Genomic DNA, 54,314 nt, shown 5'->3' on the forward strand with positions numbered 1-54,314 from the left:
TGGCCCACTTGTCGCCGATCCGGAACGGGACCAGCGGCGACGGGCAGACGGGATCGAACATCTCCGGGTCCAGCGGGACGGGTCGCGGCTCGCTCATGATCCACACGGTAGGCCGGTATCCGATCGGTGACCAGGCCTCCTCCTACGCTCGCCGGCATGACGAACCACAGTGAGAACCAGAACCACAACCACAACCACAACCAGAAGCACGGGACGGCCGCGAAGAAGCTCATCGTGTTCGGAGCCCGCGGCAGGGTCGGCCGGGCCGTCGCCGCCGAGGCGCGGGCGCGCGGGTACGCGGTCACCGAAGCCGGGCGGGCCGACGGGGACGTGACCAAGGCGGCGGACGTGGCGCGGCTGGCGGCCGGGCACGACGCGGCGGTGGTCGCGGTGTACGACGCGCAGGCGGCCCCCGGCACGTTCTTCCCCGCGGTGGCCAGGGCGATGGCCGCGGGCCTCACGGAGGCCGGGACCGCGAGGCTGGTGTGGGTCGGGCTGGCCTCCGTACTGCCGACGGAATCGGGTGCGGCGCTGATGGACACGCCGGGGTACCCGCAGGAGTGGCGGGAGTTCTACGCCGGCCACGGAGCCGGGACCGACGCGCTGCGGGCGGCTGCGCCGACGGCCCTGGACTGGGTGGTGCTGTCCCCGGCCGGCGACTTCGGCGACGGCCCGGAGGCGGGGGCGGCGGTGGGCGGCTACGTCCTCCCGGCCCCCGCCGACGCCGACAGCCGGATCACCCGCGCGGCCTTCGCCGTGGCCGTGGTGGACGAGGCGCTCACGGCCCCGATCCGGCGCGCGGTGCACGCGGGGGTCGGCCCGGCGTGAAGCCCGCACCCGACCCCGCACCCGAGCCGGAACCCGCACCCGCACCCGCACCCGAGCCGGAACCCGACCCCGCACCCGCACCCGCACCCGTATCCGACAGCCCGAACCCCTGGGTCGCCGACCACATCCGCCGCTTCGAGGAGACCGCCGGGCAGCCGCGCCCGGGGATCTCGGATCTCCTGCTGACCACACGGGGCCGCCGCACGGGGGTGCTGCGCCGCACCGCGCTGGCGTACGTCCGGGACCCGAACGGGGAGGCGTACGTACTGACGGCCTCCAACGCCGGTGCGGACCGCCACCCGGCCTGGTACCTGAATCTGGCCGCCGACCCGGCCGTCACCCTCCAGGTCGGCGCCGAGACCTTCGCGGCGACCGCCCGCCGCGCCACCCCGGCCGAGGCGGAGCGCCTCTGGCCGGTGGTGGTGGCCGCGATGCCTTCGTACGCCGGCTATCGGGAGGCGACGGCACGCGAGATCCCGCTCGTCCTTGTCTCCCGTACGTCTCCCGTACCGGCTGAGGGGAACCGGGGGGGTGACCGGGGGGCGACCGGGGGGGACCGGGGGGGTGACCGGGGAGGGCGACCGGGGAGGGCGACCGGGAGGTCAGTCGACCTTCGGGGCGTCGGGGAGGCCCGACAGCGCGGTGCCGGCGCCCGACAGGGAGGAGTTGGTGGCCTGGGTGGCGCTCCCGGCTGCCGCGGCGGTCACGCCCAGCGCGGTCTTGGTGTCCTGAACGGTCTGGCCGGGGTGGTCGACGATGTCGATGACGCGGTCGGCGATCGGTGGCGTCTGCGGGGCCGGCGCGTCCGCCGCGTGGGCGGCGATGGGGGTGAGGGCGAGGGCGGCCCCGCCGGAGAGGACCAGGGCGGAAAAGGTGCGCTTCATGGCATTCATGCCCTGCCCAACGACCCGCAACGCCCCGGGTCACCGCCCACCACCTTGGAGTGACACCTCCCCCGTCCGGCCTCCCCGCTATGACAGTTGTTGCGCGCACACCGCCTGACAGAGGTGCGCAAGCGTCCTGGGGTGGGCCCACGCACCGCGGCCCCGGATCGAAGGATCGGATCCGGGGCCGCGGGATGACTCAGCGGGAGCGAGGGGACGGGACCGTCAGTCCTCGACCACCAGGGACGGGGTGGACTTCGTCAGGACCTCGCCGCGGAAGAAGGCCGGGCTGCGGCGTTCGGTGATGAACATGATCACCAGGCCGAGGGCCAGCAGGCCGACGCCGATGACGAAGACGTTGCCGACGCCCACTCCGGGGAGGGTGGAGCCGGAGCCGTAGGCCGGGTCCCAGGCGTCGTACAGGGTCTTGAAGAAGACCGCGGCCAGCAGCAGCCCGCCCAGGACCGGGAAGACGCCCTTGAAGAACAGGTCGCGGCTGGAGCGGCGCAGGTCGCCGCGGAAGTACCAGATGCAGGCGAAGGCCGTCAGCGAGTAGTAGAAGCAGATCATCAGGCCGAGCGCAAAGATCGTGTCGGTCAGGACGTTCTCGCTGACCAGGGTCATCACGGTGTAGAAGGCGCCGGTGGCGATGCCCGCCATGACCGTGGCGCGGCCCGGGGTCTTGAAGCGCTCGTGGACCTTGGCGTACGCGGGCGGCAGGGCCTCGTAGGCCGACATGGCGAGGACCGTGCGGGCGACCGGGATGAAGGTGGTCTGCAGGGAGGCGGCGGCCGAGGCGAGGACGGCGACGAAGAGCAGGATGCCGAGCGCCGGGCCCATGACGGGGCCGGCGAGGGCGGCGAAGACGTTGCCGGAGGTCTCCTCGTTGGCGAGGCCGAGGCCCTCGCCGCCGGCGCCGACGGCCATCTGGGCGGCGATGCCGGTGGCCAGGTAGGAGCCGACCAGGACGATCATCGCGATGAGGGAGGCGCGGCCCGGGGTCTTCGTGGAGCCGGTGGTCTCCTCGTTGGTGGCCAGGCAGGCGTCCCAGCCCCAGTACATGAAGATCGAGAGCGAGAGTCCGGCGGTGAAGGCCGCCATGGACTCGACCGCGAAGGGGTTCATCCAGGACCAGGAGAAGTCCAGGCCGGTGTCGAAGGTGCCGGCGGAGGCCTTCTGGAAGGCCATCGCGACGAACACGGCGAGGACGACGAGCTGGAGGCCGACCAGCGCGTACTGGACGCCCTTGGTGGCCGTCATGCCGCGGTAGCTGATCGCGGTGGCGACGGCGATCAGGGTGAGGCAGGTGGCAATGTGGACGAGCTTGTTGTCGTCCAGGGCGGCTATCGACGGATCGCTCGTGATCTCGCCGGCCAGCAGCCAGAAGTAGGAGGTGGCGACGCCGGCCAGGTTGGAGAGCACGATGATCGTGGCGATCACCAGGCCCCAGCCGCACATCCAGCCGATCCGCGGGCCGAAGGCCTTGACGGTCCAGGTGAAGGAGGTGCCGCAGTCCGGCATGGCCTTGTTGAGCTCGCGGTACGCGAAGGCGACCAGGAGCATCGGGAGGAAACCGGCGAGGAAGATCGCCGGCATCTGCACCCCGACCTCACCGGCCGTGGAGCCGAGGGTCGAGGTCAGGCAGTAAACGGGGGCGACGGTCGAGATGCCGATGACGGCGCTTCCCACCAGTCCGACGGACCCCTTCCCGAGGCCCTTGCCGCGAACGTCACCCTCGGCGACGCCGCTTACCGTGTCTCCGGCCTGAGGCCGCATGTCCGTCTGAGTCATGGGTCAGGACGTTAGATGCTGCGTATTCCACATACGGAGGGCATAAGTCCGGACGGGAAGACCCTTCGAATGCCTTAGAAATCTGAGATCGAGAGGATTCACGATCACGTAATACAAGGTTCAATCGGCCCTGCATCCATGGTTCAACAGGCTCCACGCGCACTCTTTCGCCATACGGAAACCGCAGCCATGTCCGATTTGACTGTTTTCAAAGTTTCCTTCGTGACTTTGTGGTGACCAGGGGTAACCCGTACGGGCGGGGTCTCCATCGGCGAGACTGACCCCATGCCCACAGCCGACGAGCTCCTCAGCGCGGACACCGTCAGCGACCTCGCCCGGCGGCTCGCCCGCGCGGCCGGCCGCCGGACCTCGCCCTCCCTGCACGCCCGCGCCGGCGCGCTCTACGGCCTGAGTTACAGCGCCCGCGTCGCCGCCGTCCGCGACGCCGTGCTCGCCGACCTCCCCGACGACTGGCCCGCTTTCGAGGCCGTCGTGCGCACCGCCCTCGCCGACCCGGGCTTCGACGGCTGGATGACCTTCCCCGTCAACGAGGCCGTCGCGGTCCGCGGGCTGGAGGTGTTCGAGCCCGGCCTCGCACTGCTGCACGACCTCACGCCCCGGCTGACCGCCGAATCCGCGGTACGGCCCTTCCTGCGCGCCGACCCGGCCCGCGCCCTGGCCGTCGTACGGGGCTGGACCGCCGACCCCGACCCGCACGTACGGCGCCTCGCCAGCGAGGGGACCCGGCCGCGGCTGCCGTGGGCTCCGCAGCTGCCCGCCTTCGTCGCCGACCCGCGCCCGGCGCTGCCGGTGCTCGACGCCCTGTACCGCGACGAGTCGCCGTACGTCCGCCGGTCCGTCTCCAACCACCTCAACGACATCAGCCGGGACCACCCCGGGCTGGCGGTGGAAACCGCCGCCCGCTGGCTGGCCGAGGGCGGGAACACGGACCCGGGCGCGGGCACGACGGATCGCGTCGTCCGGCACGGCCTGCGCACCCTGATCAAGGCCGGCCGGCCCGAGGCGCTGACCCTGCTCGGACACTCCCCCGACGTGCCGGTCGCGGTGACGGGGCCCGTGGTCGCCGCCCCGCGGATCTCCGTCGGCGAGTACCTCGTCTTCGACTACGCCGTCACCAACACCGGCGACCTCCCGGCCGAGCTGGTGGTGGACTACGTCATCCACCACACGAAGGCGAACGGCGGCCGCACCCCGAAGGTCTTCAAGCTCACCACCCGCACCCTGGCCCCCGGCGAAACCCTCACCGGCACCAAGCGCCACTCCTTCAAACCGATCACCACCCGCCGCTACCACTCCGGCGAGCACCTGGTGCAGGTGCAGGTCAACGGACGGGTGCGGGGCGAGTCCGTATTTTCATTGGACGCGCTCTGACCCTGCCTGGCAGGCTCCCCCCATGACCTACGGAATCGAGTCCCACCCCGCCCGGTGAGCGTCCGCGACGAGCGCACGGCGCTCACTCCCGGAACCTCCCTGTACGACTACGCCCTGTTCCTTCAGGGCGTCGACCCCGACGGCCCGTTCCCGCGCCGCGGCCATCCCTTGCCCGACGGACCTCCGGAGCCCGGCCGCAGCGGCCTGACCTGGGCCCAGGCCGGGGACGAAGTGGCGGCCGCCCTCACCCCGCTGCTGGCCGACCCGGATCCCGTACGGGCCGCCGAGGCGGTCCATGCCGCGGCCGACGCGCTGCGGATGTCGTACCGCACCCTCCGCGCGCACGCCCAACGGCTGCCGCTGGCGGACGAGGCCGCCGCCCGGCGGACCGCCCGGCGGCTGACCCGCACCGGCACCGGCACGGCGGCCGTCAACGTCGGCCTCGCGCTGCTGGTCCGTCTCGGCGAACCCGAGGACGTGCCCTGCCTCAAAGCCCTCGGCCTCCTGCGCGGCTTCGGGCAGACGGCCGCGGCCGCACTCGACCCGCTCGACCGGCAGGCGGCCGCGCTGCTGTTCCTCGTCCACCGCAGCCGGGCCGACGAAGTGACTCCGCTGATCCAGGCCGTAGCCGGCGGGGACGCGGAAGCCGTCCGGAACGCGCTGATCACCCTGTCGCACGAGCAGGCGGGGAGGTGGCTCGCCCGGCGGATCGCCGAGGCGGCGGACCTCGAAGGCCTCCTGCGCGCGCGTCCCGAGGACGGCGCGCTGCTCGCCGCGGCCGGTCGCCTGCTCCACGGCATGGCCGACCAGCGCGAGTACCGGGCCGAGATCCTCGACTACGGGCCGGCTGTGGCCGTGTACGAAGCCCTGGCCGGGCACGCGGACCGGCCGGCCCCGACCCTCGGCCACCACGCGCTGCTGCTGTCGGTCGCCCTCGGTCTGCACAGCGGCGCCGGGGTGCTGCTCGACTGGCGGCCCGGGCAGCGAGAGGCGCTGCTCGAGGCGCTGGGGCAACGGCTGGACGGCCCCGTCCCGGACGGCGGGCCCGACGACCGGCGCCGGGTGGAGTGGGTCCGGCGGACCGGGCGGCAGCCGTTCGTCCGCGCCGCGTCCGGGGAGCGGTTCCGTATCGAGGTGGTCGTCCACGATCCCGCCGACTCCCCGGCCGTCGAGACCCGCGTCCTGGTCGACGGCCGCCCCGTCGTGCCCCTGCTGTTCGGCAAAGGCCCCGCCCACGCCCCCGAGTACCTGCTCGACTCCGGCGAGCTGCGCGCCGGGGCCGAGCCGCGGGAGGTGCAGCTCGCCGAGGCGTCCTGCACCGAAGGGTGCTGCGGGGCGCTGTACGTGACGATCCGCCGCGACGGTGACGAGGTGGTGTGGGACGGCTGGCGCGGGGCGACAACGCCGACGCCGCCCGAGTACCGCTTCGACGCCGCCGCGTACGACGCCGAGGTCGGGCGCGCCGAGCGGGACCACTCCTGGTGCTGGCCCGCCCGGAACACGGCCCGGCTGATCAAGGCCGGCCTGCGGGAGGGCCCGGACCTGCTGACCCGGTGGGGCGTCACACCGGGCTGGGTCGGCACGAGTTGGCGTGCGCCGGACACGGTGGACGTGGGCTTCAGCCTTCCGCCGGAGCCGGGCACGGAGGACGGCTCGCGGCGGTACTTCCACTGGGAGCTGCCGGACGACGGCCGTCCGCCCGAGGTCCAGGCCGCCGCCGCGCTGGAGCGGCTCGCGACCACCGACCCGAAGACCCTCGCGGACTAGCTCGTCCGGTTCGCGGACTACGTGGTCCAGACGATCGACTGGATCTCGCTGTAGGCGTGGAGCGCGTACGAGCCGACGTCGCGCCCCACGCCCGACCGCTTGAAGCCGCCGAACGGCGCCTCCATGTTCCGGCCGATGGTGTTGACTCCCACCCCGCCCGAGCGGAGCCGGCGGGCCACCCGGAAGGCACGCGCCGCGTCCCCCGACCATACGTAGCTGATCAGCCCGTAGTCGGAGTCGTTGGCCAGGGCCACGGCCTCCTCCTCCGTGTCGAAGGGGACGACCACGACGACCGGGCCGAAGATCTCCTCGCGGACCACGCGCATGTCGTTGGTGCAGTCCACCAGCAGGGTGGGGGCCACGTAGAAGCCCTTGCCGTCCGCGCGGACGGCCGGGCGGTCGCCGCCCACCGCGATCCGGGCGCCCTCCTTCTTGCCCAGCTCGATGTACGACTCCACCCGGTCGCGGTGGGCCGCCGAGATGACCGGGCCGACCACCGTGCCCTGCGCCCCCGGTTCGCCGACCTTCATGAAGGCCAGGTAGCCGGTCAGCTTCTCCACCAGCGCGTCGTGGACGGACCGGTGCACGATCACCCGGGTCGGGGCGGTGCAGATCTGGCCGGAGTAGAAGGAGAAGGTGGTGCCGATGCCCATCATCGCCGCGTCCAGGTCCGCGTCCTCGAAGACGATCGCCGCGCCCTTTCCGCCCAGCTCCATCAGCTGCCGCTTCATGGACCGGCCGCACACCTCGGCGATGCGCTGCCCGACCGCCGTGGAGCCGGTGAAGGACACCATGTCCACGTCCGGGGAGTCCACGGCCGCCTCGCCGACCGCCACCGACTGCCCGTTGACGACGTTCACCACACCGGCGGGAACGCCCGCCTCGGCGAGTGCCTCCGCCATCTTGAACACCGACAGGGGGTCCTGCGGGGCGGGTTTGACCACCACCGTGTTGCCCATGGCCAGGGCCGGGGCGACCTTGCCGGCCGGGTTCGCCCACGGGTTGTTGTACGAGGTGATGCAGGTGACCACGCCGACCGGCTGGCGCACCTCCAGGGCACCGAGGATGCCCGCCTTCCCCATCGGGCCGGCCTCCGTCACCTGCGGCGGGAGGCCCTTCTCCACGGGTTCGAGGGCTCCGCGCGCGTACCGCCGGAACCGGGCCGCGCCCACCCCGACCTGCATGCCGCGGGCGATCCCGGTCGGCGCGCCGGTCTCGGCCTGGGCGAGCGCGGTCCACGGCTCGTACTCCCGCTGGATGATGTCGGCGGCCCGGTCCAGGATCGCGGCCCGCTCCTCCGGCCTCGTACGGGACCAGGCGCCGAAGGCCTCGGCCGCGGCGCGCGCCGCCTCGGCGACCTGCGCCGGTGACGCCTCGGGCGCGAGCCCGACCACCGACTCGTCCGCCGGGTCGACCACCTCGTAGTGGCCGCCCTGCGGTTCCACCCACTCGCCGCCGATGTACAACCGCTGCGCTCCGGTCACCGCGTGCTCACCGTCCTCGTGTCCCGGCCGGACCGGAGCACGATGCCCGGGATCGCGCCCGTCACTTCGTCGTCGCGGATGGTCTCCACGCCGTTGACCCGTACCGAGACGATCCCGACGGCCCGCGCGTCCAGCCGCGGGCTGCCCCCGGGCAGGTCGTGGACCAGCGTCGCCGGGCCGGCCTCGATGCGCTCCGGGTCGAAGAGCACCAGGTCCGCGTGGAAGCCCTCGGCGATCCGGCCGCGCTCGCGCAGCCCGAACAGCCGGGCCGGGTCGTCGGTGAGCATCCGTACCGCCTGCTCCAGCGGGACCAGCTTGCGGCCGCGCAGGCAGTCGCCGAGGAAGCGGGTCGTGTACGGGGCCCCGCACATGCGGTCCAGGTGCGCGCCCGCATCGGAGCCGCCCAGCATGACGTCCTCGTGCTGCCAGGTCTCGGCGCGCAGGGCCCAGCTCGCCGGATCGTTGTCGGTGGGCATCGGCCAGAGCACCGTACGCAGGTCGTCGTGGGCGCAGATCTCCACCAGGCAGTGGAAGGCGTCCTGGCCGCGCTCGGCGGCGATGTCGTCGACGACGCGGCCGGAGAGGCCCTCGTTCTCCTTGCTGTACGTGTCGCCGATGACGTAGCGGCCGAAGTGGGCGAGGCGGCGGAAGACCCCGGCCTCCTTGGAGTCGGCACGCTTCAGCATCTCGGCGCGTACGGCCGGGTCGCGCAGCTTCTCGATCCGTTCGGGGACGGGCAGGCCGAGGATCTCGCCCCAGCCGGGGATGAGGTTGAGCGCGCAGAAGGTGCCCAGCGACATGTTCATGGGGGTGAGGATCGGCATCGTCAGCGCGACGATGCGGCCGCCGGCCTCGCGGGCGCGCGCGCTCGGGACGAGCTGGCGCGGGACCCGCTCCGGGACGGAGGCGTCGATGGTGAGGACGTTCCAGTTCAGGGGCCGGCCGGCGGCGGCGCTCATCTCGACGAAGAGGTCGATCTCCGCGTCGGAGAACTGGTCGAGGCAGCCCGCGACGATCGCTTCGAGCTGGGTGCCCTCGTGTTCGGCGACCGCCTTGGAGAGGGCGAGGAGTTCGGCGGGCCTGGCGTGCCGGGAGGCGACGGGGGCGCCGGAGCCGTCGGAGTGGGTGGAGGACTGCGTGGTGGACAGGCCCCAGGCGCCGGCGTTCATGGCGTCGTGGAAGAGGTCGAGCATCTGCCGCATCTGCTCGGGGGTGGGCTGTCCGCCGACGGCGTCCTCGCCCATCACGTGGCGGCGCAGGGCGCAGTGGCCGACCATGAAGCCGGCGTTGACGGCGATGCGGCCCTCGAGGGCGTCGAGGTACTCGCCGAAGGTGGACCAGGTCCAGTCGACGCCTTCCTCCAGGGCCTTGAGGGCCATGCCCTCGACCTTGCTCATCATGCGGCGGGTGTAGTCGGCGTCTTCGGGGCGGTCCGGGTGGAGCGGGGCCAGCGTGAAGCCGCAGTTGCCGCCGGCGACGGTGGTGACGCCGTGGTTCATGGAGGGGGTGGCGTACGGGTCCCAGAACAGCTGGGCGTCGTAGTGCGTGTGGGGGTCGATGAAGCCGGGGGTCAGGACGAGGCCGGTGGCGTCCTCGCTGGCGCGGGCCTCCTCCGTGACGGTCCCGGGCGCGGCGATCACCGCGATGCGGCCGTCGCGTATCCCTACGTCTGCGACGCGGGCGGGGGCGCCGGTGCCGTCCACGACGGTGGCGCCCTTGATCAGGTGGTCGAGCATGACGTCCCTTCTCTCGCGTGTGCGGTACGCGGTCGCGCCGTACCGCTGGGCGGGGCCGGGCCCCTAGGCGAGGCTGGATTTGCCTCCGGCGGCGCCTCAAACGCCGGCGGGGCTGGATGTGGCTGCCGCCGCCGCCAGGCGCGGCGCCACTGCTGGGGCTCCGCCCCGGACCCCGCGCCTCACACGCCGGCGAGGCTGGATGCGGCTGCCGCCGCCGCCAAGTGCGGCACCGCTGCTGGCGGCCCCGCCCCAGACCCCGCGCCTCACACGCCGGCGAGGCTGGATGTGGCTGCCGCGGCCGCCAGGCGCGGCGCCACTGCTGGGGCTCCGCCCCGGGCCCCGCGCCTCACACGCCGGCGGGGCTGACCTTGCCCTGCGGGCCATCCAGCCGCACGTGGCGGACGGCACCAGCCGAATCCAGCCCCGCCGGCGTTTGAGGCGCCGCCGGAGGCACATCGAGCCCGCCGGTGATCGAGGCACGGCCCCGGCCGGAGGCCGCCCGGCCGGGGCCGGTTCGGGACGGCGGTCCGGGAAGGCGCCGTCCCCGTGCGGGGAGCCCGGGTCAGGAACCCGCGGCTTCGCGGAACCGCGTCGTGCGGTGCACCGGATCGGTGTCGATCTCCGGGATCACGTGCTCGCCGATGAGCTTGATGGTGGTCATCGTGTCCTCGTACGACACCCCGGTCGGCAGGCCGAAGGACAGCTGGTCCGCGCCGGCCTGCTCCCAGCGCTTGCACTGCGCGAGGACCTCCGACGGGTCCCCGCAGATCAGCAGTTCCTCGGCGATCAGCAGCTCGATGATCTCCGCGTTGTACTCCGGCAGCAGCTCGGGCCACTGCGGGATGGCCTCGGGCCGCGGGAAGGTGTCGTGGTAGCGGAAGACCAGCGACTGGAAGCGGTTCATGTGGGCGTTGACGGCGATCTCCACGGCCTTGTCGTGGGTCTCGGCGCAGATCGCCGTCGAAGTGACCATGACGTTGTCGTTGACGAAGGCGCCGATGGCCTGGGCTTCCTGGACGGCCGTCTTGTACTGGTCGAGGACCCACTCCATGTCGGAGACCTTCTGCACGCTGAAGCCCAGCACGCCCAGGCCCTTCTTCGCCGCCATCGCGTACGAGGAGGGGGAGCCGGCGGCGTACCACATGGCCGGGTGGGCCTTGCCGTACGGCTTGGGGAAGACCTTCCGCGGCGGCAGCGACCAGTGCTTGCCCTGGAACCCCTCGTACTCCTCCTGGAGGAACATCTTGGGGAATTCCGCGATGGTCTCCTCCCAGATCTCCTTCGTGCCGTTCATGTCCTCGATGCCGGGCAGGAAGCCGAGGATCTCGTGGCTTCCCGCGCCGCGGCCGGTGCCGAACTCGAAGCGGCCCTTGGAGAGGTGGTCGAGCATGGCGACCTTCTCGGCCACCTTGACGGGGTGGTTCACCGGGGCGAGCGGGTTGAAGATGCCGGAGCCGAGGTGGATCCGCTCGGTGGCGTGGGCGAGGTATCCGAGGAAGACCTCGTTCGCCGACAGGTGGGAGTACTCCTCCAGGAAGTGGTGCTCGGAGGCCCAGGCGTACTTGAAGCCCGCCTTGTCGGCCTGGATGACGTACTCGGTCTCCTCGATCAGCGCCTTGTGCTCTGCCTCGGGGTCGACCTTGGACCGTGACTCGGCCACGTATCCCTGCACGAAGAGCCCGAATTCCAAGGGAGTTCACCGTCCTTTGAATTTCTGACGTTGCGTCAGATTCGATGTCTCGACTGTTCCACCGCCGGGGCGGGAGCGTCAATAGCTGACGCTCCATCAGATAGGCCTAGAGGATGCTCACACCCGCCATCCAGCCGCCGTCGATGACGAACGGCTGGCCGGTGATGTACGAGGAGTCCCGGCTGGTCAGGAAGAGGGCCAGCTGCGCGATCTCCTCCGGCTGCCCGACCCGCCCCATCGGCACGACCCGCTTGTACAGCTCGGCCATCGCCTCGCGCGCCTCGTCCGTCATCCCCGCCGGATCCAGCAGCCCCGGGTTGGCCATCGGGGTGTCCACGGCCCCCGGGCACATCGCGTTGACCCGGATCCCCTTGCCCGCGAGCTCCAGCGCGGCCACGCGGGTCAGGCCGAGGATGGCCGCCTTGGTCGCGGCGTACGTGCCGACGTACGCCATGCCCGTCAGGCCGGTGTACGAGGAGGTGTTGACGATGGTGCCGCCGCCCGCGGCCTCGATCTCGGGGGCGACCGACTTGATGCCGAGGAAGGCGCCCACCTGGTTGACCTGGACCACCTGCTGGAACTCCTCCAGCGGGGTCGCGGTCAGCTCGTTGAAGCGCAGGATGCCCGCGTTGTTGACCAGGCCGTCGACCGGGCCGAAGGACTCCTTCGCGGCGGCTATCGCGCCCGCCCAGTCTTCCTCGCGGCTCACGTCGAGGCGTACGTAGCGGGCCCGGTCCTCGCCGATCTCCTTGGCCACGGCGGCGCCCTGCTCGTCCAGCACGTCGCCGAGGAGCACCCTGGCGCCCTCGGCGGCGAAGAGGCGGGCCTCCTGCTCGCCCTGCCCCCGTGCGGCGCCGGTGATGATGACGACGCGCCCGTCCAGCTTTCCCATGGTCACGACTCCCGGTCGTTGAGGTGCGGCGCGACGTCGGCGCCGAAGGCGGTGATCTGGTCGACGAGTTCGGCCCGGTCGCGGCTGCGGAAGCGGACCTGGATCTGGTCCACGCCGAGCGCCTTGTACTCCCGCAGGGACTCGGCGAGGGCCTCCGCCTTGCCGGTGAGGGTCCGGCGGCCGGTGTCCCAGCCCGGCTCGCCGACGTACAGCGCCTCGGTGATCGCGCCGAACTCGACGGGGCCGGTGATCCCGGCCCCGGCGCGCAGCTCCTTGATGCGGGCGATCTGCGACGGCAGCTCCTCGCGCGGGTCGCCCTGCGGGAGCCAGCCGTCCCCGCGCAGCGCGGCCCGGCGGACGGCGGCGGGCGAGGAGCCGCCGACCCAGACGGGGATCCGCTCCTGGGCGGGGCGGGGCAGCTGGCCGAGGTCCTTGAAGGAGAACAGCTCGCCCTCGAACTCCGGGTACTCCTCGGGGCCGAGCGCCGCCCGCAGTGCGTCGAGGGTCTCGTCGAGGACGGCCCCGCGGCGGGCGAAGTCCACGCCGAGGGCCTCGAACTCCTCCTGGACGTGGCCGGCGCCGACGCCGAGGATCAGCCGGCCGCCGGAGAGGTGGTCGAGGGTCGCGTACTGCTTGGCGCTGATCAGCGGGTGGCGCAGGCCGAGGATCGCGACGTGGCTGAGCAGGCGTACGTGCTCGGTGATGCCGGCCAGGAAGGACAGGGTGGCCACCGGGTCGTACCAGACGGTGCTCATGGGGCCGGCGAGCCGCCGCGGGATGGCCACGTGGTCGCAGGTGGCCAGGTACCCGAAGCCGGCCCGGTCGGCGGCGCGCGCCACCTCGGCGAGATCGGCGGCGGTGGCCGCCGCCTCCCAGGGCTCGGCGTACAGGGTGCTCTGCGACTGGACCGGGAGCTGCATCCCGTAGACCAGCCGACCTTCCGGAAACACGCGCGCCATGGCGGACCCGCCTCGCCTTCGTCTGCCGATTCGTCATATCGGTGCCGGGCCATCGTGATAGCTGACGGACCGTCAGGCAAGGGGGCGGACCGGATCCCGTCTGGCACGCCGGTGGCGGGTACGGGTGCGTACCCGTACCCTTGGGGGGTGGAGAGGAGCACACCGATGCCCGACGCCAACATCCGTATCCCCGAGGAAGCCAAAGACCGGCTCGCCGCCATAGCCTCTGCCGAAGGCTTGTCGCTGCGCGCCTACCTGGCCCGGCTCGCCGAAACACTGCTCACTCCGGCCGAGCGGGCCGAACGCGCCGAGCGCGCCCGCGTCGCGCTGAACGACTGGAACGGCTACGCACCGACGGCCGCCGAGCAGCGGGACCTGGACCGCGAGCTGGACCGCCGCCTGGCCGAGGCGAGGGACTTGTGACGCAGATGCACATCGTGCTGGACGAGACGGCCATGCTGGCCGCGGGCCAGGGCAACGTCCTGGCGTCCCGTCTCATCCACCGCGCGCACGCCGAGGCCGACTGGTTCCTGTACGCCCCCTCGTGCGCGCTCGTCGAGGCCGACCGGACACGGCCCGGTACGGCGGAGCACCTTGCCTCACTGCCCGGTGTCGTCATTCTCGACCTGGACCTGCCCGCCGCCCTGGCCGTCGCACGCCAGGAGACCTGGGCCGCGGCGCACAGCCGGTACGCGGCCCAGCCCACACCCGACCGCCCGGACGGAGCGGTCGTCGCCACCACGTTCCCCAAGCGCTGGGCCGGCGAGCCGGTCCGGATCCTGGACCTCACTCCCTGACCGCGCCCGAGAGGAAGATGCCCTGGAGCGGGTGACGGCGAAGCCGGTCAGAAGCCTTCCGGACCCATCACGATGACCGGCTTCGCCGCCGGGTCGAGGGTTTCCAGGACCTTCTTCATCGCCTGCTTGGGGATGCCGACGCAGCCCTGCGAGGGCCCGTCGTGGTCCACGTGGAGCCAGATGTTGCCGCCCTTGCGCTCGCCCTCCGGCTTGACCGGGTCGAGCGGCGACTTCCCCGGCCTGCGGTTGAAGTCGATGGCCACGACGTAGTCGAACGATCCGGCGAGGGACTCCCCGTTCACCCCGCGCCCCGTGGCGACGAAGGAGCGGTCCTTGTCGTACGGGAGCCGGGTGCCGGGCGGCGCCGGAAGCAGCCCGCCCGCGTCGGTGAGCGCGAAGACGCCCTGCGGGGAGGTCAGGTCCCCGTACGTGCGCTCCGTGGACCAGCCCTTGGCCCCGTTGCGGGCCGGCCAGCTCTCGCCCCGCACCCAGTCCGCGCCGGCCGCGGGACGGGTGTACAGCGCGGCGGTGGACTCCGAGGAGTCCCCGGCCTTGCCGGTGACCAGGATGAGCTGGCGGGACTCGGCGGGGATCTTCGCCAGGGTCTGCGCGCTGATGCCGGTCAGCCCCTGGAGCGGAGCCCGGGGCGCGGCCTCGGGCGCGGCCTGCGGGGCGCCTTGGGGCGCCTGCCGGTGGGCGTCGCGCGCCGCGCGGTCCGCGGCCGGGGGACGGGAGTCGGCGCTCGCCTGCGAGGAGGTGCCGACGGCCTTGTCGTCGAGGGCGTACACCCAGCCCGCCCCGAAGGTCAGCAGGCTGAAGGTGGCCGCGAGGGCCAGGCGACGGGAGGTGGGCGAGGACGTACGAGAACGTCCCGCACGAGTCGTACGCGGCGTACGGAACGTGCGGGAGCGGGCTCGGCGGTGCTTGCTCATTGAACCGACCGTACCTCAGCCGCCCTTCACTGCGGCTGAACGCTGCCCTGCCGCCGGAAGGTCTGCCGCCGGGAAGCGGACCGATACCGTCATCCCGCCGTCCGGCGCCGGGTTGGCCCGCGCCGCCAGTTCCGCCCCGTGCGCCCGCGCGATCGAGGCGACGATCGAAAGCCCCAGACCGGCGCCCTCACCTGCGGTGTGCTGCCGTTCCGCGCTCCGCCGGAACGGCTCCAGGAGCCGGGGCACATCGGCCGGATCGATCACCGGGCCGGTGTTGGACACCGTCAGTTCCCCCTCGGTGGAGGTGGCCAGGCCCAGTCGGCCGCCCGCACGGTTGTGACGTACGGCATTGGCCAGCAGGTTGCGGACCAGATGGCCCAGCAGGGTCCGGTCACCCGTCACCGTCAGCGGGCGCAGGGTGTGTTCGACCGTCAGACCCTGCTGCGGGCAGGCCGCCAGCTCGGCGGCGGCCAGCGCCGCGAGGTCCACCCGGCCGGTGGACTCCAGCCCTTCCTCCGACACCGCGAGCAGCAGCAGCGACTCGATGAGGTGCTCGCTGGAGTCGGCGACGCCGATGAGCCGCTCGCGGATCCGGGCGACCCGCTCCGGCGACGGGTCCCCGGCCAGCCCGATCTCGGCAGCCGCCCGCTGCACGGCGAGCGGGGTGCGCAGCTCGTGCGCCGCGTTCGCCGCGAACCGCCGCTGCGCGGAGACCAGATGCTCCATCCGCCCCAGCATCGCGTCGAAGGTGTCGGCGAGCTCCTTGAGCTCGCCGGGCGGGGCGTCGAGGGCGATCCGCTCGTCCAGGTTCTCGCCGGACAGCCGCCGCGCCGTGCCGGTGATCACCGCGACCGGGCGCAGGACCCGGCCGGCCATCCACCACGCCAGCCAGATCGACAGGACGGCGAAGACGGCGAGGGCGATGAGCGAGACGGTCAGCAGCCGGTGCTGGGCGGCCTCGGTGACGGCGTTCGTCAGGTTGCGGGTGACGGCGTACGACTGCAGCTCCTCCTGGGTGGGCGACTCGCCCGGTGCCATGGTCCGGGCGGGCTCCGGGCGGCCGCCCGCGTCCGCCTTCTGCCCCTCCTGCAGGCGGAACGCGGGGCTCACCGTGCTGACGGCCCCGCTGACGCTCGCGTACAGCCCCTGCCCGACCAGCACGTACACCAGCGCCACCAGCCCGCCGCCCGCCAGGAGCAGCAGCGCCCCGTACAGGGTGGTGAGCCGCCCGCGCTCGGTGCGCAGAGCGGGCGGAACGCCCCTCACGGAGCGATCCGGTAGCCGGAGCACGGCACGGTCTCGATGAGCGGCGGCTCGCCCAGTTTGGCGCGGAGCTTGCTGAGCGTGACCCGGACGGCGTTGGTGGAGTAGCTGGTGTCCTCCTCCCAGACCTCCTCGATGAGGTCGTCGTTGCCGACCACCGCGCCGTCGGCGCGCAACAGCGCCTCCAGGACGGCGAACTCCTTGCGGGACAGGGCGAGCCGGCGCCCGTCGCGGGTGGCGCTGCGGCGGGCGGTGTCGACGGCGACCCCGGCGCGCTCGAGTACGGGCGGCAGCGCGGGGCGGGCCCGCCGGCCCAGGGCGAGGACGCGGGCGAGGAGCTCGTCGTAGGCGAAGGGCTTGGTGAGGTAGTCGTCGGCGCCCAGGCCCAGTCCCTCGACCCGGTCCCGTACGGTCCCGGACGCGGTCAGCATCAGGACGCGGGTCAGCAGCCGCTCGCGCACCACCTGGCGGCAGACCTCGTCGCCGTGCAGGCCGGGCAGGTCGCGGTCCAGGACGAGGACGTCGTACGCGCCCAGGCGCAGCCGCTCCAGGGCCTCGAGTCCGTCGCCGGCCTCGTCGACGGCCAGCGCGTCGCGGCGCAGCCCCTCGGCGATCATCTCCCGGAGGAATTCCTCGTCCTCCACCACCAGTACGCGCATGCCGTCCTCTCTACCCGAGAGCGGTGTTTCGGCGTTGTAAGCACGGGCGGAGAGGGAAGCGAAAGGCGCCTTTGCCGCAGGGTCGGGCCCATGAAGCGATCCCTCATCATGACCACGGCCGCGGCCGTCACCGGCATCGCCCTCGCCGTCACCGGCTGCGCGAACGGCTCGGCCGGCGGGAAGCAGGACTCCGCGTCGGGCGGCGGCTCCGGCTCGGGCGGCGGCTCCGGATCCGGTTCGGGTACGGACGCGGACAACGCCGTGAAGATGCGCCAGTGCCTGCGCGAGCACGGCATAGACGCGCCCGACCCCAAGCCCGGCCAGGACCCGCGCGCGATGACGGTGGGCGGCGGCGTCGACCCGGTGAAGATGCAGGAGGCCATGAAGGCCTGCGGGATGGGCGGCCCGGGCGCGGGCAAGGAGCCCACCCAGGAGGAGAAGGACAAGGAGCTCACGTGGATCCGCTGCATGCGGGAGAACGGCGTCCAGCTCAAGGACCCTGAGTACAACGGCGGCATGCGGACCGGCATCGAGGTGCCGCCGGGCCAGGAGAAGGCCTTCGAGGACGCCCAGAAGAAGTGCGAAGCGGCCCGGTCGTGAGGAAGCCGGGGAAGTGGCTGCTGGGCTCGCTGGCCGTCGTACTCGCCGCCTCGGGCGGCGGGTACGCGGTCATGGCCCAGCCGCAGCAGGAGAGCGCGGACAGCGGCGAGCAGCGCGGAGCCGGCCTGCCGCCGGCGACCGCGCCGGTGCAGCGCGGCGACCTCAGCTCGGGCCTCCAGGTGGAGGGGACCCTCGGCTACGCGCAGGAGCGCAAGGTCAACGCCGCGGGGCCGGGCGTGCTGACCTGGGTCGCGGGCGAGGGCACGGCGGTCGAGCGGGACGGGAGGCTGTACGAGGTCAACGGGAGGGCGGTGCGGCTGATGTACGGGTCCACGCCGATGTACCGGCCGCTGAAGGCCGGTGACAAGGGCGAGGACGTCAAGCAGCTCAAACGCAACCTCCAGGCGCTCGGGTACGGCACCGGGCTGGACCCGCAGGACGGCACCTTCACGGCCGGCACGGCGACGGCGGTCAAGCGGTGGCAGAAGGCGCACAAGATGTCCGAGACGGGCGAGGTCGCCAAGGAGGACCTCGTCTTCGCGTCGGGGCCGCAGCGGGTGCGGAAGAACGATGCCGCGGTCGGTGACGAGCCGGGGCCCGGCAAGCCGGTGATGACCCTGACCGGCACCGAGCGGGTCGTCCGCTTCCGGATGGACGCGGCGAAGGCGGGCGCGGCCAAGGCCGGCGAGCAGGTCAGCGTGCGGCTGCCCGGCGGAGCGACCGCCACCGGGAAGGTCGACTCGGTGGGCGGCACGGCCGGTCCGGACGAGAAGGGCGAGGGCGGCGGCTCGGGCGGGGGCTCGGGCGGCGGCGGCGACAAGAAGGCCAAGGTCGAGGTGGTCGTCGCGCTGGACAAACCCGCCGAGGTGACCGCCCCCGACCAGTCCCCGGTGTCGGTCGGCCTGACCGGCGAGACCCGCAAGGGGGTGCTGTCCGTACCGGTCAACGCGCTGCTGGCGCTGGCCGGCGGCGGCTTCGGCGTGCAGGTCGTCGAGGACGGCAGGGCGCGCGAGGTCAAGGTGGAGCTCGGCATGTTCGGCAACGGCCGGGTCGAGGTGACCGGCGGCGCCCTCGAGGAGGGCATGCAGGTGGGGATCCCGAAGCTATGACGCACACGCATCCCGAACCCGTACCCGTTCCCGTGCCCGTCCCGGTGGTGGAACTGGCCGGGGTCACCAAGGAGTACCCGGGCGGGGTCGCGGCCCTGCGCGGGGTCGACCTGACCGTCTCGAGCGGCGAACTGCTCGCGATCGTCGGCCCGTCCGGTTCCGGGAAGTCCACCCTGCTGCACATCGTCGGCACCCTGGACCGGCCGACGGCGGGCGGCGTGCGGATCGCCGGTCACGATGTCGCGGCCCTCTCGGACCGCTCGCTGTCGGCGCTGCGGTCCCGGCACGTCGGTTTCGTCTTCCAGTCCTTCCACCTGGTGCCGGGGATCAGCGCCCGCGCGAACGTCGCCGAGGGGCTGCTGTACTCCGGCCTCTCGCGGGCCGAGCGGGGCCGCCGGGCGGAGCGGGCCCTGGAGCGGGTCGGGCTCGGCGACCGGCTGGACCACCGGCCGCACGAGCTGTCCGGCGGGCAGAAGCAGCGCGTGGCGATCGCCCGCGCGGTGGCGGGCGCCCCGGACCTGCTGCTGGCCGACGAGCCGACCGGCGCGCTGGACACGGCGTCCGGGGAGTCGGTGATGGAGCTGCTGCACGAGCTCAACGCGGCCGGGGCCACCATCGCCGTGATCACCCACGACCAGGAGATCGCGGCGAGCCTGCCGCGCCAGGTGCGCATCCGGGACGGCGAGATCGTGGCGGACGTCCGCAACGCGGCGGCCGGGGCGGGGGTGGCGGGATGAGCCGCACGAACCGTGGCGGCCGCAGCGGCCGCAGCGGCCGCAGCAGTCGTACGAGCCGTCGTACGCGTTCCCGTACCGGGCGGCCGACCCCGCCGAGGCTGTCTCCCCTGGACGTCCTGCACGTCGGATCGGCGGGTCTGCGCTCGCGCCCGATGCGGGTGTTCCTGTCCGCGCTCGGCATCGCCATCGGCATCGCGACGATGATCGCGGTGGTCGGGATCTCCTCGTCCAGCCAGGCCAAACTGCTGCGCGAGCTCGACCGCCTCGGCACGAACATGCTGGTCGCGACGCCCGGGCAGGGGATGTTCAGCGGGCAGGACACCACACTCCCCAAGGAGGCCCCGGGCATGATCTCCCGTATCCCGGGGGTCGAGTCGGTCGGCACCACCGGGGACGTGGCCGAGTCCGTACGCCGCTCCGAGAACATCCCGGAGGAGGAGACGGGCGGGATCGTGCTGAAGGCGGCCAAGGACGACCTGCTGGGCACGCTGCGCGCCCGGATGGGCAGCGGCACCTGGCTCAACGGGGCCACCGGCCGCTACCCGTCGGTGGTGCTCGGCGACGTCTCGGCGCGGCGCCTGGGCATCACGGAGCCCGGCCAGCAGGTGTTCATCGGCGGCCGGTACTTCACGGTGATCGGCATCCTGGCGCCGGTGCCGCTGGCTCCGGAGATCGAGCGCTCGGCGCTGATCGGCTGGGACGCGGCCGAGCGGCTGCTGGGCTTCGACGGGCACCCGACGGCGGTGTACGAACGGTCGGCGGACGACCGGGTGGCGCAGGTGCGGAAGCTGATCGCCCAGACGGCCAATCCGCAGACGCCGAGCGCGGTCGCGGTCAGCGACCCGTCGGCCGCGCTCCAGGCGAAGGCGGCCACGGAGGGTGCCTTCAGCACCCTGCTGCTGGGCCTGGGCGGGATCGCGCTGCTGGTGGGCGGGGTCGGCGTAGCCAACACCATGATCATCTCGGTGTTGGAGCGCCGCCACGAGATCGGCCTGCGCCGCTCGCTGGGCGCCACGAAGGGGCAGATCCGGATCCAGTTCGTCACGGAGTCCCTGCTGCTGTCCGGCCTCGGCGGTCTGGCGGGCATCGCGCTCGGCGCCGCGGCCACGGCCGTCTACGCACGGGCCGGCGACCTGCCCTGGGTGGTCCCCCTGTGGGCGGTGGGCGGCGGCTTCGCGGCCACCCTGGCGATCGGCACCCTGGCCGGCCTCTACCCGGCGGTGCGGGCCGCCCGGCTGTCCCCGACGCTGGCGCTGGCGGCGGGATAATCCCCGACGCCCGGATGGATCACCGGCGTACGCTGATCCGATGCGAACTCCACGTCACGCAGCGCGCGTTGTCATCCTGTCCCCCGCCGGTTCGGTGTTCCTCTTCCGCGAGGACAACGTGGAGGTCGGCATCCACTGGCTGCCGCCCGGCGGGGGGATCGACCCGGGCGAGAGCCCCGAGCAGGCGGTACGGCGCGAACTGCGCGAGGAGACCGGCTGGACCGACCTGGAGCCCGGGCGGCTGCTGTGCACCTGGGAGCACGACTTCACGCACCAGGGGATCCCGGTCCGCCAGCACGAGCACATCTACCTGACGACGGGCCCGCACCGCGAGCCGGTCCTGGAGGACCCCGGCATCCACTGGCAGTGGCTGCCCCGGCAGCGCCTGGCCACCCTGGGCGAGCCCCTGTGGCCGCCGCGCCTGCCGGACCTCCTGGCGAACGCACCGGCCGAGCCGGTGCACTTGGGGCTGCTCGCCTAGTTGCGGGCCCCGGCCGTGGCCTTGGCGTACAGCGAGGCGGCGTAGTCGCCCAGGACGGTGCTGGTCGACACGTCGTCCGTGTCGCCGCCGGTCAGGATGCCGATGATCTTTCCGTCGCGGGCGATCCAGGCGCTGCCGCTGGTACCGCCGGGGAAGTCGGCGCAGTCGAAGCGCTGTTCGGTCGCGCTTTCGCGGACGGTGACCGCCGTGCACGTGCGGGGCACTTTGCGGTCGCCGGGGTAGCCGGTGACGGTGACCTCCTCGCCCGAGCGGCCGCTGGTGTCCAGGACGGCGCCGCCGGTCACGTCCTCGATCCTGCGGCCCGAGGCGTCGGGGGCCAGGCGGGCGAAGGCGAGGTCGTAGCTGTCGTCAGTGCCCTCGGCCCAGCGCTCGTCCTCGAAGACTTCCTCGAGCTTCCACGTGCCGTACGGGGCGACGTCGTTGGCGTACGCGGGCACGAAGACGGCGGTGCCGGCGCCCTGGTCCCCGTCGAGCAGGCAGTGCCCCGCGGTGATGATCAGGTTCCGGCCGGGGCTCTGCACCACGGTGGCGGTGCAGAAGTGGTCGCTGTCCAGGCCGTTCGTGAACAGGGCCCCCGTGAAGGCCGCGGGCCCGCCGGGCTGCGGGGTGACGGCGGGCGGCAGTGTGCTCTTGGGCGGGGTGGACAGCTGCGGCTTCGCCGCCTGCGAACGCGACGGGGACGCCGCCGGCGCCGTGGGCCCGGCCTTCGCCCGCGCGGGCGCGCCCGCCTCCGGCGGCGGAACCAGCTCGGCCATCGCCGCCGAGGCCCCCAAGGCGGCCGCGGCACACAGCACCACGGTCACGACGGTCCGCTTGTCCACCGACATGATGATCCTTCCGCTGGCCCCGGCGAAGCATGCCCCGGTGGCGGGGCCGGGTGCAAGCGGCGCGGGATCCCGCCGCGGCCGGCCCCCTCACGGCCCCCCGTGCGCCCCGTGCACCCCGTGCACCCCGTGGGCTCCTCCGTACAGCTCCTCGATCTCCGCCGCGTACCGCTCGGCCACCGCCCTCCGCCGGAGCTTCAGTGTCGGGGTCAGGGTGCCCGCCGCGATCGTGAAGTCCTCCGGCAGGACGTGGAAGGCGCGGACGCGGGCCGGGCGGGAGACCGTGGCGTTGGCCTCCGCCACCGCCGCCTCGATCAGGGCGCGGACCGCCGGATGGGTGGACGGCGCGCCGCCCAGGTCGTGGCCTTCGCGGGCCGCCCAGGCCGTGATCTCCTCCGCGTCCAGGGTGATCAGGGCCACGGGGTGCGGGCGGCGGTCGCCGATCATCACGGCGCGGGAGACGTAGCGGGAGCGCTGGATGGCGAACTCGACCTCCGTGGGGGTGAGGTTCTTCCCCGCCGAGGTGATGACGATCTCCTTCTTGCGGCCGGTGATGCGCAGGTATCCGTCGGCGTCCAGTTCGCCCACGTCGCCGGTGTGCAGCCAGCCCTCCGGGTCGAGCGCCTGCGCCGTCGCCGCCTCGTTCGCGTGGTAGCCGGGGAAGACCATCGCCCCGCGCGCCAGCACCTCCCCGTCCTGCGCGATGCGCACCTCGCAGCCCGCGATGGGGCGCCCCACCGTCCCGTACCGGACCGCGTCCGGGTGGTTGAGGGAGATGACTCCGCCCGACTCCGTCATCCCGTAGCCCTCGTACACCGCGATCCCGCAGGCCCGCAGGAGGTCCAGGGTCGCCGGGGCGATCGGGGCGCCGCCGGTGAGCGCCCACTTCAGGCGGCCTCCGAACGCGCCCCGGACCAGGGAGTACAGCGACTTCTCCGCCGCCTCGTACTCCTCCCGCCGCGCCTCCGGCAGCCGGCCCTCCGCTGCCAGGACGCCCAGCCGTACCGCCTCCTCGAGGCGTGCGCGGCCGCCCTCCTCGGCCTCCGCCAGGGACAGCACCACCGAGTGGAGCTTCTCGAACAGCCGGGGAACGGAGGGGAGGTGGGTGGGGCGGACCTCCGACAGCTCCGCCAGCACGTCCTCGATCCTGCCGCCGAAGTAGCAGAGCTCCCCGCCCTCCAGCAGCGTCGTGAACTGGATCAGCTGCGCCAGCAGGTGGGCGAGCGGCAGGTAGAGGTACGTGGAGTCCCCCGGGCCGCCCTTGACGAGCGGGAGGGTGGCGTCCTGGATCGCGCCCAGGTTGCCGTGGGTGAGGCGGCAGCCCTTCGGCAGGCCGGTGGTGCCGGAGGTGTAGACGATCGACGCGTCGGCGCCGGGCACGACGGCCGCCGCGCGCGCGAGGAGTTCCTCCTCCGCTGCCTGTGGCAGGCCCGGCAGCGCATCCATCTCCACCACCGCCCGCAGCGCGGGCAGTCCGGCCCGAAGGGCCTCCACCCGGGCCGCCTGCGCCGCGTCGTCGCAGACCACGACCACCGCCTCGGAGTCCGACAGCACCCAGGCGAGTTCCTCCTCCCCCGCCGTCGGATAGACGGGGACGAGGACCGCACCCGCCGCCAGCACCCCGAAGTGGGTGTACGTCCACTGCGGCCGGGTCTCCGCCAGTACGGCCACCCGCTCGCCCGCGGCCACGCCCAGGCCGAGGAGCGCCCGCCCGACGGCCCGTACCTCCGCGGCCAGTTCCCCGTACGTGCGGGTCTGCCAGCCGCCGTCTTCCGGCGCCCGGAACCTGAGGGCCGTCTCGGGCCCGTACCGCTCCTCGGTCCACTGGGTGAACCGCGCCAGCGTGCTCGGCCGGCCGTCGTCGGCGTCGGTGTCCATGGCGTGCCCTCCCGGGGAGTCGGTGACCCCCGACGCTAGGCATCCGGCACCGCCCGGCGGCATGACCGGAAGCGTCACCCGCACTGACTCCTGCGCTCAACCGGCCCCCGAGCGGCCGGGGGGACCGGCCTTTCTCGGCCACGAGAGTCTCTTTCCGGCCAAGCCGTGCCGGGTAAAGCACGCCCCAAGACGGGAATACGCAGGTCGACGCCTGAACGCCCTGCCCCCACATGCCTGTTGACCAATCGGACAGTGGCCAAGTGATCGTCTTGTGGGTAACGTTCACGTGTGCCCGGCGCTCGAAGGCCAAGACGCCGAGCACACCGTCGGACTTCTCTCTGACCAAGAGCGGTTCGGCAATGACCAAGTAATCGGGGGAAAAGAAGTCCGGGGGGACCATTCGGTTTCCACGCCTGTTCAGGTTGCCCATCGGGCTTCCTCCCCCTTGCGACAACGCAAGGGAAACAAAAATGAATCGCAACGTCCTGCGGATGGCGGCCGTTTCGGCCGTCGCCGCCATCGCCCTCGGGGGCGGCGCCGGCCTGGCCCAGGCCTCGACCGCATCCGTGTCGGCGCCCCAGAGCATCTCGGCCACCCAGCAGGCCGAGGCCCAGCAGGCCGCGCGCACCCTGCTGGCCGGCCCGCTGGCCGCCGAGCTCACGGCCGCCGAGCGGACCGAGATGAACAAGATCGTCAATGGCGAGCTCTCCGCTGCCAGCAAGTGGAGCGCGATCCGGGCCGCCTTCAGCAAGGTCGGCGGCTTCGCCAAGGCCATCGGCGGCAAGTTCAGCGACTTCAAGAAGTGGTACGACGGCCTGTCCTGGTGGGTGCGGGCCCCTCTCGCGGCCATCTCCCCGGGCCTGACCCTTCTTGAGATCTACAACGCCCTCCACTGATCGAGTGGCGTGGGCCGGGTCCGTCCGGGTACTCCCCGGGCGGGCCCGGCCCGCTACCCGTGGCGGACCTGCCCCGCTACGGAGACACGCAGAGACGGAGCGTCCGGGATGACCGACACCAACTCCACGGCCCCTGCCCGCGCCGCCCGCGCCGTCGGCGGAAGTACGTGGGCCCTGCCCCTGCTGGCGCTCGCGCCGGCATCGGCCATCAACCAGTTCACCGACCGCACCACGCCGTGGCTCGTGATCTCCTGGGTGTGCTGCGCCCTGGCCGCCGTATTGCTGGCGGTGGGCTGGTCGGCCGTACGCCGGCACGGAATGCGCACGCTCGGACCCTTGGTGATGTGCGTTCTCGCGCACGCGGTTTTCGCGGCGCAGTTGACACGCCTCGCCCTGTCGTCCTGAAAGCCCGGCCGCCGTAACAGAAATCCGAATGGGATCCGCAATTGAGCAAGACAATCGGGGGAAGAAACCCGCGGGTGACAACCCTTCGGTTTCCACGCCTGTTCAGGTCGCCTGGTGCGGGTTTCCTCCCCCTTGCGATAACGCAGGGAGACCCTACATGAACCGCCGCTCCCTGAATACGGAGCCGGGCGGAGTACTGGTGGAGGCGGAAGGCCTCGGCCGCTCCTTCGGCCCCAAGCGGGTCCTGGACGACGTATCGATGACCCTGCGCGCCGGTGAGGTGACCGGCTTCGTCGGCGCGAACGGCGCGGGAAAGTCCACCACCATCCAGCTGATGCTGGGCCTGTTGCACGGTGAGGGCCGCACCAGCTACCTCGGGCGCCCGCTGCGCGCCTGGGGCGCGCCCGGCACCGTCGTCGGCGCCGTCCTGGGCGGCGTCGCGGGCCACTCCAAGCACCGCGTCCGCACCCACCTGCGCATGGTGGCCGCCGGCTCCGCCGCACCGGACGCCCGCGTCGAGGAACTCCTGGACACCGTCGGCCTGACGGAAGCCGGCGGACTGCGCCTGGAGCAGCTGTCGCTCGGCATGTCCCAGCGCGTCGCCATCGCCCAGGCCCTGCTGGGCGATCCGCCCGTGCTCGTCCTGGACGAACCCGCGAACGGCCTCGACCCCCACTCCATCCGCTGGCTGCGGGAGTTCCTGCGCGCCCAGGCCGACCAGGGCCGAGCCGTCCTGGTCTCCAGCCACTTCCTCGGCGAGATGGAGCAGTTGGCCGACCGCGTGACCGTGCTGTCGCGCGGCCGGGTCGTGGCCTCCTCGCCGATGTCCGAGCTGCTGGCCCGTGCGGCCGACCGGCGCGTGGTGACCGTGGAGTCACCGGATCTGCCGAGGCTGGCCCGGCTCGTCGAGGCGTGCGACGGCCGGCTCACGCCCACGGGCGGCGCGGGCGCGCGCATCACCGGCCTGGACCGGGTACGCATCGGCACCCTCGCGGCCGAGAACGCCCTGCCGCTGTACTGGCTGCACGAGGCGGGCCCGTCGCTGGAGGAGTTCTACCTGGCCATCGCGGAAGAGGAGTTCAAGATCTCGTGAGGTCATCCGCACCGGCGGTCCCCGAGACCGCCGCTCCCCCCGCCCCGCCGGCCCCCGTGGCCGTCAGCCCCGCCGAAGCCTTCCGCCGGGCCTGCCGTTACGAGTGGCGGCATCTGGCGGGGCTGCGCTCGACGTGGATCCTGCTCGGCATCGTGGCGGCACTGAGCCTGCTGACGGGCATCACCGTGCTGCTCGACCTGGACGCGGGCGAGCGGATCAGCCCGGCCACCATGGCCGACGTGATCGCGTGGACCCCGCTCGCGACGCAGGTGCCGGCCCTGTGCTTCTTCCTGCTGGTCCTGGGCACCGGCCCGGTCTCGACCGATCTGGTGCGCGGAGGCGCGCGGACGACATGGCTGGCGGTGAACGGACGCCTCACCGCCTACACCGCGAAGTGCCTGGTCGGCTTCCTGGTGGCGGCCGCGACGGCCGCCGGCAGCGCTCTGCTCGGCGCCTTCTCCTCCGCGTCCGTCCTGGCCGTCAAGGGCGCCCCGCAACCCGAGTGGGGCGGCGTGCTGGTGCCCGCCCTGCGCTTCACCCTGTGGATGGGCTGCTGGGCGCTGTTCTGCCTGGCACTGGTGTCCCTGGTCCGCAGCCGGATCATCCCGGTGCTGGTCCTGTGCATGTGGCCGCTGATCGTCGAGCGCCTCGTGGGCGGGGCACTGGGCTACCTGCCGGGGCTGGACGGGGTGGGCGACTGGCTGCCGTTCGCGGCCGGCCGGGCCATGCTGACGGACGTCTCCGCCTACCCGGCCGACGACCGGCCGTTCGCGCAGGCTCTGGTCGGATCCCACCTGTCGACGGGCACGGCCACGCTGGTGTTCTGCCTGTACACCGCGGCGATCGCGGCGGTGGGCTGCTGGGCGTACTGCCGCCGGGACGCCAAGACGGGCTGACCGGGCGGCAACCGGGGTCGGCCGCTTCCGTATCGCACGGCGGCGCGGGGAGCTACCGTCGGACCATGGGGAAGCGGACGATCACCGTGCACCATGTGCGGGCCGTGCTCGCGGGGGCCCGCGGCAGCGGCATCGACACCGTGCCGCTGCTCCAGGAGGCGCAGATCCCGCCGCTGCTGCTGGGCGACGACCGGGCGCGCATCACGCCCGCGCAGTTCGCCCGCCTGTTCCGCGCGCTGTACCGGATCACGCAGGACGAGTTCCTCGGCCTGAGCCCGGTGCCCAGCCGGCCCGGCACCTTCGCGATGATGTGCTACGCCTCGCTCGGCTGCCGGGACCTGGGCGCGGCCATGGAGCGGGCGGCCGCGTTCTACGGACTGTTCCCCGGCGGGCCGGAGCTGGCGCTCGAAGTCGTCGGCGCGGAAGCCCGGTTCACGGTGCGCAACGACTTCGCACGGGACGGGGCGGGGGCCATGGGGGTCCCTCCCTGTGGTGGCCGGGGGAGCTTCCTCACCGAGTGCGTGCTGGCCATCTGGCACCGGCTGAGCAGCTGGCTGATCGGCCGGCGCATCCCGCTCGCGTACGCGGCGTTCGCGTACCCCCCGCCGCCGCACAAGGACGAGTACGAGATCCTCTTCGACTGCCCGGTCCGCTTCGGGGAAAGCCGTACGGGCGCCGCCTTCGACGCGCACTGGCTGACCGCGCCGCTGGTACGGGACGAGCCGGCGCTGGAGGCGATGCTGCGCCGCGCCCCCTTCGACCTGCTGTCGCGGCCGGAGTACGGGACCACGGTCGCGGAGCAGGTCCGCCGTGCCCTGACCCGGCAGTTGCGCGCCTCGCCGCGGCTGCCGGCGCTCGGGGAGGTGGCGGCGCGCCTCGCCGTGTCCCCGGCGACGCTGCGGCGCCGGCTGCAGCAGGAGGGGACCTCGTTCCAGCAGCTGAAGGACCACGTCCGGCGGGACGCGGCGATCGCGGGCCTGGCGGAGAGCGGCGAGCCGATCGCGGAACTCGCGGCCCGGCTGGGCTTCTCGGAGGACACGGCCTTCCACCGCGCGTTCCGCCGCTGGACGGGCACGACCCCGGGCGCCTACCGCCTCACCTCCGGCGGCTAGCGTCAGGAGGTGTAGTAGCCGGCGATGTCGGCGATCAGGTCGACCGAGCCCGCGTTGTTGTAGAAGCTGACCTTCCCGTTCACCACGGGGACGACGACGAGGTTCGGGATCGTCAGCCCGGCGGTGAAGTTGAGGTTCGACGCGCTCGTGCGGGTCGTGCCGTTCGGATAGACCGAGACGTAGCTTCCCGTGGTGGGTTCGGTGGCCGTCACGTTCAGAACGACGGCCGTGACCGCGCTCGCCGGAATCCCCGCCGTACCCGTCACCTGCAAGGTCACCGTCCCGCCCTGACCCACCTTCGCCTTCGGCACACCCAGCCCCTCACGGGTGTCCATCAAACGCGTCGGCGTCATCGGCTTGTACGTCGAACCCGAGCCGTCCGTCGTGTAGTAACCGGCCACGTCGGCGATCAGGTCGACCGAGCCCGCGTTGTTGTAGAAGCTGACCTTCCCGTTCACCACCGGAACGACCACCAGATTCGGAATCGTCTGCCCCGCCGTGAAGTTGAGGTTCGACGCGCTCGTGCGGGTCGTACCGTTCGGGTACACGGACACATGGCTGCTGGACGTCGGCTCGGTGGCCGTGACGTTCAGGACGACGGCCGTGACCCCGCTCGCCGGAATCCCCGCCGTACCCGTCACCTGCAAGGTCACCGTCCCGCCCTGACCCACCTTCGCCCTCGGCACACCCAACCCCTCACGGGTATCCATCAAACGCGTCGGCGTCATCGGCTTGTACGTCGAACCCGAGCCGTCCGTCGTGTAGTAACCGGCCACGTCGGCGATCAGGTCGACCGAGCCCGCGTTGTTGTAGAAGCTGACCTTCCCGTTCACCACCGGAACGACCACCAGATTCGGAATCGTCTGCCCCGCCGTGAAGTTGAGGTTCGACGCGCTCGTGCGGGTCGTACCGTTCGGGTACACGGACACATGGCTGCTGGACGTCGGCTCGGTGGCCGTGACGTTCAGGACGACGGCCGTGACCCCGCTCGCCGGAATCCCCGCCGTACCCGTCACCTGCAAGGTCACCGTCCCGCCCTGACCCACCTTCGCCCTCGGCACACCCAGCCCCTCACGGGTGTCCATCAAACGCGTCGGCGTGATCGGCTTGTACGTGCCCTGGCCGGAGCCCGCGGGCGGCGTCACCGTCAGCGTGCCGCGCGGGTACTGGCTGCCGAGCGCGATGACGCTGATGTTCCAGTGGCCGGCGGGGGCCGTGCGCAGATCCACGGTCGCCTTCAGCGTCCGGGCGTCCGCGGAGACCGAGACGGTCTTGGCCGTCAGCGGCGCCGGGCCGCCGGTCAGCTGGACGGTGGTGTTCATGCCCAGCGCCGTGCCCGTCACGGTGAGGGTGGCGACCGTACCGCTCTGCGCGGTGTTCGGCGTGACCGTCCCGACGGACAGCTCCTCGGTACCGCAGGGCGCGGTGGTGCAGACGAGTTCGGCGCGGTACGCCGTACGGTCCGCCTCGTCCGGCAGGGCGAGGACGAACACGTTCTCGCCGGTGCCCTGGCAGGTGTACGGGGACGAGCTGCCCATGCAGAGGTTGGTACCGGCACCGCTGTACAGCGCGGGCTCCGGGGTGGACGTCCCGCCGTCCGTGGCGGTGACGTCGACCCTGAACCGGTCGCCCGAGACGCTCTGCAGGGTGGCGCACACGCCGGTGCGCTCGGCGGAGAGCGTCCCGGTCAGTGGGCCGTACCCGTACGCGATCGACCCGGCGCGCGTGCACTCGGGGGCGGGCCCGGCAGCCGTGGCGATCCGCCAGGCGTCGAGGCGGTAGGAGGCGGGCAGGGACCAGTTCTCCGGGACCTGGGTGACCACCTGGTAGCCGGTGGATCCGGTGACCGTGCACGCCCAGGTCTTCTGGTGGCAGGAGATGCCGCCGGTGTTGTCCATGACCAGCATGTGCGTGCTGTCGTGGGCGTCCCGGGCGTTGACGAGCAGCCGGTCCGTGGCCGCGGCCGTGGTGATGCGGTGGCAGCGCAGGGTGCCGTTCGCGCCGGACGTGCCGGTCGTGGCCGGGGCGCCGACCGCCGTGGCGGCGGAGGCGGCGCAGCCCTGGGCCGTGGCGGTGACGTCCCGGCGGTCCAGGGTGTGGCTGCGCGGGGCGTCCTGGCCCTCCAGGAGCACGGTGTACGCCTTGCCGGCGGCGAAGGAGCAGCTGGAGAGGCCGTCCGTGCGGAGCTGCTGGCCCGGGGCGGGGTGGTTGTAGCAGGAGGGCCCGTTGCCGTCGGTGTCGATGAGGGTGATCGCGTAGTCCGGGTACAGCTCCGTGTCGTCCGGGAGGCCGTAGCGGATGCGGAGCAGCTCGGCGGTGGAATGCGCGTCCGCCGGAATGGTCAGGCAGTGCGAGAAGACGCCGTTGCCGGTCTCCAGCCGCACGGCCGCCGCGTCGTCGGCGAAGCTCCCGGACGGCAGGACCTGACAGCCCGCCTGGAGCACGTCCGTACGGACGAAGTGGACGCCGTACGGGCCGGTCGCGGCGGTGTCGTCGGCGTGCACCAGCGCACGGAACGGCGCCGTTCCGGTCAGGACGCATTCGCCCCGGACGAGATCGCCGGCCTCGCACTGTGCGGCGCCGTTCCGGTCGACCACCTCGACCTGGACGCTCACGCCCGCGCCGCCGCGCGAGGTGAGGGCGGCGATCCGGGCGCCCTGCGGGCTCGGCAGCCGCAGGCAGTGCGTCTGCCCGCCCTCGGTGAAGTCGCCCGTGTACCGTCCCTCGGCGACGACGACGCAGTCCTCGGCGGCCGGTGCGGCCTGAGCGGCGCCCACCGGCAGCAGGAGTGCGGCGAGGACGGCGAACAGGCACGTCAGAACGGTGGACATCGGGCGTCTCGCTGACGCCGAACTCGTTGGCATGAACCCCCCAGGGTGATGTGCGACGAGCGATCGTCGCACACCCGTGCGGGGTCGGATTCACCGGCGCCGGGGACCGAAGGCGGCGGCCACCGCCGAGAGCAGCAGGCCGAGGAGGCCGAGGGCGGCGACGCCCAGGGTGCCGAGGTGGAGCGCGGTCTCCCAGGTCTCCGGCTTGCCGTAGACCCGGTCGCCGAGACCCCGCGCCTCGCCCGTGAAGGCCAGCTTCCCGCTGCCGTCCTTCGTGATCTCGTCCGCGTACGCGTACAGCGTGCCGGTGTGCGGGCCGCCGCCGGCCGTCCACCGGGTGCCCTCGCACTTTGCGGTGCCCCGGCTCCCGCTGCCGCCCCGGACGAAGGTCTCCGTGCCGCAGCGCGAGGGCAGTTCGACGGTGGCCGGGGAGCCGAAGGCGTAGGCCGCGCCCCAGCCCGTCGGTTTCTGGGAGGCGCTGCCCACGAAGAAGAAGACGCCGGCCGCTATGCCGGTGAGGAGCAGGCAGAGCGTCGCCCGCTGCTTGAACTTCTCGCCGCGTCCGGCCACGGAATCCCCCAAGATGGTGTGTTCACGTCAAATAGATGGTGTACGGCCACCCGGATGGCTGATTCCCGCCCCGGCATGTCGCGCGTTTGTACCGCACCCGCGCCCCGCGGGACAAGGCCTGCGACTCCCGGCCAGGAAAGCTGAGCTGCGCGGTCAGCGACCTTCCTACCGGTCGGTCACTACCTTCGGCTCACCCACTTCCCCCACCCGGACCCTTGGGAGAGCCGCCCATGCGATTCCGAAGCACCGCCCTGGCCGCCGTCGCCGCCCTGGCCCTGTCGGCCGCCGTCCCCGTGACCGACGCGGCCGCCGCCGAGACCGCCCGCCCCGGAGACCTCGTCAGCAGCGCCCCGTCCGCCTTCCATCCGCTGCCCGGCCAGCCCACCCACACCAAGGCCTGGAAGATCCACTACCGCTCCACCACCGCCGACGGCGCCCCGAACACCGTCTCCGGCACCGTCATCGTCCCGCAGGACGGCCGCACCGGCCCGCGCCCGCTCATCACGTACGCCGTCGGCACCGTCGGCATGGGCGACTCCTGCGCGCCGAGCAACAACCTCCCGTACGGCACCGCCATGGAGGCCAACCTCATCCAGCAACTCACCCTGCGCGGCTGGGCCGTGGTCGTCACCGACTACGAGGGCCTCGGCACCCCGGGCGTGCACACCTACACCGTGGGCCCCTCGGCCGGGCACGCCATGCTCGACGCCGCCCGCGCAGCCATCCGCCTCCCGGAGGCCGGTCTCCCCGCCGACACCCCGATCGGCATCATGGGCTACTCCCAGGGCGGCCAGGCCAGCAGCTGGGCCGCCGAGCTGCAGGGCTCGTACGCCCCGGAGTTGAAGGTCAAGGGCACGGCGACCGGCGGCGTCCCGGCCGACCTGATGAAGGTGGCCGAGTTCAACAACGGCTCCTTCGGCTCCGGGCTGATCTTCATGGCGGCGGCCGGCCAGGACGCCGCCTTCCCCGAGCTGAAGCTGGACTCCTACCTCAACCCCGTCGGCAAACTGCTGGTCGCCGGCATGAAGGAGAACTGCGTGGCGATCGACGCGATCGCCGGCTCCTTCAAGCGGATCTCCGACCTGACCACGCGCAACCCCCTCGACCAGCCGGACTGGCAGGCCCGGCTGAACCAGAGCAGGCTCGGGCGCACCGCCCCCGCCGCGCCGGTGTACCAGTACCACGCGCTCGGCGACGAGTTGATTCCGTACGGGGTGGGCCGCGCGCTGCGCTCCGAATGGTGCGCGAAGGGCGCGAACCTCGAGTTCGACACCATCGTCATCGGTGAGCACGTCAGCGGCGTGATCACCCAGTCGCTCGCGGTCGGCAACTGGCTCGCGGACCGCTTCGCCGGGCGCGCCACACACGCCAACTGCTGACGGCCCGCCCCACCCCGCCCCGTTCGGCCCCGCCCCGCCCCGCCGGTCACCCTGCGGCTACCGCTGGGGGTGTCCCCCCGCGGCGGGGCAGGACCGCGTCCCGGACGGCAGCCGCCCGGCGAGCAGGAAGCGGTCCACGTACTCCCGTACACAGGGGGAGGACCCGTAACCGGTGTGCCCCTCCCCCTTGTAGTCCACGATCACCGCCGTACCGAGCCGCTTCGCCGTCTCCTCCGTCCACTCGTACGGGGTCGCCGGGTCCCCGCGGGTGCCGACCAGCAGCATCCGCGGTGCCCCCGGGCGGTCGATCCGCCGGATGAAGTCGGTACCGGCGGGACGCCCGTAGCAGGAGAGCACCGTCATCAGCTGACGCGGCCCGAAGATCTCCGAGGCCTTGCGGAACTCGTCCTTCAGGGCGGCCAGTTCCTTCTCGATGGCCGCCGGTCCGGCCTTGCCGTTCGACCGGTCCGGGTCGTCCGCGCAGCTCACGGCGACGAGTGCGGCCTCGGTGTTGTCGGCGGGCACCGTCCCGGGGCCGGCGTCCTGCGCCTCCGCGCCGGGCGGGACCGTCGGCCCGCCGAGCTGGAGCAGCTCCGCCGGGTCGCCGCCCCGTTCGGCCGTCGCCAGCGCGCCGGCCAGCGCGGGCCACATCAGCGGCGAGTACAGGGCGGTGCCGATCGCGGCGACGAGGTCCTGCCCGGTCACGTACGAGCCGTCGTGGCCGACCAGCGGCTCCGCGTCGAGCCGGGTGACCAGGGCGGCCACCTTCTCCCTGGCGGTGCGGGTGTTGGTCCCGTACACGCAGTCCTGCTGGTGGGCGCACCAGGACAGGAAGTGGTCCAGGGCCCGCTGCTGGGCGCGCGCCGAGACGAGGGCCTGCTCCGCGAGGGGCTCGGTGAGGGTGTCGACCCCGTCGAGGACCATGCGGCCGGTGCTGCGGGGGAACTGCGCCGCGTAGACGGCGCCGAGCCGGGTCCCGTAGGAGAAGCCGAGGTAGTGGAGCTTCTTGTCGCCCAGAGCCCGCCGGATCACGTCCATGTCGCGGGCGACGTGCACGGTCCCGACGTACGGGAGGACGGGGCCCGAGGCGAGCTCGCAGCGCCTGGCCACGGCGCGCAGGGCGGCCAGTTGCGCGGCGGCGCCGGCGCCTTCCTCCTCTTCGGCCTGCTGGGAGCCGCCGCAGGAGACGGGCTCGCTGTGGCCGACCCCGCGCGGGTCGAAGGCGACGAGATCGTAGTGCTCGCCGAGGTCGGCGAAGGCATCGGGGTCGGCGGCCAGGCTCGCGAGGCCCGGGCTGCCGGGGCCGCCGTAGTTCAGCAGGAGCGAGCCGAGGCGCTTCGTGCGGTCGGTGGTGGTGGCCGGTATCCGGGCCAGGGCGATCTCGACCGTGCCCTTGCCGGGGGCGGCGTGGTCGAGGGGCACCTCGACGGTCCCGCACCGCATCCCGGCGGGTACGGGACGCTCGGGGCAGTCACCCCACCGGATCGCGGGGACGGAACCGGGACCGGACGCGGGGACGGGGGCGGGACCCGGCCCGGGGGCCGCGCCGAGGCAGGCCAGGACCAGTACGCAGGCCGCGCCGACCCGGAAACCGCCGCGCACGCGGCTACGGGGACAGGGACGGGGACGGGGGCGGGAACGGTGCACAGCACCCTCCTCGGGCATCCCCCGTGACCGCTGGACCGGTCAGCCCACCATAAGCGCGCCCGCGCGCCCCCGCCCGCCGGCCGGGGTTTCAGTCCTCGCGGGGACCCCGGTACAGCTCGTCGATCTCGCGCGCGTAGTCCCGGGCGACGGCGCCCCGCTTCAGCTTCAGCGACGGGGTCAGATGGCCGCGCGCCTCCGTGAAATCGCCCTGGAGGACGGTGAAGCGGCGGATCGACTCGGCGCGCGAGACCAGCCGGTTCGCCTCGTCGACCGCCCGCTGGATGTCCGCCCGCAGTTCCTCGTCCCGTACCAGCTCGTAGATCGGCACGGTCTGCTTCTTGTGCATCTGGCGCCAGTGCAGCAGGCCGTCCGGCTCCAGGGTGATCAGGGCGGTGATGTACGGCCGGTTGTCACCGACCACCATGCACTGGCCGACCAGCGGGTGCGCCCGCAGCCAGTCCTCCAGGGGCGCCGGGGCCACGTTCTTGCCGCCGGAGGTGATGATCAGGTCCTTCTTGCGGCCGGTGATCGTGAGGTACCCGTCGGCGTCGAGCTCGCCGATGTCGCCGGTCGGCAGCCAGCTCCCGTACGGGACGCCCTGCCCGCTGTTCCAGTACCCGGCGAAGACGTGGCGCCCGCCGAGCAGCACCTCGCCGTCGTCCGCGATCCGTACGGCCGTGCCGGGCAGCGGCCAGCCGACCGTGCCGAGCCTCGGCCGCTGCGGCGGGGTCACCGTGGAGGCACCGGTCGTCTCCGTGAGCCCGTAGCCCTCGAAGACCTCGATGCCGGCGCCCGTGTAGAACGCGGCGAGGCGCCGCCCGAGCGGGGATCCGCCGCTGAGGACGTAGCGGACGCGGCCGCCGAGCGCGGCCCGGATCCGCCGGTAGACGAGCGGGTCGTACAGCGCCCGCGCGGCGCGCAGCCCGAGCCCGGGGCTCCTGCCCGCGACGGCCGCCTCGCCCAGGCGCTGCGCGAGGCGGGCGGCCCGGTCGAAGGAGGCGGCCCGGCCCATCTTCTCGGCGGTGGCGCGGGCGGTGTTGTAAACCTTCTCCAGGACGTACGGGATGGCGAGGAGGAAGGTCGGCCGGAAGCCGGCGAGGTCCGCCAGCAGCTCTTCGGTGGCGATGCTCGGCGCGTGCCCGAGCTTGACCCGGGCCCGCAGACAGCCGACGGCGACCATCCGCCCGAAGACGTGGGACAGCGGCAGGAAGAGCAGGGTGGAGGCCGGGTCCTTGCTGACGGACTTGAACACGGGGTGCAGCAGCTCCACCGCGTTGTCCACCTCGGCGAAGAAGTTGCCGTGCGTGATCACGCACCCCTTGGGCTGCCCGGTCGTGCCCGAGGTGTAGATCAGGGTGGCGACGGAGTCCGGCGTACGGGCGGCCCGCCGCGCGTGCACCACCGCGTCGGGCAGCTGCTCCCCGGCCTTGACCAGCCGGGCGACGGCCCCGGTGTCGAACTCCCACAGGTGCGCCAGCCAGGGCAGGTTGGCCCGCTCGGCGCTGATGATCCGCGCCTGCGCGGTGTCCTCGACGGCGCAGGCCACGGCGCCGGAGTCGTGGATGATCCAGCGTGCCTGGAGGGCGGAGGAGGTGGGGTAGATCGGTACGGTGACCAGCCCGGCGGCCCATCCGGCGAAGTCGAGCAGGGTCCACTCGTAGGTCGTACGGGCCATGATGGCGAGCCGGTCGCCTTCCCGCAGCCCCTCGGCGATCAGGCCTTTCGCGACGGCGAGCACCTCGGCGGCGAACTGTGCGGCGGTCACGTCCTGCCAGACCCCGTCGCGGTCCTTGCGCGCGAGCACCGCCTCGCCGGGTGCCTGCCGGGCATTGTCGAACGGGATGTCCCCGAGCGACCCGCTCTGCGGCACGCCCGCCAGCGCGGGCACCCGCACCTCGCGCACCACCCCGTCGACCATGGTCTTGACGGGCTCGACCGGCTTGACCGGCTCGACGGGCCTGACCGGCCTCAGCTCGGCTTCCACGGCGCACTCTCCTCGGCTGGGGCAGCGAGTTACCGCCGGTAATGTACGCAGCGCCCACCCCGGCCGACCACCCTTCGAGCGCCTTCTTCACGGACGCTCCACGCCACCGCCCCACTCATCCGTCGGCGCGTACGGCTGGATGTGCATTTATCTACGGAATGAAAAAAGAGGACCACTGGCGGTGGCCCTCTCATTCCGCTTGCGATTCAGCCGAGCAGCGCCTTCACCGCAGTGATCACGGGAACTCCGGCTTCTCCGACGAGCGTCGCGATTCCCGAGAACGTCCGGAGGATTTTCCTGAAGCGGTCTTCGGGCGGATTCGAACTGATCTCCTCGATTGCCGCGTCCACCTCCGCCCGGTCGTCGGCATCCAGGTGCTGCCGCATGGCCCGGACTTCCTCGAGGAGCGTCTCCAGGGCCGACGGCTCCACCTCCGTGCCGCCCACCCGCTTTCCGCCGGCCACGATGTCACCGGAGCCGGTGTGCTCCGCCTTGCCGATGCTCCCGGCCCCGTACTGCGTGTACTGGTCGCCGCCCATTACCGACCCCCGATGTTGCCGGAACCGCTGTGCTGCGCCCTGCCGATGCTCCCGGCGCCGTACTGCTCGATGTGGTCGCCCATGACGGCGTGCTTCACGTTGTAGACCACCTGCGCGGTGTCCGGACGGCCGATCGCCTTGGTGATCTCCATGACGAGGGCCTGGATCTCGTTGCGCTCCGTGGACCACACGGCATCGCGCTGCGTGCCGGAGGTGTTGAGGACCAGGCCGTACAGCGGGGGTTTGCCGATGACCGTGACGAGCTGCCAGATCAGCAGGCCCAGCACGACGACCAGCAGGATGACTCCGATCTCCCCGGCGGCGGCCGACACGATCCCCCCGATGACGAGGGTGATGAGCGCGCGGGCGATGAACTTTCTCCACGCCGCGCCCTTGTCGACCTCCAGTACTCGCTGCCCTACGTGGGAGATGTTGCGCAGCGGATAAGCCTCACCGTCGACCCACAGCACGCCTTCCTGCACGCGGACTTCAACGGTTGATTGGCTACGCGCCATATCTCGCCCCCCTTGCTGGTTTTTGGTGTTCTCGGCACGCAGTGTAGGGCGACCTCGATCGGTCAAGTAGAGATCGGACAACTTCGACTTAGTGATGATCAATTGGCCATTCCGCTTGACATGAAGCGCGACGGCATTTCGTCTCGCGGGGAGCGAAATCGGATGCTGTCCGGCGGATCATGCGACTTCTCCATGTCGGGTTCGTGTGCCCGGCATGGGGAAGGGCGATCTGACGACGAAGGTCCACTTGGCCGGCGAGGCCGGGCGCCCGCCCACCGGACCTGCTGATCATCCCGGCCGTCTGCCGCGTGCACGACTAGGGGAGCGGCCCGCTCCGTTGGACAGCTCCCCGGCGCACTCTCAGAATCGAAAGTGTGAGGAGGTGCGCCATGAGCATCCGCATCGGCACCTTCAACGCCGAGAACCTCTTCCAGCGGCCGGTCGCCTTCGGCATCGACGACGAGGAGCAGCGCAACAAGGTACTCAAGGACTTCAAACGACTCGTCGAGATCCTCGACAAGGACGCGTACACGGCCGACGACAAGGCGGAGATCATCGAGATCCTCCTGGCGCACAGCATCGACGTCCGCCCGGAGCTCTCCACCAAGACGATCCTGGTGAACGAGCCCAAGGGCAGGGCCCGGCTGCTCACAGGAGAGGGCAGCGGCGTCCAGGTCAGGGACGAGGCGACGGGGCGTGATGCCTGGGTCGGCTGGGCCGAGCTGGTCCGCAGGGACCTCTCCCTGGACGCCATCGGGAACACCGCCAGGGTGATCGCCGAGGTGAACGCCGACATCCTGCTCACGGTCGAGGTCGAGGACCGGCTCACCCTGGACCGCTTCAACCAACAGGTTCTGGCCGGCCGACTGGACGGGGAGCGCTATCCGTTCAACCTGCTGATCGACGGGAACGATGAACGCGGCATCGACGTGGGGCTGTTCAGCCGGCGTCCGATCACCTCCGTACGCTCGCACATCTTCGACAAGAAGAATCCCCGGGACCGCTTCGGCATCTTCAGCAGGGACTGCCCGGAATTCGAGATCGACATCGACGGCCGGCCGCTGTGGCTGCTGGGGAACCACTTCAAGAGCAAGCGCGGCGGGGGTGGGGCGGACAAGCGCAAGCTCCAGGGTGAGCGCTGCGCCCAGATCTACCGGGACGCCCTCGAACGCTCGGACCACGTCGTGGTCGCCGGGGACCTCAACGACACCCCGGCCAGCCCGCCGCTCGGCTTCCTCCTGAACGCCGGCCTGCAGGACGCGATGAGCCACGGCAGCTACGAGGGGCCAAAGGGCACCCACGGCAAGTGCAAGGCGGCCGACAAGATCGACTACCTGATGTTCTCGCCGGAGCTGTTCGGCAAGGTGAGCGAGGTGAAGCTGGAGACGCGCGGGATCTTCGAGTTCGGCGACCCGTTCGACAGCGTGCACGGACCGCACGACCAGGCCTCCGACCACGCGGCCCTGTTCGCCGACCTCGACCTGTGAGGGAATCCGGAAAAGCCAGACGGCCGCCGCCTCCGCGGCCGTCCGGCTCACCGCTTCCCCAAGGGTCCGGGGCAGGGCCGTGGAGCAAGACATCGCGGGACACTCACCACCCGACCCCAAGACCTTCATCAGTCTTCTAGGCGGCGGCCGTTTCGGCGGCTGGCGGGCAGTCGCGGCAGCGGCCCGGTTCAGGAGCGCGGAAGGCGCGCTCGCAGCCGTCGCAGTTCTGGAACGGGTCCGGCCGTCTGACCGGCCGGGCGGCCGGGGTAGCCGGGGCCGCCGGGAGGTGGGGCGGGAGCTGCGTTCTGAGGCGGTACGCGATCAGGGCTGCCGAGTGGCGCAGGTCGGCGGGAAGGTCCGTGGTCAGCGCATGGCGTACGGCCTCGGGCGGGGCCCCGCGCTCCAGCCACGCCGAGACCCCGGGCGCGAGCCGCCTCACGTCCCGGTCGGCGAGCAACAGCCGGGGGTCTTCGCTCCGCAGCCGCGCGAGCAGGTCCACGGCCTCCTGACGAACCGGCGCGGCGGGACCGGCCGCCTGCGGCGCGGGTACGGACGCGGGTACGGACGCGGGCGCGGCCACTGGCTCCGGCACCGGGCCCGGCTCGGGCAGAGGCGCAGCCTCCGGCTCCGGCGTCGGCTCCGGCAGCGGATCCGGCCCGCGTACGGGCTTCTCGTCCGGCGACGGATCTGGCGGCGGCTGCCGCAGCGCGGCCCCCGGGCTGTTGTACGAGTACGTACGGGTCACCACCTGCCCGGTCGCCAGCCGCTCGCGCCGCCGGGCCAGGTACCCGTGCTCCTCCAGCTCCCGCAGTGCTGCGGCGACCCGGATCTCGCCCTCCGTGGACCGCCCGGCGAGGGCCTTGACCCCGATGGGGGACCCGGCGGGCAGCGACTGGATGTACAGGGCGATGCCCCGCGCGGTGAAGGACAGTTCGCGGTGCTGCGCGAGGCTGTTGCCGACCACGGTGTAGTGACTGGCGTGCCGGATGTTGACGTGGATGACACCGGATCGGGGGGTCCCGGCGGGAACACGGGACGAGGCGCGCGAGGGCGCGCTAGGCTGCTGGAGAGCCATGGGGAAGCCGCTTACTTCCTACTTGGTCAGGCCCTCGACCGGGATTCGCAGTCCCGCCGGGGGCCGTCTCATGTCTGCTGTTGTCGGGCCGAGCATATGCCCGGCAACCGGCGGCAAATCCAGCCCAGTTGGGATAGTTCACCCATCCGAGGGATGGCGCCCTGCCACGGAGCGGGTGGGGTTGGTTGGTCGGTTGGTTCTTTCACCCGGTGCATGTGCACTTATGCGTCTAAGCACGCCGGGTCGCGGCGCCCCGCGACCCGGTGACCAGCGGGACTTCCGCCCACACCACCTTGGACGGGGCCGGCCCTTCCCTTACGCCCCAACGGTCCGCGAGCCCTTCGACGATCACCAGCCCCCGCCCCGGATCGCGGAGGACCGGGATCCGGTCACTCCGCGTATCGGTCACCTCGATCCGCAGCACGCCTCCCGCGACGGCGAGCACCAGCCGGAAGTCCCGTCCGGGCGCGCGCCCGTGCGTCACGGCGTTCGCGGCGAGCTCGGCCACGACCTGGGCGGGATCCCACAAGGGCAGTCCCCAGGCGCGCAGTTGCTCGACGGCGAGCAGCCGTGCCAGTCGGGCACCTCGCGGGGTGGAGGAGAGCCGTACGTCGAACCGGTCGGTGTCAGCCCAGGCGTGGGCGAGTTGGTGATTCACGTCACACAGCGTGGCGGCACGTGCGTACCGTGAGAGAGCGGGGACGCCCTCGCGTCGGGTGTTTGTCCGGCGCCTGTCCGGCTCTGTCGCGGCTGTCCCGAACTGCGGCCGGGCAAGGGGTGTGGGGACATTCGGCTCGTCGGAGGTGGGCGCGTGAGCGTGGACATTGACGGTACGGAAGACGCGGGCTGGGACGTCGATCCCGAGGACGAGCAGGGAGTGGCGGTACTGGCCGCACTCGGCCGCCAGCTCAAGGTGTGGCGGGAGGAGGCGGGCCGGCGGGTCGCAGACTTCGGCGCGGCGATCGGGTACGGCGAGGACCTGGTCCGCAAGGTCGAGGCGGGCAAGCGCATCCCCCGCCCGGAGTACCTGGACAAGGCGGACGAGGTGCTGCGCGCAGGCGGGAAGATCGCCGCGATGAAGGCGGACATGGAGCAGGTCCGCTACCCGAAGAAGGTCCGGGACCTGGTGAAGCTGGAAGGCCGGGCGGTCGAACTGTCGGCGTACGGCAACCACAACATCCATGGCCTGTTGCAGACGGACGACTACGCGCGCGCCCTGTTCGAGATGTGGCAGCCGCCACAGACCATCGAGGAGGTGGAACGCGGCTTGGCCGCCCGAATGGCCCGCCGGTCGATCTTCGATCGAAGTCCCGCACCCGCTCTGTGTTTCGTCCAGGAAGAGGTGACCTTGCGCCGCCGTATCGGCGGGACGATGGTGATGCGTGGCCAACTCGAACGCCTGCTGAAGGTTGCCGAACTGCGGCACGTGACGATCCAGGTCATGCCCACCGGTCTCGAGGAGCACGCTGGAATGGGCGGGTTGATCCAAGTGCTGAAGTTCGCAGACGGATCGGCAGTAGGACGCTCCGAGGGGGCGTTCAACGGCCGTCCGGTCTCGGATCCGAGGCAAGTCCGGATCCTTGAGCAATGCCATGCCATGATCCGGTCTCAGGCTCTCACGCCACGGGAGTCCGTCGCATTCATCGAGCAAGTGCTGGGAGAGACATGATCCACGAATCCGAGCTGGAGTGGTTCAAGAGCAGCTACAGCGACAGCGGCGACATCAACGACTGCGTCGAGGTGGCCAACACCCCCGCCACCATCCACGTCCGCGACTCCAAGGACACCCGCCTCCCCCACCTCTCCTTCACCCCCCACGCCTGGGCGCGATTCATCGCACACTCCTGACCCGCTCCCCCGGGGAACGTGAAGGACGCAATGCGATGACGTACAGGCGCGAGAACATCGACCTGCCGGAGGACCGGGGCTGCCTGCAGTGGGTGTTGGGCGTCCCGCTCGGCCTCCTCTACGTGCCGGCGGTGTACTTCTGCGTGCTCCTGCTGAGCGCGGAGGTGGATGCGGGTGACGAGCGTATGCGCGCCGACATGCGGTCGGGCGCCCAGGCCGTGTACGCCATCTGCCTCGTCGTGCTGCTCGTCTCCCTGCTTCCGGTGTACCGCCGGACCATGAACCGCTGGTGGTACGCGCTGCCGCTGCTCCCCGCGGCGGTCGCCTGGATCCGCGTCGCGACCCTGGAGTAGACACGCCGCAGCCCCCGCCCGGACGGGGGCGGGGGCTGTGGCGAGTGCGGGAGGGTCAGGCGGCCACGGGGACCGGGTCCGCCTGCGCGGCCGGGGCCGCCGGGGCGGGCTCGTCCAGCGGGGAGGCCGAGGCGGAGGCGTAGGCCTCCTTGTCCAGGATCCCCTCACGGGCCGAGACGAGGACCGGGACCAGGGCCTGGCCGGCCACGTTGGTGGCGGTGCGCATCATGTCCAGGATCGGGTCGATCGCCATGAGCAGGCCGACGCCCGCCAGCGGCAGGCCCAGCGTGGACAGGGTCAGCGTCAGCATGACCGTGGCGCCGGTCAGACCGGCCGTCGCGGCCGAACCGATGACCGACACGAAGACGATGAGCAGGTACTCCTTGATGCCCAGCTGCACGTCGAAGATCTGCGCGATGAAGATCGCGGCGAGCGCCGGGTAGATCGCGGCGCAGCCGTCCATCTTGGTGGTGGCGCCGAACGGGACGGCGAAGGAGGCGTACTCCTTGGGGACGCCGAGCCGCTCGGTGACCTTCTGCGTGACGGGCATGGTGCCGACCGAGGAGCGGGAGACGAAGGCCAGCTGGATGGCGGGCCAGGCGCCCTTGAAGAACTGCAGCGGGCTGACCTTGGCGACCGTGGCGAGCAGCAGCGGGTACACGCCGAACATCACCAGGGCGCAGCCGATGTAGATGTCGGCGGTGAAGGTGGCGTACTTGCCGATGAGCTCCCAGCCGTACGTGGCGATCGCGGTGCCGATCAGGCCGACGGTGCCGATGGGGGCGAGGCGGATGACCCACCACAGGGCCTTTTGGAGCAGTTCGAGCACGGACTCGGCGAGGTCGAGGACCGGCTTGGCCTTGCTGCCGAGCTGGAGCGCGGCGATACCGGCGACGACGGCCAGGAAGACGATCTGAAGGACCTTCAGCTCGGTGAACGGCGTGACGATGTCCGTCGGCACGATCCCGGTCAGGAAGTCGATCCAGGAGCCGGTCTTCTTCGGCTCCTTGCCGTCCGCCGCGGTCAGGCCGGTGCCCGCGCCCGGGTCGGTCAGCAGGCCGATGGCGATGCCTATGCCGACCGCGATCAGCGAGGTGATCATGAACCAGAGCAGCGTGCGCGAGGCGAGCCGCGCGGCGTTGTTGACCTTCCGCAGGTTGGTGATGGACACCAGGATCGCGAAGAAGACGAGCGGGGCGATGGCCAGCTTCAGCAGCTGGACGAAGAGGTCGCCGGTCTTCTCCAGGGTGGTGGCGAGCCAACTGACGTCCTGGCTGCGGGCGATCCAGCCGAAGAGGACGCCGAGGGCCAGACCGGCGATGATCTGGGCCCAGAACGGGAACTTGAACGAGGCCTTGGCGGGAGCCTGGGCCTGGGGGGACGCGGACACGGACACGCTCCTGGGGTGACGCACGAAGACAGGGAGAGGTTCTGCGGGAGGGGTGAGGGTGATGCGGTGCGGCAGCAGCCAGGAAGACGGCCGGCCGGGACCGCTGCTGTATCGATTCAGCGCACGATGCGGATCACACGGCGCGGATCAACGGCAACAGGCCGCGGTCGCGCGGCGGCAGAGGTCGACGTACAGGCGCGCCACGAGCGGGACGCTCACGGTCGTCGGGTGCGCAGCTGTGGTCAACATGGTGAACACGCTAACACTCTTCCTTTGAGAATCTCAAAGGGCTTCTTTGAGGCGGGAAAACACCACCGCCCCGGCGCGGCAGGCGGTTTGCCCGGCGCCGGGGCGGTGCGGTGCGGTGTGTGAGGAAGCTAACGGACGGCCGAGGCCTCCCGCGGCGCTAGGAGTTCACGCGGGCCGCGTCGTCGGCCGCGTCCTCCTGGCTGCGGTTCGCGGCGAGCTTCTGCTTCGCGCCCGTGACCCGGCCGGAGATCTGCGCGGACATCTCGTCGCGCTGCTTGCGCAGCAGCACGAAGGAGAGCGGAGCGGACAGGACGAGGGCCAGCAGTACGACCCAGGCGAAGTTGGCGTCCCCGAGCCCGGCGGGCACCCAGCCGAGGCGGACCAGGACGGCGACGACGACGAGGCATCCGACGAAGATGCCCAGACGCATCGCGGTGTAGCGGATCGTCGCGCTCGGCTTGAGGGACACGGTGACCCCTTCCTTCTCGTCTTCGTACGGCGGCACGTGCCCGTCCAGTGAAGCACGCCGGTCCCCCGCTCCCGCCCGCTGGGGTCGCCGCCCGGGCGGTCAGTACAGCGGCAGCAGCATCGTGACGTCGTCGCGGTCGTCGCCGGGGGCGACGCGGATGGCGTCGGGGACGCGGCCGACCTCCTTGTAGCCGCAGGACTCGTAGAAGCGCTCCAGGCCCATGCCGCCGCGGCAGCCGAGGCGGATCGCGTCGATGCCCTCGAAGGTGCGGGCCGCGTCCGCCGCCGCGGCCATCAGGTCGCGGCCGTAGCCCTTGCCCTGGTGGCGGGGGTGGACCATCACCGTGTACGCCCACAGCCAGTGCAGCTGCAGGCGGTGCGTGTTGTGGGTCAGGAACGCGGTCGCGGCGACCTCGCCCGCCTCGTCGTGGCCGACGAGGAGCCGGCTGCCGCCGTCGGCGACCGCGGCGAGCTGCTTGATCAGCGCCGGGCGGATGTCGTCGGCGGTGACCGGGGGTACGAAGCCCACGGCGCCGCCCGCGTTGGAGACGTCGGCCCACAGCGACAGGATGCCCTCGTGCAGGGCGGGGTCGATGACCGGATCCAGGGTGAAAGTAAGGGTCACCCATGAACATTATCCATTACCTCCACCCCTCGCAACGAAAAAAGCCCCGGCCCGCACGGCGGACCGGGGCTCCCCACGTGTCGGGGCGTCAGACGCGCATCGCCTGCGGCGTCTCGCGCAGGCCGGCGTCCGGGCCGGGGTACTCGCGGATGATCTCGTAGCGCGTGTTGCGCTCGACCGGGCGGAAGCCCGCCTCGCGGATCAGCTCGAGCAGGTCCTCGCGGCCCAGCTTGTTCGGGGTGCCGTAGTTGTCCGCGTCGTGCGTGATCTTGTACTCGACGACCGAGCCGTCCATGTCGTCGGCGCCGTGCTGGAGCGCGAGCTGCGCGGTCTGCACGCCGTGCATCACCCAGAACACCTTGACGTGCGGCACGTTGTCGAAGAGCAGCCGGGAGACCGCGAAGGTCTTCAGGGCCTCCGCACCCGTCGCCATCGTCGTCCGCGCCTGGAGCTTGTTGCGGACCTTGCCGTCCTGCATGTCCACGAAGTCGTGCTGGTAGCGCAGCGGGATGAAGACCTGGAAGCCGCCGGTCTCGTCCTGGAGCTCACGCAGCCGCAGGACGTGGTCCACGCGGTGGCGCGGCTCCTCGATGTGCCCGTACAGCATCGTCGAAGGGGTCTTGAGGCCCTTCGAGTGCGCCAGCCGGTGGATGCGCGACCAGTCCTCCCAGTGGGTGCGGTGGTCGACGATGTGCTGGCGGACCTCCCAGTCGAAGATCTCCGCGCCGCCGCCGGTGAGCGACTCCAGGCCGGCCTCGATCAGCTCGTCCAGGATGTCCGAGGCGGACATGCCGGAGATCGTCTCGAAGTGGTGGATCTCCGTCGCCGTGAACGCCTTCAGCGAGACGTTCGGCAGCGCCTTCTTCAGCTCCGACAGCGAGCGCGGGTAGTAGCGCCACGGCAGGTTCGGGTGCAGGCCGTTGACGATGTGCAGCTCGGTGAGGTTGTCGTTCTCCATGGCCTTGGCCAGGCGCACGGCCTCTTCGATGCGCATCGTGTACGCGTCCTTCTCGCCCGGCTTGCGCTGGAACGAGCAGTACGCGCACGAGGCGGTGCACACGTTCGTCATGTTGAGGTGGCGGTTGACGTTGAAGTGGACGACGTCGCCGTTCTTGCGCGTGCGCACCTCGTGGGCGAGGCCACCGAGCCAGGCCAGGTCGTCCGACTCGTAGAGGGCGATGCCGTCCTCACGGGTCAGCCGCTCGCCGGAGCGGACCTTCTCCTCCAGCTCGCGCTTGAGCCCAGCGTCCATCAGGCGGTCGCCTCCTCTAGATGCCTGTCCTGCAACCCGACCCCACCGTACTCTCAGCTCTCCTCGGGCAGTTCCCCGACCCGGTTCTCCCACTTCGTGGAGAGCACGATGGTCGTGCGCGTGCGGGAGACGCCCTTGGTCCCGGAGAGCCTGCGGATGATCTTCTCCAGGCCGTCCACGTCGTTGGCGCGCACCTTCAGCATGAAGGAGTCGTCGCCGGCGATGAACCAGCAGTCCTCGATCTCGGCGAGGTCGCGCAGCCTCCGGGCGACGTCCTCGTGGTCCGCGGCGTCGGACATGGAGAGACCGATCAGCGCCGTGACGCCGAGGCCGAGCGAACGCGAGTCCACCGTCGCGCGGTAGCCGGTGATGACGCCGGCCGACTCCAGCCGGTTGATGCGGTCGGTGACGCTGGGGCCGGAGAGGCCCACGAGACGGCCCAGCTCCGCGTACGAGGCACGACCGTTCTCGCGAAGTGCCTGGATGAGCTGCCTGTCCACCGTGTCCATTACGTGGAGCCTTCCATTATTCGGCGATCCTGCAAGTTTAGGTATAGAATCTAAGGCACACAGGGTCAACACCCTGTGAATCTTTCAACAGGTCAATGACGATCTTCAGGAGTGGTTCACCGTGTACACGATCGAGATGGCCTACGCACACATGCGACAGCTCCAGGAGCTGGCCAACCGATCCCGCACCGACCAGCCGTCCGCCGCGCACCGCGTCGACAGGACCCGCAAGCCGCGCACCGCCAAGAAGCGCTAGTCACGGCGCTGCCCCCAGCGCTGTTCACGGGCGGGCGCCACCGAGCTCCCCCTCCCAACGGCGGTACAGCCCGTGCGGCACCCCTGCCGCGTCGAGCACCCGCCCCGCGACGAAATCCACCAGGTCCTGGATGTGCGTCGCACCCGCGTAGAACGCCGGAGAGGCGGGCAGCACGATCGCGCCCGCCTCGTCCAGCGTCACCAGATGCTTCAGCGTCTGCCCGTTCAGCGGGGTCTCCCGCACCGCCACCACCAGTCGGCGCCGCTCCTTGAGCGTCACGCTCGCGACGCGCTGGAGCAGGTCCTTCGACAGCCCGAGCGCGACCCCCGCCACGCAGGCCGTGGACGCCGGCACGATCAGCATCCCCTTGACGGCGTACGAGCCCGAACTCGGCCCGGCCGCCAGGTCCCCCGCGCCCCAGTAGCGCACGTCGGCCAGTTCCGGCCGGGCGAAGGTCGCTGGCTTCCCGTCGGCCCCCCGCTCCAGCCACTCCCCCAGGTCCTCCCGCCAGTGCGCGTCCCGGAAGGCGATCCCGGTCTCGTCCAGCAGGGTGAGCCGGGAGGCCCGGCTCACCACCAGGTCGACGCTTTCGCCGGCCGCGAGGAGTCCGCGGAGCACCGCCGCCGCGTACGGGGTCCCGGAAGCCCCGGAAACCCCCACCACCCACGGGGTGCGCTTGCGCTCAGTCATACCTCCGAGACTATCCGGCCACCACGGGCGGGCACTCGCTAAGGTGGCCGGACGTTCCAGGGGGTGGGACGCACGACAAGGGGGACGACGGTGAGTACGGCTCAGGACACCTGGACACGGACCGACAGGGCGAAGGCCGCGGCCGGACTGATGCTCGGCTGGGTGGCGCTGCTGTGGGTGATCGAGGTGGTGGATCTGGCCACCGGCAACGCCCTGGACCTCTACGGGATCGCCGCCCGCGAGCCGGACGGCCTCGGCGGGATCGCGGCCGCGCCCTTCCTGCACTTCGGCTTCGGCCACCTGGCGTCCAACAGCGTCCCGCTGCTGGTCCTCGGCTTCGTCACGGCCCTCAGCGGCATCCGCCGCTTCCTCGCCGTCAGCGCCCTCATCATCGTGGCGGACGGGATCGGCGTCTGGCTGCTGTCCCCGTCCCACAGCATCACGATCGGCGCCTCGGGCCTGATCTTCGGCCTCTTCGGCTACCTCGTGGTCCGCGGCTTCGTCGAGCGGAAGATCCTGGGCATCGCGGTCGGAGTGGTGATCGCCGCGTTCTGGGGCGGTTCCTTCCTCCTCGGCGTCCTGCCCACGAACACCGGGGTCAGCTGGCAGGGCCACCTCTGCGGCCTCGTGGCAGGCGTGGTCACGGCCCTCTACTTCCGCCGGCCGGCCAGGGGCGCCGCCGCCGCCTAGGACGGTGGCCCTAGAAGGTCAGGCCGCGGGCCGCCAGATCCAGCAGGGCGCACACGAAGAGGGCAATCCCGATGAACCCGTTGACCGTGAAGAAGGCACGGTTCAGCCGGGACAGGTCGTGCGGCGTCACGATGCTGTGCTCGTAGAAGAAGGCGCAGACGACGACCAGCAGGCCCGCCCAGAAGAACATCCCCGCATCCGTGGCGAGGGCGAACCAGACCAGCAGGGCCGTGGTCACCACGTGCGCCCCCCGGGCCCCCCACAGGGCGGCCGGGACACCGAAGCGGGCCGGGACGGACTTGACGCCCTCCGCACGGTCCGCGGCGACGTCCTGGGAGCCGAAGATCAGGTCGAAGCCGCCGATCCACACGCCCACCGCGAGCCCGAGGATCACCGCGTCCCACGACCACTCACCGGTCACCGCGAGCCAGGCCCCGACCGGGCCGATCGCCTGGGCCAGGCCCAGGATGGCGTGCGGGAAGTTCGTGAACCGCTTGCCGTACGGGTACACCACCATCGGTATCACCGCGACGGGAGCCAGCGCGAAGCAGAGCGGGTTCAGCAGCGCCGCCGAACCGAGGAAGACCAGCAGCGCGATCCCGGCCCCGGTCCACGCGGACCGCACCGACACCGCTCCGGTGACCAGCTCACGGCCGGCCGTGCGCGGGTTGCGGGCGTCGATCTCGCGGTCGATGATCCGGTTGGCGGCCATCGCGAAGGTCCGCAGGCCCACCATGCACACGGTGACGAGCAGCAGCTTGCCCCAGTGCACGTTCCGGTCGAGCTGGAACATGGCGGTGAGCGCGGCGATGTAGGCGAAGGGCAGCGCGAAGACCGAGTGCTCGATCATCACGAGCCGCAGGAACGCCTTGACCTTGTTGCTGGCCTCGGGTGCGGGGCCGGGCCCGACCACTCCGTCGGCGGTGGTCATCATGCGAGTTCCCTCCGGAACGCTTCGAGGTCGGACAGCAGCGTGGCGGTGGCGACCGGGCTCAGCTCCAGCGTCACGGGCTCCATGTCCTCGCCCTCGGGCGGGGTGACGCGGGCCGTGAAGGCGTAGCCGTCGGCGCCGTCCGGCCGGGCGTCCAGGCGCAGGACGTCTCCCGCCTCGGTCGTGAACGGTTCGCCCGTGCCCAGTGCGAGGCGCAGCCGCTCCGCGAAGTCCTCCGCCTCCGCGTCGCGCAGGCCCGGCAGCTCGAAGCCGCCGCCCTCGCCGCCCTCGTCCTCCCACATCAGCGCCCAGACGTTCCCGGGCCCGGCGAACTCCTCGGGTGAGACCCCCGCCTGCTCGGCGGCCAGCCGGACGCCCGGGTCGGCGGGATCGAGCTCCGGGCGCACGAGGGCCACGTACGTCTCGCCGCCGAGGAACAGGGCCGGGCCGCCCATGGCGATCGGGCTCACAGGCCGTATTCCTTCCAGCGGCGGTCCACGAGGGCCGCGGTCGCCGGGTCCGACTCCACCATGTCGGGCCAGCCGCCGTCGCGGGTGTAGCCCTCCTCGGGGAGCTTCTTGGTGGCGTCGATGCCCGCCTTGCCGCCCCAGAACTGCTGGTACGAGGCGTGGTCCAGGTGGTCCACCGGCCCCTCGACCACCGTCAGGTCGCGGGAGTAGTCCGTGTTGCCGAGCGCCCGCCAGGACACCTCGTGCAGGTCGTGGACGTCGCAGTCGGCGTCCACCACGATGATCAGCTTGGTCAGCGACATCATGTGCGCGCCCCAGATGGCGTGCATGACCTTCTGCGCGTGCTTCGGGTACTTCTTGTCGATCGAGACGATCGCGCAGTTGTGGAAGCCGCCCGACTCGGGCAGGTGGTAGTCCACGATGTCCGGCACGATGATCTTCAGCAGCGGCAGGAAGAAGCGTTCCGTCGCGCGGCCCAGCGGGCCGTCCTCCGTCGGCGGGCGGCCCACCACGATCGACTGGAGCAGCGGACGCTTCCGCATCGTCACGCAGTCGATCTTCAGCGCGGGGAACGGCTCCTGCGGGGTGTAGAAGCCGGTGTGGTCGCCGAAGGGGCCCTCCGGGAGCGTCTCCCCCGGCTCCAGCCAGCCCTCGATGACGACCTCCGCGTGGGCGGGGACCTGGAGCGGCACGGTCTTGCAGTCGACCATCTCGATGCGCTTGCCGGCGACGAAGCCGGCGAAGAGGTACTCGTCGATGTCGCCGGGCAGCGGCGCGGTCGACGCGTACGTCACCGCGGGCGGGCAGCCGAAGGCGATCGCGACCGGCAGCCGCTCCCCGCGCTTGGCGGCCACCGCGTAGTGGTTGCGGCTGTCCTTGTGGATCTGCCAGTGCATGCCGATGGTGCGCTTGTCGTGGCGCTGGAGGCGGTACAGACCGAGGTTGCGGACACCGGTCTCGGGGTGCTTGGTGTGCGTGAGCCCCAGGTTGAAGAAGGAGCCGCCGTCCTTGGGCCAGGTGAAGAGGGCCGGGAGCCGGTCGAGGTCCACGTCGTCGCCGGTGAGGACGACCTCCTGGACGGGCGCGGCATCGCCCTTCACCTTCTTCGGCGGCACGTGCACCATCGAGCCGAGCTTGCCGAAGGCCTCGCGGACCCCGATGAAGCCCTGCGGCAGCTCGGGCTTGAGCAGGCCGCCGATCTTCTCGCTGATCTCGCCGTACGACTTCAGGCCGAGTGCCTTCAGCAGGCGCCGGTCGGTGCCGAAGACGTTCATGGCCAGCGGCATCGCCGAGCCCTTGACGTTCTCGAAGAGGAGGGCCGGGCCTCCCGCCTTGTTCACTCTGTCGACGATCTCCCCCACCTCGAGATGGGGGTCGACTTCTGCCTTGATGCGCTTGAGGTCGCCCTCCCGCTCCAGAGCCCGGAGCAGCGAGCGGAGATCGTCGTAAGCCATGTCGGCAAGTATCCGTCACCAACTACCCTTGAAGGGTCACCGGGGCCCCGCGCGGGCCCGCCGTCACTGCCCGGGAGTCGGTTCCACACCGTGCTGCGCTACCTGCCGTTCCTGCTGCTCCTCGCACTGACCATCTACGCCTTCATCGACTGCCTGAACACGCCGGAGGAAGAGGTCAAGCACCTCCCCAAGCCGGTCTGGGTGATCATCATCCTGCTCTTCTCCATCGTCGGGCCGGTGGTGTGGCTGGCCGCGGGAAAGAAGCGGACGGCGACCGGGGGCGGGCGTGCGCCGCGCCGGGCCCAGTGGGTCGCGCCGGACGACAACCCGGAGTTCCTCAAGTCCCTGCGCGAGGAGCGGGAACGGGACAAGGACCAGGACGACAAGGGCAAGGACAAGGACAAGGGCTCGGACTGAGCCACGGCAACCGAGCCACGGCCACCGCACTACGTCCGGGAGAGGGACGCGTAGTCCTCGCGCAGCTCGCTCCGGCGGGCGTCGGTCCAGGTGGCCCAGTTCACCGGCCGTCCGGCCAGCGCCGACTCCAGCAGTTCGAAGTGCGCGTGCCAGTCGGCCAGGCAGTCCAGCCGCTCGCTCTCGGTTCCGCCCCGCTCGTTCACGAAGCGGATGACCGTCGAGTCGGTGCCCACCGGCTCCAGGTGGAAGCGGATCCGCTCGTGCCCGCTCACCGTGTACTCCACGACCCGTTCCACGTCCCACGCCGTGACCCGCCCCTCGGCCACCGTCCCGGTGTCGGGCCGGCGCAGGGTGACCGCCCCGCCGAGGCGGCGCTCCAGGACCTCGGCCTCGGCCAGCCAGCCGCGCAGCCCGTCCGGTGTGGTCAGGGCCGGCCACAGCGCTTCGTACGCGCACGGCAGGTGCAGCTCGAACCGGATCCGCCAGCGGTCCTCACCGCGGCTCTCGCTGGTGCCATGACTCACAGGAGGCATGACACCAGCGTCCCACTCCTGACGGTCAGACGCCCGCGTACGAGTGCTTGCCGCTGAGCAGGATGTTCACGCCGTAGTAGTTCCAGATCCAGCAGGCGAAGGCGAAGAGCGCCAGGTAGGCGGCCTTGCGGCCCTTCCAGCCCGCGGTGGCCCGCGCGTGCAGGTAGCAGGCGTACGCCACCCAGGTCACGAAGGACCAGACCTCCTTGGGGTCCCAGCCCCAGTAGCGGCCCCAGGCGTCGCCCGCCCAGATCGCGCCCGCGATGATCGTGAAGGTCCACAGCGGGAAGACGGCCGCGTTGATGCGGTACGAGAACTTGTCGAGCGAGGCCGCCGAGGGCAGCCGCTCCAGCACCGAGGAACGGAACCTGCCCGGCGTGCGCCCGGCCTCCAGCTGGCTCTCGTACGAGTCGCGGAAGAGGTAGAGGACCGCGCCGGCCGCACCGATGTAGAAGACGGCGCCGCAGAAGATCGCCGTGGAGACGTGGATCCACAGCCAGTACGAGTGCAGGGCCGGGACCAGCTGGTCGCTTTCGGTGTAGAGCCAGGTCACGGCGATGCCGAGGTCCAGCAGGACGGTGGTGACCAGGATCAGGCCGAGCCAGCGGACGTTCTTCTTCAGCGCGAGCAGCACCAGGTACGCGCCGACGGCCACCGTGGAGAAGGTGATCGAGAACTCGTACATGTTGCCCCAGGGGGCCCGCTGCACCGACATCGCGCGGGCGACGACGCCCGCCGCCTCCAGGACGAAGGCGAGCGCGGTCAGCGAGATCGCGATCCGCCCGTACAGGTCGCCCTGCTCGGTGCCGCCCGCGGCGCCCGGGCCGTCGGGCACGTCGCGGGTGCCCGCGGCGGAGCGGGTGACGACCTTCGGCTTGTCGAGGACGGCCGTGCTGCCCGCCTTGCCCCGGACCTGGACGGCGGGGGCGGGGCCGGCCGCGGCCTTGGCCTGGGTCAGCGCGGCGGCCGTACGGGCCACCTTGCTGCGGCTGCCGAAGGTCCACTCGGCGATGTGCGCGAAGAAGGCGAGCATGTAGACCGCCATCGACGAATAGACCAGGTAGTTGCTGATCTGAGCCAGGTTCTCGTTGGCTGCGGCAGCGAGCGGCGTCATCCGCGCTCTCCTTCGGGGGTTTCTTCGACGGGTTGCGAGGGAGCAGCGGGGCCCGCGGGCCTCGCGGTCGGCGCGGTCGGCGCCTGCTCGTGCAGCGTGGCGGCGAGCCCCGCCAGTTCCTCCGGGAGCCTGGCGGACTCGCTGCGGCCGAGGCCGGCCATTTCGACGACGGTGACGCCGTCCGCGCCGGCCACCGCGCGGACCCAGATCCGGCGGCGCTGGATGAACAGCGATCCGGCCAGGCCCGCGATGGCGGCGATCGCGCCCGCCAGGGCGAGGCCGCTGCCGGGCTGATGGGTGACGGAGAAGGTGGCCCAGCGCTCGATGCTCTCGAACTTCACGGTGCCGGCGCCGTCGGGCAGCTCCATCGACTCCCCGGGCAGCAGCATCTTGGCGAGCGGGTCGCCGTTCTCCTTCATGAACTGCTGCATCTTGGACGTGTTCAGCTGGTACACGTTCTGCGGCAGGCCCGAGTCCACGCCGAGGCTGCCGTGGTAGGCGTTCAGCGCGATCACCGGGAAATCGGCGGCCGGGAACTGGGAGAGCATCGTGCCCTTGCCCTTGCCGGCGAAGGTCGGCACGAACTGGGCGGAGAAGCCGAGCTGCTCCTTCTCGCCGTTCTTGTTCCGGTAGCCGTCGGTGAC

Annotated in this window: 56 protein-coding genes and 1 pseudogene (2 of these 57 only partly in view); 24 read left to right on the top strand and 33 right to left on the bottom strand. The window is 71.8% G+C overall.

Features of this window, described 5'->3' with window-relative positions:
• Nucleotides 1-97: the start of a winged helix-turn-helix transcriptional regulator gene (locus ACZ6I1_RS06060; RefSeq protein ID WP_469283594.1), read on the bottom strand. It extends 293 nt beyond the left edge of the window; the window shows 97 of its 390 coding nt (coding positions 1-97); the start codon lies at nucleotides 95-97; its stop codon lies off the left edge, out of view.
• A gap of 59 nt (nucleotides 98-156) precedes the next feature.
• Here ACZ6I1_RS06060 and ACZ6I1_RS06065 point away from each other — a divergent pair, with 59 nt between their 5' ends.
• Nucleotides 157-828 carry an NAD(P)-dependent oxidoreductase gene (locus ACZ6I1_RS06065; protein ID WP_469283596.1) on the top strand — a complete coding sequence of 224 codons (672 nt, stop codon included), beginning with the start codon at nucleotides 157-159 and terminating at the stop codon, nucleotides 826-828.
• A pseudogene (locus tag ACZ6I1_RS06070) lies at nucleotides 825-1,307 on the top strand (nitroreductase/quinone reductase family protein); the annotation flags it as partial. The gene ACZ6I1_RS06065 and the pseudogene ACZ6I1_RS06070, both read left to right, overlap by 4 nt.
• 123 nt (nucleotides 1,308-1,430) lie before the next feature.
• On the opposite strand, the gene ACZ6I1_RS06075 reads toward ACZ6I1_RS06070, so the two are convergent.
• Together ACZ6I1_RS06075 and ACZ6I1_RS06080 are read right to left on the bottom strand one after the other, a co-directional pair.
• Nucleotides 1,431-1,712, bottom strand: a complete 282-nt coding sequence (locus ACZ6I1_RS06075; RefSeq protein ID WP_469283598.1) for a hypothetical protein — start codon at nucleotides 1,710-1,712, stop codon at nucleotides 1,431-1,433.
• A gap of 225 nt (nucleotides 1,713-1,937) precedes the next feature.
• On the bottom strand, nucleotides 1,938-3,503 hold the full coding sequence (locus ACZ6I1_RS06080; protein ID WP_469283600.1) for an APC family permease: 1,566 nt from the start codon (nucleotides 3,501-3,503) through the stop codon (nucleotides 1,938-1,940).
• 285 nt (nucleotides 3,504-3,788) lie between these two features.
• Between ACZ6I1_RS06080 and ACZ6I1_RS06085 the strand changes: the two genes are divergently transcribed.
• Both ACZ6I1_RS06085 and ACZ6I1_RS06090 read left to right on the top strand, forming a co-directional pair.
• Nucleotides 3,789-4,895, top strand: coding sequence for a DNA alkylation repair protein (locus ACZ6I1_RS06085; protein ID WP_469283602.1), 1,107 nt, complete (start codon nucleotides 3,789-3,791; stop codon nucleotides 4,893-4,895).
• 54 nt (nucleotides 4,896-4,949) lie between these two features.
• Nucleotides 4,950-6,662: a hypothetical protein gene (locus ACZ6I1_RS06090; RefSeq protein ID WP_469283604.1), complete on the top strand. Its 1,713-nt coding sequence runs from the start codon at nucleotides 4,950-4,952 to the stop codon at nucleotides 6,660-6,662.
• Nucleotides 6,663-6,679: 17 nt separating this feature from the next.
• Here ACZ6I1_RS06090 and ACZ6I1_RS06095 read toward each other — a convergent pair whose 3' ends face one another.
• The 5 genes from ACZ6I1_RS06095 to ACZ6I1_RS06115 all read right to left on the bottom strand — a co-directional run bounded on the left by ACZ6I1_RS06095 (nucleotide 6,680) and on the right by ACZ6I1_RS06115 (nucleotide 13,423).
• Nucleotides 6,680-8,146: an aldehyde dehydrogenase family protein gene (locus ACZ6I1_RS06095; RefSeq protein WP_469283607.1), complete on the bottom strand. Its 1,467-nt coding sequence runs from the start codon at nucleotides 8,144-8,146 to the stop codon at nucleotides 6,680-6,682.
• The gene (locus ACZ6I1_RS06100; protein WP_469283609.1) at nucleotides 8,143-9,882 is read right to left on the bottom strand and encodes an N-acyl-D-amino-acid deacylase family protein; all 1,740 of its coding nucleotides are present in this window, start codon (nucleotides 9,880-9,882) and stop codon (nucleotides 8,143-8,145) included. Before ACZ6I1_RS06100 ends, ACZ6I1_RS06095 begins: the two co-directional genes overlap by 4 nt.
• A gap of 562 nt (nucleotides 9,883-10,444) precedes the next feature.
• A complete protein-coding gene (locus ACZ6I1_RS06105) occupies nucleotides 10,445-11,572 on the bottom strand; it encodes an LLM class flavin-dependent oxidoreductase (RefSeq protein WP_469283611.1) in 1,128 nt (375 codons plus the stop codon).
• 106 nt (nucleotides 11,573-11,678) lie between these two features.
• A complete protein-coding gene (locus tag ACZ6I1_RS06110) occupies nucleotides 11,679-12,464 on the bottom strand; it encodes an SDR family NAD(P)-dependent oxidoreductase (RefSeq protein WP_469283834.1) in 786 nt (261 codons plus the stop codon).
• A gap of 2 nt (nucleotides 12,465-12,466) precedes the next feature.
• Nucleotides 12,467-13,423, bottom strand: a complete 957-nt coding sequence (locus ACZ6I1_RS06115) for an LLM class F420-dependent oxidoreductase (protein ID WP_469283613.1) — start codon at nucleotides 13,421-13,423, stop codon at nucleotides 12,467-12,469.
• Nucleotides 13,424-13,588: 165 nt separating this feature from the next.
• On the opposite strand from ACZ6I1_RS06115, the gene ACZ6I1_RS06120 reads away from it, so the two are divergent.
• A complete protein-coding gene (locus ACZ6I1_RS06120) occupies nucleotides 13,589-13,846 on the top strand; it encodes a hypothetical protein (RefSeq protein WP_469283836.1) in 258 nt (85 codons plus the stop codon).
• 5 nt (nucleotides 13,847-13,851) lie between these two features.
• Nucleotides 13,852-14,220, top strand: a complete 369-nt coding sequence (locus tag ACZ6I1_RS06125; RefSeq protein WP_469283838.1) for a PIN domain-containing protein — start codon at nucleotides 13,852-13,854, stop codon at nucleotides 14,218-14,220.
• A gap of 47 nt (nucleotides 14,221-14,267) precedes the next feature.
• Here ACZ6I1_RS06125 and ACZ6I1_RS06130 read toward each other — a convergent pair whose 3' ends face one another.
• From ACZ6I1_RS06130 to ACZ6I1_RS06140, 3 genes are read right to left on the bottom strand one after another with little or no spacing between them, the layout of a single operon-like run.
• Complete coding sequence (locus tag ACZ6I1_RS06130; RefSeq protein ID WP_469283615.1) at nucleotides 14,268-15,152, bottom strand: L,D-transpeptidase family protein; 885 nt, start codon at nucleotides 15,150-15,152, stop codon at nucleotides 14,268-14,270.
• Between the two features lie 15 nt (nucleotides 15,153-15,167).
• A complete protein-coding gene (locus ACZ6I1_RS06135) occupies nucleotides 15,168-16,418 on the bottom strand; it encodes a sensor histidine kinase (RefSeq protein WP_469283616.1) in 1,251 nt (416 codons plus the stop codon).
• Nucleotides 16,415-17,074, bottom strand: a complete 660-nt coding sequence (locus tag ACZ6I1_RS06140; RefSeq protein WP_469283618.1) for a response regulator transcription factor — start codon at nucleotides 17,072-17,074, stop codon at nucleotides 16,415-16,417. The genes ACZ6I1_RS06135 and ACZ6I1_RS06140 overlap by 4 nt, the downstream gene beginning before the upstream one ends.
• 90 nt (nucleotides 17,075-17,164) lie before the next feature.
• Between ACZ6I1_RS06140 and ACZ6I1_RS06145 the strand changes: the two genes are divergently transcribed.
• Genes ACZ6I1_RS06145 through ACZ6I1_RS06165 form a run of 5 tightly spaced genes read left to right on the top strand, consistent with a single transcriptional unit; the run spans nucleotide 17,165 to nucleotide 21,269 of the window.
• Nucleotides 17,165-17,674, top strand: coding sequence for a hypothetical protein (locus ACZ6I1_RS06145; protein ID WP_469283620.1), 510 nt, complete (start codon nucleotides 17,165-17,167; stop codon nucleotides 17,672-17,674).
• Nucleotides 17,671-18,783, top strand: a complete 1,113-nt coding sequence (locus ACZ6I1_RS06150; RefSeq protein WP_469283622.1) for a peptidoglycan-binding protein — start codon at nucleotides 17,671-17,673, stop codon at nucleotides 18,781-18,783. Before ACZ6I1_RS06145 ends, ACZ6I1_RS06150 begins: the two co-directional genes overlap by 4 nt.
• On the top strand, nucleotides 18,780-19,520 hold the full coding sequence (locus ACZ6I1_RS06155; protein ID WP_469283624.1) for an ABC transporter ATP-binding protein: 741 nt from the start codon (nucleotides 18,780-18,782) through the stop codon (nucleotides 19,518-19,520). The genes ACZ6I1_RS06150 and ACZ6I1_RS06155 overlap by 4 nt, the downstream gene beginning before the upstream one ends.
• A complete protein-coding gene (locus ACZ6I1_RS06160; protein WP_469283626.1) occupies nucleotides 19,517-20,788 on the top strand; it encodes an ABC transporter permease in 1,272 nt (423 codons plus the stop codon). The genes ACZ6I1_RS06155 and ACZ6I1_RS06160 overlap by 4 nt, the downstream gene beginning before the upstream one ends.
• Nucleotides 20,789-20,828: 40 nt before the next feature.
• On the top strand, nucleotides 20,829-21,269 hold the full coding sequence (locus ACZ6I1_RS06165; protein ID WP_469283628.1) for an NUDIX hydrolase: 441 nt from the start codon (nucleotides 20,829-20,831) through the stop codon (nucleotides 21,267-21,269).
• Here the strand turns inward: ACZ6I1_RS06165 and ACZ6I1_RS06170 are convergent.
• Nucleotides 21,266-22,117, bottom strand: a complete 852-nt coding sequence (locus ACZ6I1_RS06170; protein WP_469283630.1) for a trypsin-like serine peptidase — start codon at nucleotides 22,115-22,117, stop codon at nucleotides 21,266-21,268. The genes ACZ6I1_RS06165 and ACZ6I1_RS06170 overlap by 4 nt on opposite strands.
• Before the next feature lie 87 nt (nucleotides 22,118-22,204).
• The gene (locus tag ACZ6I1_RS06175) at nucleotides 22,205-23,992 is read right to left on the bottom strand and encodes an AMP-dependent synthetase/ligase (RefSeq protein ID WP_469283632.1); all 1,788 of its coding nucleotides are present in this window, start codon (nucleotides 23,990-23,992) and stop codon (nucleotides 22,205-22,207) included.
• Between the two features lie 470 nt (nucleotides 23,993-24,462).
• Here ACZ6I1_RS06175 and ACZ6I1_RS06180 point away from each other — a divergent pair, with 470 nt between their 5' ends.
• The 5 genes from ACZ6I1_RS06180 to ACZ6I1_RS06200 all read left to right on the top strand — a co-directional run bounded on the left by ACZ6I1_RS06180 (nucleotide 24,463) and on the right by ACZ6I1_RS06200 (nucleotide 28,394).
• Complete coding sequence (locus ACZ6I1_RS06180; RefSeq protein WP_469283634.1) at nucleotides 24,463-24,888, top strand: hypothetical protein; 426 nt, start codon at nucleotides 24,463-24,465, stop codon at nucleotides 24,886-24,888.
• Between the two features lie 108 nt (nucleotides 24,889-24,996).
• Complete coding sequence (locus ACZ6I1_RS06185) at nucleotides 24,997-25,293, top strand: hypothetical protein (protein ID WP_469283636.1); 297 nt, start codon at nucleotides 24,997-24,999, stop codon at nucleotides 25,291-25,293.
• A gap of 157 nt (nucleotides 25,294-25,450) precedes the next feature.
• A complete protein-coding gene (locus ACZ6I1_RS06190) occupies nucleotides 25,451-26,386 on the top strand; it encodes an ABC transporter ATP-binding protein (RefSeq protein ID WP_469283637.1) in 936 nt (311 codons plus the stop codon).
• A complete protein-coding gene (locus ACZ6I1_RS06195; protein ID WP_469283639.1) occupies nucleotides 26,383-27,282 on the top strand; it encodes a hypothetical protein in 900 nt (299 codons plus the stop codon). Before ACZ6I1_RS06190 ends, ACZ6I1_RS06195 begins: the two co-directional genes overlap by 4 nt.
• A 65-nt stretch (nucleotides 27,283-27,347) precedes the next feature.
• Nucleotides 27,348-28,394: an AraC family transcriptional regulator gene (locus ACZ6I1_RS06200; protein ID WP_469283642.1), complete on the top strand. Its 1,047-nt coding sequence runs from the start codon at nucleotides 27,348-27,350 to the stop codon at nucleotides 28,392-28,394.
• A gap of 2 nt (nucleotides 28,395-28,396) precedes the next feature.
• Here ACZ6I1_RS06200 and ACZ6I1_RS06205 read toward each other — a convergent pair whose 3' ends face one another.
• Both ACZ6I1_RS06205 and ACZ6I1_RS06210 read right to left on the bottom strand, forming a co-directional pair.
• Nucleotides 28,397-31,225 (bottom strand): hypothetical protein, encoded by a 2,829-nt coding sequence (locus ACZ6I1_RS06205; RefSeq protein ID WP_469283644.1) that lies wholly within the window; start codon nucleotides 31,223-31,225, stop codon nucleotides 28,397-28,399.
• Nucleotides 31,226-31,315: 90 nt separating this feature from the next.
• A complete protein-coding gene (locus ACZ6I1_RS06210) occupies nucleotides 31,316-31,795 on the bottom strand; it encodes a hypothetical protein (RefSeq protein ID WP_469283646.1) in 480 nt (159 codons plus the stop codon).
• Between the two features lie 230 nt (nucleotides 31,796-32,025).
• Between ACZ6I1_RS06210 and ACZ6I1_RS06215 the strand changes: the two genes are divergently transcribed.
• Nucleotides 32,026-33,174 (top strand): lipase family protein, encoded by a 1,149-nt coding sequence (locus ACZ6I1_RS06215; RefSeq protein WP_469283648.1) that lies wholly within the window; start codon nucleotides 32,026-32,028, stop codon nucleotides 33,172-33,174.
• Nucleotides 33,175-33,231: 57 nt separating this feature from the next.
• Here ACZ6I1_RS06215 and ACZ6I1_RS06220 read toward each other — a convergent pair whose 3' ends face one another.
• From ACZ6I1_RS06220 to ACZ6I1_RS06235, 4 genes are all read right to left on the bottom strand, one after another.
• Nucleotides 33,232-34,776, bottom strand: a complete 1,545-nt coding sequence (locus ACZ6I1_RS06220) for an alpha/beta hydrolase (protein WP_469283650.1) — start codon at nucleotides 34,774-34,776, stop codon at nucleotides 33,232-33,234.
• Nucleotides 34,777-34,909: 133 nt separating this feature from the next.
• Nucleotides 34,910-36,739: an AMP-dependent synthetase/ligase gene (locus ACZ6I1_RS06225; RefSeq protein WP_469283840.1), complete on the bottom strand. Its 1,830-nt coding sequence runs from the start codon at nucleotides 36,737-36,739 to the stop codon at nucleotides 34,910-34,912.
• A 272-nt stretch (nucleotides 36,740-37,011) separates the two neighbouring features.
• A complete protein-coding gene (locus ACZ6I1_RS06230; RefSeq protein WP_469283652.1) occupies nucleotides 37,012-37,344 on the bottom strand; it encodes a hypothetical protein in 333 nt (110 codons plus the stop codon).
• A complete protein-coding gene (locus ACZ6I1_RS06235; protein WP_469283655.1) occupies nucleotides 37,344-37,826 on the bottom strand; it encodes a DUF6232 family protein in 483 nt (160 codons plus the stop codon). Before ACZ6I1_RS06235 ends, ACZ6I1_RS06230 begins: the two co-directional genes overlap by 1 nt.
• A gap of 422 nt (nucleotides 37,827-38,248) precedes the next feature.
• Between ACZ6I1_RS06235 and ACZ6I1_RS06240 the strand changes: the two genes are divergently transcribed.
• Nucleotides 38,249-39,346, top strand: a complete 1,098-nt coding sequence (locus tag ACZ6I1_RS06240) for an endonuclease/exonuclease/phosphatase family protein (RefSeq protein WP_469283657.1) — start codon at nucleotides 38,249-38,251, stop codon at nucleotides 39,344-39,346.
• A 136-nt stretch (nucleotides 39,347-39,482) separates the two neighbouring features.
• Here ACZ6I1_RS06240 and ACZ6I1_RS06245 read toward each other — a convergent pair whose 3' ends face one another.
• Nucleotides 39,483-40,421 (bottom strand): helix-turn-helix domain-containing protein, encoded by a 939-nt coding sequence (locus tag ACZ6I1_RS06245; protein WP_469283660.1) that lies wholly within the window; start codon nucleotides 40,419-40,421, stop codon nucleotides 39,483-39,485.
• Between the two features lie 229 nt (nucleotides 40,422-40,650).
• Nucleotides 40,651-41,088: an ATP-binding protein gene (locus tag ACZ6I1_RS06250; protein ID WP_469283842.1), complete on the bottom strand. Its 438-nt coding sequence runs from the start codon at nucleotides 41,086-41,088 to the stop codon at nucleotides 40,651-40,653.
• A 144-nt stretch (nucleotides 41,089-41,232) separates the two neighbouring features.
• On the opposite strand from ACZ6I1_RS06250, the gene ACZ6I1_RS06255 reads away from it, so the two are divergent.
• The 3 genes from ACZ6I1_RS06255 to ACZ6I1_RS06265 are packed head-to-tail and all read left to right on the top strand — an operon-like array spanning nucleotide 41,233 to nucleotide 42,622.
• Nucleotides 41,233-42,090, top strand: a complete 858-nt coding sequence (locus tag ACZ6I1_RS06255) for a helix-turn-helix domain-containing protein (protein WP_469283662.1) — start codon at nucleotides 41,233-41,235, stop codon at nucleotides 42,088-42,090.
• The gene (locus tag ACZ6I1_RS06260; RefSeq protein WP_469283665.1) at nucleotides 42,087-42,269 is read left to right on the top strand and encodes a DUF397 domain-containing protein; all 183 of its coding nucleotides are present in this window, start codon (nucleotides 42,087-42,089) and stop codon (nucleotides 42,267-42,269) included. Before ACZ6I1_RS06255 ends, ACZ6I1_RS06260 begins: the two co-directional genes overlap by 4 nt.
• 35 nt (nucleotides 42,270-42,304) lie before the next feature.
• Nucleotides 42,305-42,622, top strand: a complete 318-nt coding sequence (locus ACZ6I1_RS06265; protein WP_469283667.1) for a hypothetical protein — start codon at nucleotides 42,305-42,307, stop codon at nucleotides 42,620-42,622.
• Nucleotides 42,623-42,677: 55 nt separating this feature from the next.
• On the opposite strand, the gene ACZ6I1_RS06270 is transcribed toward ACZ6I1_RS06265, so the two are convergent.
• The 5 genes from ACZ6I1_RS06270 to ACZ6I1_RS06290 form a co-directional block, all read right to left on the bottom strand.
• Nucleotides 42,678-44,018 (bottom strand): dicarboxylate/amino acid:cation symporter, encoded by a 1,341-nt coding sequence (locus ACZ6I1_RS06270; protein ID WP_469283668.1) that lies wholly within the window; start codon nucleotides 44,016-44,018, stop codon nucleotides 42,678-42,680.
• Between the two features lie 400 nt (nucleotides 44,019-44,418).
• On the bottom strand, nucleotides 44,419-44,691 hold the full coding sequence (locus ACZ6I1_RS06275) for a DUF4229 domain-containing protein (RefSeq protein ID WP_469283844.1): 273 nt from the start codon (nucleotides 44,689-44,691) through the stop codon (nucleotides 44,419-44,421).
• A gap of 138 nt (nucleotides 44,692-44,829) precedes the next feature.
• The gene (locus ACZ6I1_RS06280; protein ID WP_469283670.1) at nucleotides 44,830-45,354 is read right to left on the bottom strand and encodes a GNAT family N-acetyltransferase; all 525 of its coding nucleotides are present in this window, start codon (nucleotides 45,352-45,354) and stop codon (nucleotides 44,830-44,832) included.
• Nucleotides 45,355-45,442: 88 nt separating this feature from the next.
• On the bottom strand, nucleotides 45,443-46,606 hold the full coding sequence (mqnE, locus tag ACZ6I1_RS06285; protein WP_069920704.1) for an aminofutalosine synthase MqnE: 1,164 nt from the start codon (nucleotides 46,604-46,606) through the stop codon (nucleotides 45,443-45,445).
• A gap of 53 nt (nucleotides 46,607-46,659) precedes the next feature.
• Entirely contained in the window at nucleotides 46,660-47,115 is a 456-nt protein-coding gene (locus ACZ6I1_RS06290) for an Lrp/AsnC family transcriptional regulator (protein ID WP_446594437.1), read from the bottom strand.
• A 121-nt stretch (nucleotides 47,116-47,236) separates the two neighbouring features.
• On the opposite strand from ACZ6I1_RS06290, the gene ACZ6I1_RS06295 reads away from it, so the two are divergent.
• Nucleotides 47,237-47,371, top strand: a complete 135-nt coding sequence (locus tag ACZ6I1_RS06295; RefSeq protein WP_469283672.1) for a hypothetical protein — start codon at nucleotides 47,237-47,239, stop codon at nucleotides 47,369-47,371.
• A gap of 24 nt (nucleotides 47,372-47,395) precedes the next feature.
• Here the strand turns inward: ACZ6I1_RS06295 and ACZ6I1_RS06300 are convergent, their stop codons facing one another.
• Complete coding sequence (locus ACZ6I1_RS06300; protein WP_469283674.1) at nucleotides 47,396-48,061, bottom strand: UbiX family flavin prenyltransferase; 666 nt, start codon at nucleotides 48,059-48,061, stop codon at nucleotides 47,396-47,398.
• A gap of 90 nt (nucleotides 48,062-48,151) precedes the next feature.
• Between ACZ6I1_RS06300 and ACZ6I1_RS06305 the strand changes: the two genes are divergently transcribed.
• Nucleotides 48,152-48,751 (top strand): rhomboid family intramembrane serine protease, encoded by a 600-nt coding sequence (locus ACZ6I1_RS06305; protein WP_469283677.1) that lies wholly within the window; start codon nucleotides 48,152-48,154, stop codon nucleotides 48,749-48,751.
• Between the two features lie 10 nt (nucleotides 48,752-48,761).
• Here the strand turns inward: ACZ6I1_RS06305 and mqnP are convergent, their stop codons facing one another.
• Genes mqnP through ACZ6I1_RS06320 form a run of 3 tightly spaced genes read right to left on the bottom strand, consistent with a single transcriptional unit; the run spans nucleotide 48,762 to nucleotide 51,606 of the window.
• On the bottom strand, nucleotides 48,762-49,685 hold the full coding sequence (gene mqnP / locus ACZ6I1_RS06310; RefSeq protein ID WP_469283679.1) for a menaquinone biosynthesis prenyltransferase MqnP: 924 nt from the start codon (nucleotides 49,683-49,685) through the stop codon (nucleotides 48,762-48,764).
• Nucleotides 49,682-50,152: a hypothetical protein gene (locus ACZ6I1_RS06315; protein ID WP_469283682.1), complete on the bottom strand. Its 471-nt coding sequence runs from the start codon at nucleotides 50,150-50,152 to the stop codon at nucleotides 49,682-49,684. The genes mqnP and ACZ6I1_RS06315 overlap by 4 nt, the downstream gene beginning before the upstream one ends.
• Entirely contained in the window at nucleotides 50,149-51,606 is a 1,458-nt protein-coding gene (locus ACZ6I1_RS06320; RefSeq protein ID WP_469283685.1) for a menaquinone biosynthesis decarboxylase, read from the bottom strand. The genes ACZ6I1_RS06315 and ACZ6I1_RS06320 overlap by 4 nt, the downstream gene beginning before the upstream one ends.
• A 90-nt stretch (nucleotides 51,607-51,696) precedes the next feature.
• Between ACZ6I1_RS06320 and ACZ6I1_RS06325 the strand changes: the two genes are divergently transcribed.
• The gene (locus tag ACZ6I1_RS06325; RefSeq protein ID WP_469283687.1) at nucleotides 51,697-52,023 is read left to right on the top strand and encodes a PLD nuclease N-terminal domain-containing protein; all 327 of its coding nucleotides are present in this window, start codon (nucleotides 51,697-51,699) and stop codon (nucleotides 52,021-52,023) included.
• 29 nt (nucleotides 52,024-52,052) lie between these two features.
• On the opposite strand, the gene ACZ6I1_RS06330 is transcribed toward ACZ6I1_RS06325, so the two are convergent.
• The 3 genes in view from ACZ6I1_RS06330 to resB are tightly spaced (at most 25 nt apart) and all read right to left on the bottom strand, a layout consistent with a single transcriptional unit that may run on beyond the window.
• Nucleotides 52,053-52,556, bottom strand: a complete 504-nt coding sequence (locus tag ACZ6I1_RS06330) for an SRPBCC domain-containing protein (RefSeq protein ID WP_469283689.1) — start codon at nucleotides 52,554-52,556, stop codon at nucleotides 52,053-52,055.
• A 25-nt stretch (nucleotides 52,557-52,581) separates the two neighbouring features.
• Nucleotides 52,582-53,670 carry a c-type cytochrome biogenesis protein CcsB gene (gene ccsB, locus ACZ6I1_RS06335; protein WP_469283691.1) on the bottom strand — a complete coding sequence of 363 codons (1,089 nt, stop codon included), beginning with the start codon at nucleotides 53,668-53,670 and terminating at the stop codon, nucleotides 52,582-52,584.
• Nucleotides 53,667-54,314: the 3' end of a cytochrome c biogenesis protein ResB gene (gene resB / locus ACZ6I1_RS06340; protein WP_469283694.1), read on the bottom strand. 1,083 nt of this gene lie beyond the right edge of the window; only the last 648 of its 1,731 coding nucleotides appear in the window; its start codon lies off the right edge, out of view — the gene reads right to left on this strand; it ends in the stop codon at nucleotides 53,667-53,669. Before resB ends, ccsB begins: the two co-directional genes overlap by 4 nt.

It is taken from the genome of Streptomyces sp. NPDC046303 (genome assembly GCF_055588085.1).

Bases quoted from the DNA above. Each gene is read 5' to 3' on its own strand.
- ACZ6I1_RS06240 (WP_469283657.1), top strand. From the start codon at position 38,249: ATGAGCATCCGCATCGGCACCTTCAACGCCGAGAACCTCTTCCAGCGG.
- ACZ6I1_RS06115 (WP_469283613.1), bottom strand. From the start codon at position 13,423: ATGGCGCGCGTGTTTCCGGAAGGTCGGCTGGTCTACGGGATGCAGCTC.
- ACZ6I1_RS06130 (WP_469283615.1), bottom strand. From the start codon at position 15,152: ATGAGCAAGCACCGCCGAGCCCGCTCCCGCACGTTCCGTACGCCGCGT.
- ACZ6I1_RS06300 (WP_469283674.1), bottom strand. From the start codon at position 48,061: ATGACTGAGCGCAAGCGCACCCCGTGGGTGGTGGGGGTTTCCGGGGCT.
- ACZ6I1_RS06080 (WP_469283600.1), bottom strand. From the start codon at position 3,503: ATGACTCAGACGGACATGCGGCCTCAGGCCGGAGACACGGTAAGCGGC.
- ACZ6I1_RS06215 (WP_469283648.1), top strand. From the start codon at position 32,026: ATGCGATTCCGAAGCACCGCCCTGGCCGCCGTCGCCGCCCTGGCCCTG.
- ACZ6I1_RS06260 (WP_469283665.1), top strand. From the start codon at position 42,087: ATGATCCACGAATCCGAGCTGGAGTGGTTCAAGAGCAGCTACAGCGAC.
- ACZ6I1_RS06165 (WP_469283628.1), top strand. From the start codon at position 20,829: ATGCGAACTCCACGTCACGCAGCGCGCGTTGTCATCCTGTCCCCCGCC.
- ACZ6I1_RS06200 (WP_469283642.1), top strand. From the start codon at position 27,348: ATGGGGAAGCGGACGATCACCGTGCACCATGTGCGGGCCGTGCTCGCG.
- ACZ6I1_RS06245 (WP_469283660.1), bottom strand. From the start codon at position 40,421: ATGGCTCTCCAGCAGCCTAGCGCGCCCTCGCGCGCCTCGTCCCGTGTT.
- ACZ6I1_RS06205 (WP_469283644.1), bottom strand. From the start codon at position 31,225: ATGTCCACCGTTCTGACGTGCCTGTTCGCCGTCCTCGCCGCACTCCTG.
- ACZ6I1_RS06125 (WP_469283838.1), top strand. From the start codon at position 13,852: ATGCACATCGTGCTGGACGAGACGGCCATGCTGGCCGCGGGCCAGGGC.
- mqnP (WP_469283679.1), bottom strand. From the start codon at position 49,685: ATGATGACCACCGCCGACGGAGTGGTCGGGCCCGGCCCCGCACCCGAG.
- ACZ6I1_RS06155 (WP_469283624.1), top strand. From the start codon at position 18,780: ATGACGCACACGCATCCCGAACCCGTACCCGTTCCCGTGCCCGTCCCG.
- ACZ6I1_RS06190 (WP_469283637.1), top strand. From the start codon at position 25,451: ATGAACCGCCGCTCCCTGAATACGGAGCCGGGCGGAGTACTGGTGGAG.
- ACZ6I1_RS06085 (WP_469283602.1), top strand. From the start codon at position 3,789: ATGCCCACAGCCGACGAGCTCCTCAGCGCGGACACCGTCAGCGACCTC.
- ACZ6I1_RS06075 (WP_469283598.1), bottom strand. From the start codon at position 1,712: ATGAAGCGCACCTTTTCCGCCCTGGTCCTCTCCGGCGGGGCCGCCCTC.
- ACZ6I1_RS06100 (WP_469283609.1), bottom strand. From the start codon at position 9,882: ATGCTCGACCACCTGATCAAGGGCGCCACCGTCGTGGACGGCACCGGC.
- ACZ6I1_RS06275 (WP_469283844.1), bottom strand. From the start codon at position 44,691: ATGCGTCTGGGCATCTTCGTCGGATGCCTCGTCGTCGTCGCCGTCCTG.
- ccsB (WP_469283691.1), bottom strand. From the start codon at position 53,670: ATGACGCCGCTCGCTGCCGCAGCCAACGAGAACCTGGCTCAGATCAGC.
- ACZ6I1_RS06170 (WP_469283630.1), bottom strand. From the start codon at position 22,117: ATGTCGGTGGACAAGCGGACCGTCGTGACCGTGGTGCTGTGTGCCGCG.
- ACZ6I1_RS06265 (WP_469283667.1), top strand. From the start codon at position 42,305: ATGACGTACAGGCGCGAGAACATCGACCTGCCGGAGGACCGGGGCTGC.
- ACZ6I1_RS06230 (WP_469283652.1), bottom strand. From the start codon at position 37,344: ATGGGCGGCGACCAGTACACGCAGTACGGGGCCGGGAGCATCGGCAAG.
- ACZ6I1_RS06290 (WP_446594437.1), bottom strand. From the start codon at position 47,115: ATGGACACGGTGGACAGGCAGCTCATCCAGGCACTTCGCGAGAACGGT.
- ACZ6I1_RS06120 (WP_469283836.1), top strand. From the start codon at position 13,589: ATGCCCGACGCCAACATCCGTATCCCCGAGGAAGCCAAAGACCGGCTC.
- mqnE (WP_069920704.1), bottom strand. From the start codon at position 46,606: ATGGACGCTGGGCTCAAGCGCGAGCTGGAGGAGAAGGTCCGCTCCGGC.
- ACZ6I1_RS06320 (WP_469283685.1), bottom strand. From the start codon at position 51,606: ATGGCTTACGACGATCTCCGCTCGCTGCTCCGGGCTCTGGAGCGGGAG.
- ACZ6I1_RS06065 (WP_469283596.1), top strand. From the start codon at position 157: ATGACGAACCACAGTGAGAACCAGAACCACAACCACAACCACAACCAG.
- ACZ6I1_RS06160 (WP_469283626.1), top strand. From the start codon at position 19,517: ATGAGCCGCACGAACCGTGGCGGCCGCAGCGGCCGCAGCGGCCGCAGC.
- ACZ6I1_RS06110 (WP_469283834.1), bottom strand. From the start codon at position 12,464: ATGGGAAAGCTGGACGGGCGCGTCGTCATCATCACCGGCGCCGCACGG.
- ACZ6I1_RS06175 (WP_469283632.1), bottom strand. From the start codon at position 23,992: ATGGACACCGACGCCGACGACGGCCGGCCGAGCACGCTGGCGCGGTTC.
- ACZ6I1_RS06225 (WP_469283840.1), bottom strand. From the start codon at position 36,739: ATGGTCGACGGGGTGGTGCGCGAGGTGCGGGTGCCCGCGCTGGCGGGC.
- ACZ6I1_RS06185 (WP_469283636.1), top strand. From the start codon at position 24,997: ATGACCGACACCAACTCCACGGCCCCTGCCCGCGCCGCCCGCGCCGTC.
- ACZ6I1_RS06140 (WP_469283618.1), bottom strand. From the start codon at position 17,074: ATGCGCGTACTGGTGGTGGAGGACGAGGAATTCCTCCGGGAGATGATC.
- ACZ6I1_RS06180 (WP_469283634.1), top strand. From the start codon at position 24,463: ATGAATCGCAACGTCCTGCGGATGGCGGCCGTTTCGGCCGTCGCCGCC.
- ACZ6I1_RS06145 (WP_469283620.1), top strand. From the start codon at position 17,165: ATGAAGCGATCCCTCATCATGACCACGGCCGCGGCCGTCACCGGCATC.
- ACZ6I1_RS06330 (WP_469283689.1), bottom strand. From the start codon at position 52,556: ATGCCTCCTGTGAGTCATGGCACCAGCGAGAGCCGCGGTGAGGACCGC.